At 50.2% G+C, this 55,907-nt stretch carries 66 protein-coding genes (2 of these 66 running past the window's edge); 22 read left to right on the top strand and 44 right to left on the bottom strand.

The genetic code is table 11. The features are described 5' to 3' along the window. Positions 1–2,818: the 5' portion of an ATP-binding protein gene (locus AC23NW_RS07790; RefSeq protein ID WP_487448721.1), read on the bottom strand. 1,403 nt of this gene lie to the left of the window's left edge; the window shows 2,818 of its 4,221 coding nt (coding positions 1–2,818); it begins with the start codon at positions 2,816–2,818; the stop codon falls past the left edge of the window. Positions 2,819–3,141: 323 nt separating this feature from the next. Between AC23NW_RS07790 and AC23NW_RS07785 the strand changes: the two genes are divergently transcribed. From AC23NW_RS07785 to AC23NW_RS07775, 3 genes are all read left to right on the top strand, one after another. Next, a complete protein-coding gene (locus AC23NW_RS07785; RefSeq protein WP_487448720.1) occupies positions 3,142–5,592 on the top strand; it encodes a LamG-like jellyroll fold domain-containing protein in 2,451 nt (816 codons plus the stop codon). A gap of 25 nt (positions 5,593–5,617) precedes the next feature. Then, complete coding sequence (locus tag AC23NW_RS07780; protein ID WP_487448719.1) at positions 5,618–6,598, top strand: hypothetical protein; 981 nt, start codon at positions 5,618–5,620, stop codon at positions 6,596–6,598. A gap of 164 nt (positions 6,599–6,762) precedes the next feature. Next, entirely contained in the window at positions 6,763–7,455 is a 693-nt protein-coding gene (locus AC23NW_RS07775; RefSeq protein ID WP_487448718.1) for a type 1 glutamine amidotransferase domain-containing protein, read from the top strand. 3 nt (positions 7,456–7,458) lie between these two features. On the opposite strand, the gene AC23NW_RS07770 is transcribed toward AC23NW_RS07775, so the two are convergent. After that, positions 7,459–8,130: a tyrosine-protein phosphatase gene (locus AC23NW_RS07770; RefSeq protein WP_487448717.1), complete on the bottom strand. Its 672-nt coding sequence runs from the start codon at positions 8,128–8,130 to the stop codon at positions 7,459–7,461. 216 nt (positions 8,131–8,346) lie between these two features. Continuing rightward, entirely contained in the window at positions 8,347–8,892 is a 546-nt protein-coding gene (gene rfbC / locus AC23NW_RS07765; protein ID WP_487448716.1) for a dTDP-4-dehydrorhamnose 3,5-epimerase, read from the bottom strand. Between the two features lie 94 nt (positions 8,893–8,986). Here rfbC and pyrF point away from each other — a divergent pair, with 94 nt between their 5' ends. The 3 genes from pyrF (at position 8,987) to bla (ending at position 11,956) form a co-directional block, all read left to right on the top strand. Further along, positions 8,987–9,799, top strand: coding sequence for an orotidine-5'-phosphate decarboxylase (gene pyrF, locus AC23NW_RS07760; protein ID WP_487448715.1), 813 nt, complete (start codon positions 8,987–8,989; stop codon positions 9,797–9,799). Between the two features lie 113 nt (positions 9,800–9,912). Continuing rightward, positions 9,913–11,196 (top strand): DUF2851 family protein, encoded by a 1,284-nt coding sequence (locus tag AC23NW_RS07755; protein ID WP_487448714.1) that lies wholly within the window; start codon positions 9,913–9,915, stop codon positions 11,194–11,196. A 25-nt stretch (positions 11,197–11,221) separates the two neighbouring features. Then, positions 11,222–11,956 (top strand): subclass B1 metallo-beta-lactamase, encoded by a 735-nt coding sequence (bla, locus tag AC23NW_RS07750; protein WP_487448713.1) that lies wholly within the window; start codon positions 11,222–11,224, stop codon positions 11,954–11,956. A 53-nt stretch (positions 11,957–12,009) separates the two neighbouring features. On the opposite strand, the gene AC23NW_RS07745 is transcribed toward bla, so the two are convergent. The 6 genes from AC23NW_RS07745 to AC23NW_RS07720 form a co-directional block, all read right to left on the bottom strand. Beyond that, positions 12,010–12,693: a hypothetical protein gene (locus AC23NW_RS07745; protein WP_487448711.1), complete on the bottom strand. Its 684-nt coding sequence runs from the start codon at positions 12,691–12,693 to the stop codon at positions 12,010–12,012. Positions 12,694–12,947: 254 nt separating this feature from the next. Then, the gene (locus tag AC23NW_RS07740) at positions 12,948–14,030 is read right to left on the bottom strand and encodes an aminotransferase class V-fold PLP-dependent enzyme (RefSeq protein WP_487448710.1); all 1,083 of its coding nucleotides are present in this window, start codon (positions 14,028–14,030) and stop codon (positions 12,948–12,950) included. A gap of 94 nt (positions 14,031–14,124) precedes the next feature. Beyond that, positions 14,125–16,029, bottom strand: coding sequence for a phosphoglycerate dehydrogenase (gene serA / locus AC23NW_RS07735; RefSeq protein ID WP_487448709.1), 1,905 nt, complete (start codon positions 16,027–16,029; stop codon positions 14,125–14,127). Positions 16,030–16,080: 51 nt separating this feature from the next. After that, positions 16,081–17,085, bottom strand: coding sequence for a YheT family hydrolase (locus AC23NW_RS07730; protein ID WP_487448708.1), 1,005 nt, complete (start codon positions 17,083–17,085; stop codon positions 16,081–16,083). Positions 17,086–17,139: 54 nt separating this feature from the next. Continuing rightward, positions 17,140–17,646 (bottom strand): GNAT family N-acetyltransferase, encoded by a 507-nt coding sequence (locus AC23NW_RS07725; protein ID WP_487448706.1) that lies wholly within the window; start codon positions 17,644–17,646, stop codon positions 17,140–17,142. A 9-nt stretch (positions 17,647–17,655) separates the two neighbouring features. After that, entirely contained in the window at positions 17,656–17,955 is a 300-nt protein-coding gene (locus AC23NW_RS07720) for a putative quinol monooxygenase (RefSeq protein WP_293845829.1), read from the bottom strand. Between the two features lie 127 nt (positions 17,956–18,082). Here AC23NW_RS07720 and AC23NW_RS07715 point away from each other — a divergent pair, with 127 nt between their 5' ends. From AC23NW_RS07715 to AC23NW_RS07690, 6 genes are all read left to right on the top strand, one after another. Continuing rightward, positions 18,083–18,985 (top strand): helix-turn-helix domain-containing protein, encoded by a 903-nt coding sequence (locus AC23NW_RS07715; RefSeq protein WP_487448704.1) that lies wholly within the window; start codon positions 18,083–18,085, stop codon positions 18,983–18,985. A gap of 81 nt (positions 18,986–19,066) precedes the next feature. After that, complete coding sequence (locus AC23NW_RS07710) at positions 19,067–19,288, top strand: SDR family NAD(P)-dependent oxidoreductase (protein WP_487448703.1); 222 nt, start codon at positions 19,067–19,069, stop codon at positions 19,286–19,288. 80 nt (positions 19,289–19,368) lie between these two features. Then, positions 19,369–19,557, top strand: a complete 189-nt coding sequence (locus tag AC23NW_RS07705; protein WP_487448702.1) for a hypothetical protein — start codon at positions 19,369–19,371, stop codon at positions 19,555–19,557. 51 nt (positions 19,558–19,608) lie between these two features. After that, entirely contained in the window at positions 19,609–20,343 is a 735-nt protein-coding gene (locus tag AC23NW_RS07700) for an SDR family oxidoreductase (protein WP_487448701.1), read from the top strand. Positions 20,344–20,526: 183 nt separating this feature from the next. After that, a complete protein-coding gene (locus AC23NW_RS07695) occupies positions 20,527–20,955 on the top strand; it encodes a DUF6010 family protein (protein WP_487448700.1) in 429 nt (142 codons plus the stop codon). A gap of 165 nt (positions 20,956–21,120) precedes the next feature. Continuing rightward, a complete protein-coding gene (locus AC23NW_RS07690; protein ID WP_293841389.1) occupies positions 21,121–22,092 on the top strand; it encodes an aldo/keto reductase in 972 nt (323 codons plus the stop codon). Between the two features lie 196 nt (positions 22,093–22,288). On the opposite strand, the gene AC23NW_RS07685 is transcribed toward AC23NW_RS07690, so the two are convergent. Further along, positions 22,289–22,918 (bottom strand): pyridoxamine 5'-phosphate oxidase family protein, encoded by a 630-nt coding sequence (locus AC23NW_RS07685; RefSeq protein ID WP_487448698.1) that lies wholly within the window; start codon positions 22,916–22,918, stop codon positions 22,289–22,291. 90 nt (positions 22,919–23,008) lie between these two features. On the opposite strand from AC23NW_RS07685, the gene pdxR reads away from it, so the two are divergent. After that, the gene (pdxR, locus tag AC23NW_RS07680; protein WP_487448697.1) at positions 23,009–24,487 is read left to right on the top strand and encodes a MocR-like pyridoxine biosynthesis transcription factor PdxR; all 1,479 of its coding nucleotides are present in this window, start codon (positions 23,009–23,011) and stop codon (positions 24,485–24,487) included. Between the two features lie 52 nt (positions 24,488–24,539). Then, positions 24,540–24,980, top strand: coding sequence for a VOC family protein (locus AC23NW_RS07675; RefSeq protein WP_487448695.1), 441 nt, complete (start codon positions 24,540–24,542; stop codon positions 24,978–24,980). A gap of 6 nt (positions 24,981–24,986) precedes the next feature. Here the strand turns inward: AC23NW_RS07675 and AC23NW_RS07670 are convergent, their stop codons facing one another. Then, positions 24,987–26,315 carry a rhamnogalacturonidase gene (locus AC23NW_RS07670; RefSeq protein ID WP_487448693.1) on the bottom strand — a complete coding sequence of 443 codons (1,329 nt, stop codon included), beginning with the start codon at positions 26,313–26,315 and terminating at the stop codon, positions 24,987–24,989. Positions 26,316–26,386: 71 nt separating this feature from the next. On the opposite strand from AC23NW_RS07670, the gene AC23NW_RS07665 reads away from it, so the two are divergent. The 8 genes from AC23NW_RS07665 (at position 26,387) to AC23NW_RS07630 (ending at position 35,070) form a co-directional block, all read left to right on the top strand. Further along, a complete protein-coding gene (locus tag AC23NW_RS07665) occupies positions 26,387–27,088 on the top strand; it encodes a thioredoxin domain-containing protein (protein ID WP_293841403.1) in 702 nt (233 codons plus the stop codon). A 50-nt stretch (positions 27,089–27,138) separates the two neighbouring features. After that, positions 27,139–28,029 carry a helix-turn-helix domain-containing protein gene (locus AC23NW_RS07660; protein ID WP_487448691.1) on the top strand — a complete coding sequence of 297 codons (891 nt, stop codon included), beginning with the start codon at positions 27,139–27,141 and terminating at the stop codon, positions 28,027–28,029. 96 nt (positions 28,030–28,125) lie between these two features. After that, entirely contained in the window at positions 28,126–28,911 is a 786-nt protein-coding gene (locus AC23NW_RS07655) for a crotonase/enoyl-CoA hydratase family protein (protein WP_487448690.1), read from the top strand. 36 nt (positions 28,912–28,947) lie between these two features. Beyond that, positions 28,948–30,747, top strand: coding sequence for a feruloyl-CoA synthase (locus AC23NW_RS07650; protein WP_487448689.1), 1,800 nt, complete (start codon positions 28,948–28,950; stop codon positions 30,745–30,747). Positions 30,748–30,774: 27 nt separating this feature from the next. Beyond that, entirely contained in the window at positions 30,775–31,644 is an 870-nt protein-coding gene (locus AC23NW_RS07645; RefSeq protein ID WP_487448688.1) for an amidohydrolase family protein, read from the top strand. A gap of 26 nt (positions 31,645–31,670) precedes the next feature. Beyond that, a complete protein-coding gene (locus AC23NW_RS07640; RefSeq protein ID WP_487448687.1) occupies positions 31,671–32,786 on the top strand; it encodes a DUF6351 family protein in 1,116 nt (371 codons plus the stop codon). A 2-nt stretch (positions 32,787–32,788) separates the two neighbouring features. Next, positions 32,789–34,078: an MFS transporter gene (locus AC23NW_RS07635; RefSeq protein ID WP_487448685.1), complete on the top strand. Its 1,290-nt coding sequence runs from the start codon at positions 32,789–32,791 to the stop codon at positions 34,076–34,078. Then, the gene (locus AC23NW_RS07630; protein WP_487448683.1) at positions 34,075–35,070 is read left to right on the top strand and encodes a zinc-dependent alcohol dehydrogenase; all 996 of its coding nucleotides are present in this window, start codon (positions 34,075–34,077) and stop codon (positions 35,068–35,070) included. Before AC23NW_RS07635 ends, AC23NW_RS07630 begins: the two co-directional genes overlap by 4 nt. Before the next feature lie 45 nt (positions 35,071–35,115). On the opposite strand, the gene carA is transcribed toward AC23NW_RS07630, so the two are convergent. The 33 genes from carA to AC23NW_RS07465 all read right to left on the bottom strand — a co-directional run. After that, positions 35,116–36,213, bottom strand: coding sequence for a glutamine-hydrolyzing carbamoyl-phosphate synthase small subunit (gene carA, locus AC23NW_RS07625; protein WP_293841427.1), 1,098 nt, complete (start codon positions 36,211–36,213; stop codon positions 35,116–35,118). Between the two features lie 84 nt (positions 36,214–36,297). Further along, entirely contained in the window at positions 36,298–36,849 is a 552-nt protein-coding gene (gene rplQ, locus AC23NW_RS07620) for a 50S ribosomal protein L17 (RefSeq protein WP_487448682.1), read from the bottom strand. Between the two features lie 82 nt (positions 36,850–36,931). After that, positions 36,932–37,921 carry a DNA-directed RNA polymerase subunit alpha gene (locus AC23NW_RS07615; protein ID WP_293842821.1) on the bottom strand — a complete coding sequence of 330 codons (990 nt, stop codon included), beginning with the start codon at positions 37,919–37,921 and terminating at the stop codon, positions 36,932–36,934. 99 nt (positions 37,922–38,020) lie between these two features. Continuing rightward, on the bottom strand, positions 38,021–38,626 hold the full coding sequence (gene rpsD / locus AC23NW_RS07610; RefSeq protein ID WP_293842819.1) for a 30S ribosomal protein S4: 606 nt from the start codon (positions 38,624–38,626) through the stop codon (positions 38,021–38,023). Between the two features lie 78 nt (positions 38,627–38,704). Then, entirely contained in the window at positions 38,705–39,100 is a 396-nt protein-coding gene (gene rpsK / locus AC23NW_RS07605; protein WP_071503492.1) for a 30S ribosomal protein S11, read from the bottom strand. 81 nt (positions 39,101–39,181) lie between these two features. Further along, entirely contained in the window at positions 39,182–39,559 is a 378-nt protein-coding gene (gene rpsM / locus AC23NW_RS07600; protein WP_071503493.1) for a 30S ribosomal protein S13, read from the bottom strand. Positions 39,560–39,565: 6 nt separating this feature from the next. After that, positions 39,566–39,682 (bottom strand): type B 50S ribosomal protein L36, encoded by a 117-nt coding sequence (ykgO, locus tag AC23NW_RS07595; RefSeq protein ID WP_009284800.1) that lies wholly within the window; start codon positions 39,680–39,682, stop codon positions 39,566–39,568. A gap of 82 nt (positions 39,683–39,764) precedes the next feature. Next, positions 39,765–39,983, bottom strand: a complete 219-nt coding sequence (gene infA, locus AC23NW_RS07590) for a translation initiation factor IF-1 (protein ID WP_071503494.1) — start codon at positions 39,981–39,983, stop codon at positions 39,765–39,767. An 8-nt stretch (positions 39,984–39,991) separates the two neighbouring features. Then, entirely contained in the window at positions 39,992–40,804 is an 813-nt protein-coding gene (gene map / locus AC23NW_RS07585) for a type I methionyl aminopeptidase (protein WP_293842826.1), read from the bottom strand. A 17-nt stretch (positions 40,805–40,821) separates the two neighbouring features. After that, positions 40,822–42,135 (bottom strand): preprotein translocase subunit SecY, encoded by a 1,314-nt coding sequence (gene secY / locus AC23NW_RS07580; RefSeq protein ID WP_293842813.1) that lies wholly within the window; start codon positions 42,133–42,135, stop codon positions 40,822–40,824. 28 nt (positions 42,136–42,163) lie between these two features. Continuing rightward, on the bottom strand, positions 42,164–42,634 hold the full coding sequence (gene rplO / locus AC23NW_RS07575; protein ID WP_293842811.1) for a 50S ribosomal protein L15: 471 nt from the start codon (positions 42,632–42,634) through the stop codon (positions 42,164–42,166). Positions 42,635–42,713: 79 nt separating this feature from the next. Then, entirely contained in the window at positions 42,714–42,893 is a 180-nt protein-coding gene (gene rpmD, locus AC23NW_RS07570) for a 50S ribosomal protein L30 (protein ID WP_071503497.1), read from the bottom strand. Positions 42,894–42,905: 12 nt separating this feature from the next. After that, positions 42,906–43,421, bottom strand: a complete 516-nt coding sequence (rpsE, locus tag AC23NW_RS07565) for a 30S ribosomal protein S5 (protein ID WP_293842808.1) — start codon at positions 43,419–43,421, stop codon at positions 42,906–42,908. Between the two features lie 3 nt (positions 43,422–43,424). Next, positions 43,425–43,778 carry a 50S ribosomal protein L18 gene (gene rplR / locus AC23NW_RS07560; protein ID WP_293842825.1) on the bottom strand — a complete coding sequence of 118 codons (354 nt, stop codon included), beginning with the start codon at positions 43,776–43,778 and terminating at the stop codon, positions 43,425–43,427. A gap of 120 nt (positions 43,779–43,898) precedes the next feature. Beyond that, positions 43,899–44,453 (bottom strand): 50S ribosomal protein L6, encoded by a 555-nt coding sequence (gene rplF / locus AC23NW_RS07555; RefSeq protein ID WP_293842806.1) that lies wholly within the window; start codon positions 44,451–44,453, stop codon positions 43,899–43,901. A 13-nt stretch (positions 44,454–44,466) separates the two neighbouring features. After that, complete coding sequence (gene rpsH / locus AC23NW_RS07550; RefSeq protein WP_293842804.1) at positions 44,467–44,865, bottom strand: 30S ribosomal protein S8; 399 nt, start codon at positions 44,863–44,865, stop codon at positions 44,467–44,469. Positions 44,866–44,972: 107 nt separating this feature from the next. Beyond that, a complete protein-coding gene (gene rpsN, locus AC23NW_RS07545) occupies positions 44,973–45,242 on the bottom strand; it encodes a 30S ribosomal protein S14 (RefSeq protein WP_071503502.1) in 270 nt (89 codons plus the stop codon). Between the two features lie 28 nt (positions 45,243–45,270). Then, complete coding sequence (gene rplE, locus AC23NW_RS07540; protein WP_293842801.1) at positions 45,271–45,825, bottom strand: 50S ribosomal protein L5; 555 nt, start codon at positions 45,823–45,825, stop codon at positions 45,271–45,273. A gap of 35 nt (positions 45,826–45,860) precedes the next feature. Continuing rightward, positions 45,861–46,205, bottom strand: coding sequence for a 50S ribosomal protein L24 (gene rplX, locus AC23NW_RS07535; RefSeq protein WP_071503504.1), 345 nt, complete (start codon positions 46,203–46,205; stop codon positions 45,861–45,863). Position 46,206: 1 nt separating this feature from the next. After that, complete coding sequence (gene rplN, locus AC23NW_RS07530) at positions 46,207–46,575, bottom strand: 50S ribosomal protein L14 (RefSeq protein ID WP_071503505.1); 369 nt, start codon at positions 46,573–46,575, stop codon at positions 46,207–46,209. Between the two features lie 3 nt (positions 46,576–46,578). Then, positions 46,579–46,869 (bottom strand): 30S ribosomal protein S17, encoded by a 291-nt coding sequence (rpsQ, locus tag AC23NW_RS07525; protein ID WP_293842798.1) that lies wholly within the window; start codon positions 46,867–46,869, stop codon positions 46,579–46,581. A gap of 13 nt (positions 46,870–46,882) precedes the next feature. Beyond that, positions 46,883–47,077 carry a 50S ribosomal protein L29 gene (rpmC, locus tag AC23NW_RS07520; RefSeq protein ID WP_293842796.1) on the bottom strand — a complete coding sequence of 65 codons (195 nt, stop codon included), beginning with the start codon at positions 47,075–47,077 and terminating at the stop codon, positions 46,883–46,885. 21 nt (positions 47,078–47,098) lie between these two features. After that, positions 47,099–47,524 (bottom strand): 50S ribosomal protein L16, encoded by a 426-nt coding sequence (gene rplP / locus AC23NW_RS07515; RefSeq protein ID WP_071503508.1) that lies wholly within the window; start codon positions 47,522–47,524, stop codon positions 47,099–47,101. Between the two features lie 87 nt (positions 47,525–47,611). Then, on the bottom strand, positions 47,612–48,484 hold the full coding sequence (rpsC, locus tag AC23NW_RS07510) for a 30S ribosomal protein S3 (protein ID WP_071503509.1): 873 nt from the start codon (positions 48,482–48,484) through the stop codon (positions 47,612–47,614). Between the two features lie 6 nt (positions 48,485–48,490). Continuing rightward, positions 48,491–48,880: a 50S ribosomal protein L22 gene (rplV, locus tag AC23NW_RS07505; RefSeq protein WP_293842792.1), complete on the bottom strand. Its 390-nt coding sequence runs from the start codon at positions 48,878–48,880 to the stop codon at positions 48,491–48,493. A 68-nt stretch (positions 48,881–48,948) separates the two neighbouring features. Further along, on the bottom strand, positions 48,949–49,227 hold the full coding sequence (rpsS, locus tag AC23NW_RS07500; protein ID WP_071503511.1) for a 30S ribosomal protein S19: 279 nt from the start codon (positions 49,225–49,227) through the stop codon (positions 48,949–48,951). A gap of 7 nt (positions 49,228–49,234) precedes the next feature. Further along, positions 49,235–50,059 carry a 50S ribosomal protein L2 gene (gene rplB / locus AC23NW_RS07495; RefSeq protein WP_487448678.1) on the bottom strand — a complete coding sequence of 275 codons (825 nt, stop codon included), beginning with the start codon at positions 50,057–50,059 and terminating at the stop codon, positions 49,235–49,237. Positions 50,060–50,088: 29 nt separating this feature from the next. After that, complete coding sequence (gene rplW / locus AC23NW_RS07490; protein WP_293845055.1) at positions 50,089–50,376, bottom strand: 50S ribosomal protein L23; 288 nt, start codon at positions 50,374–50,376, stop codon at positions 50,089–50,091. Positions 50,377–50,381: 5 nt separating this feature from the next. Next, entirely contained in the window at positions 50,382–51,011 is a 630-nt protein-coding gene (gene rplD, locus AC23NW_RS07485) for a 50S ribosomal protein L4 (RefSeq protein WP_293845058.1), read from the bottom strand. A 5-nt stretch (positions 51,012–51,016) separates the two neighbouring features. Next, a complete protein-coding gene (rplC, locus tag AC23NW_RS07480; RefSeq protein WP_487448676.1) occupies positions 51,017–51,637 on the bottom strand; it encodes a 50S ribosomal protein L3 in 621 nt (206 codons plus the stop codon). Between the two features lie 399 nt (positions 51,638–52,036). Beyond that, on the bottom strand, positions 52,037–52,342 hold the full coding sequence (gene rpsJ / locus AC23NW_RS07475) for a 30S ribosomal protein S10 (protein ID WP_071503516.1): 306 nt from the start codon (positions 52,340–52,342) through the stop codon (positions 52,037–52,039). Positions 52,343–52,470: 128 nt separating this feature from the next. Further along, entirely contained in the window at positions 52,471–54,588 is a 2,118-nt protein-coding gene (gene fusA, locus AC23NW_RS07470; protein WP_293845062.1) for an elongation factor G, read from the bottom strand. 395 nt (positions 54,589–54,983) lie between these two features. Next, positions 54,984–55,907, bottom strand: partial view of a cytochrome-c peroxidase gene (locus tag AC23NW_RS07465; protein WP_487448675.1) — the 3' portion only. The gene runs 174 nt beyond the window's last position; 924 of the gene's 1,098 nt are visible here — the last part of the coding sequence; its start codon lies beyond the right edge, outside the window — the gene reads right to left on this strand; it ends in the stop codon at positions 54,984–54,986.

Raw genomic sequence — 55,907 nt, 5'->3', positions numbered from 1 at the left:
TCAGCAACTGACGTGCATTCCGGTCCATACTCATCACCAGTTCCTTGGTGGTCAGATCGTTTATCCGGCCGGAGAGATACTGCAACGGCCCTAACAACAGCGTGAGCGGTGTCTTGAACTCATGGGTCACATTGGCAAAAAAGCGGGATTTCAGCACCGCACTAGTCTGCAGATCCTGAGCCTGCCGCTCAATGACTGTCTTATCGTATTCAATCTGCGCCGTCCGGCGTGCTACTTCTGTTTCCAGTCGCTGTGTTTCAGCAATCAGCTGTTTGTTGCGCCACCGGAAAACGGCCATTACCAGCGCACTGAGCAGAATACAACATAACAGCAGAAACCAGCCGCGCAGATATACCGGTTTATCGACCACAATCGGCACACGAATCACCGGCGATGCCCAGTCGCCGTTAGCAGTCTGCGCCCGGACTTCCAGAGCATAGGAGCCTGACGGCAAGCCGTTAAGGCTTAGCTCATCGCCGGTATGCATCACCCATTTTTCCTGCCAGTTACTAATCCGGTACCAAAGCCGGGTCTGTCCCAAATGCCGGTAGTCCAGTAACGCAAAGGACAATTTAAACAACCGGTCGGACGCCATCAGGTGTACCTCTTTTTTCAGTTCATATTCAGCCAGATGATTGACCATCTGACCGGTTTCCGGGTTAAGCTTTTCATAACCGGCTACCAGCAGCCGGGCCAGCGTGTGATGTTCATCATGGACCTGATCAGGGTAAAAGGCGGTAATGCCATTCAGCCCGCCCAGAAACAACCGGCCATCGGGCGCGCGGTAATGTGCCTGCAGGTTAAACTCCTCATCAGCAATACCATCTTTGGTATGATAAATCTGAATCTGATGCGTTTTCCGATGAAAGCTCATCAATCCGTGATTCGATGGCAGCCAGAGCCGGCCGTATTTGTCTTCATAAACCGCATAGAGCGTATTGTCCGAAAGCCCGTTTTCGGTCGTAAACTGCTGCCAGGTGCCCTCTGCCTGATTCCAGCGAATCAGCCCGCCCCCCAACGTCGCCAGCCAGTAAACCGTGCGGTGATCCGGATCGGGGTAGATAAAGGAAATGTGGTCGAACGGCAGTTTTCGGGGCGCGGCGCTCTGTGTGCTATACCGTGCTGTAATGCCCCGCACCGGATCCAGGGTGTATAGCCCCGACGAGCTTGTCAGCCATCCCCCCCCCTGACCCGCCGACGCCCCTCCCCCCTGCTTTGCCGGCCGGTCGGGATAGAAACCGGTAACCCGCTGCTGCATCAGTTCCGTAAACTGATTATATTTTGTAAAGGGAAGGATACGGTTACGCCCGGTATCAAAGTTCATCAACCCGTGGTCAAGGCCAAGCAGGATATTGCCTTCCCGGTCCGGCCATGCCGAAACGCATCGGTTGACAGGCATGCCCAGCGGATAAGCCGCCGCCTTCTGCGTTGCCGGGTCGTAGCGCAGCGCACTGCCATAAAAGGTCCATATAGCCCCGTCTTTGGTCCGGACAAGCGGGCAAAGATTGAGTGTATGGATCGGATGTACATCGCTTACAGGTATTGCAGGCTGGCTTTTTCCAGTTTTCAGATCGACAAAACGGCAGGTCGGCGCATTTACCCAAAGCCGGTCCCCCACCTGTGTCATGGCACGGATAGCCTGCCGGGAAGCCCTTTCTGTCTGCTCCTCATCCAAGTGCAAATACCGCTGAAAATAAGTAGCGTCCAGCGTAAGCATCAGAAATCCGTTCACACAGTTGGCCCAGACAACGCCCGTCCGGTCAATAAACGTCCATTGCAACTGCTGCGTCCGCGCAATCGGGAAGCCAGAAGCCTTTAAATCAAAAACAATTCCCTGTTCAGGATGCCACGCTATGAGCAGCTGCCGGCCGGTTATCCAGAATAGCCCGTGCAGCCTGTCATAGTTGATGTGCGTATCGGCCAGCAGCACCGACGGTGGTAAACCCAGTGAAACGGGAGCAATTGTTCTGTCGGGCCGGAGCATATACAGCGCTTGCCGGGGGTTGGGCACGTCGTTCGCCGTAACAGCCACGTTATCAAACAGGTGGTGCAAATAGATTGTCCCGTCGGGCATCCTTGCAACGGGCAATAACGTATAGTTGGACAGCAACTGGTAGCGGTTCAGGATACGCCCGGTCGAATCAACTTCAATCAGCGTACGGGGATGATCCGCGGTTTTGGGCACCAGCGTAATCAATAATGTCTGCTCTATTGTCTGAAATAACCTGTGCCCCGGACTCCAGCTATACTCCAGATCCGGATGCTGAAATACGGTCCGGAACACGCCTTTTGGGGTCTGGTAAAGCACCTTGCCGCTGCGGGTGCGAAAATAGCGGCAAATATTATCACCCGATGGGGCAAACTCAATGAGCGGGTCTTTCTGCATCCAGGTACTGTGCGCAAATACAGCATGCACTGGTTGAGGTTGCGTCTCACCCGGCTTGATGACGTATTTGTAGTTCCCATCGCCAACCTGACAGGCAAACAGCCAGAAATTACCGGCATGATCGGTGGCCAGTCCGCAGATACCGGGGTTATAGGATTTCCGGGCTGATGCCGGCATTGTGGGGGCGATGAAGGTTTTACCGTTGAACCGGTAGGCTTCAGTCGGTGTACCGAGCCAGACGAACCCCTGCGGATCCTGCCCCATACTAAGAACCGACCGTTGCGGCAGGCCTTGTTCTGTAGTGATGTGTTTAACGCTGACCTGATACGAATGGGATGTATGGAGCGGCTGTGCCCCCCAGGCAGAGATACACCAACCAACCAATAATCCGGGTAATAACCGCTTTACGGCTGTTAATAAACACAATTTCATAAGCTACGGGCAAGCACAAAGGCGCTCTAAAATACAGAATTTCCCCCAAACCTGATAGTACGTATACCGGATACCGGTTTATGTGAAAATTCAGCTAATCGACCGGTTTTGTTTTCATGACGCTGGAAGAGACGTAGCCCAATTCATAGTAAGCAATATAAAGCACAAAACAGGCACATATAAGTACATATTTCCTATTCATCATAAACTTAAGAAGATATGCCGCGTAAAAATGTCCGTTTGGGGGTATATGATTGGCAAGATTGGGGAAGTCGGATGTCGTTGATTTGCGACGGAATTAAAAAAATAAACCCCATCTCTCTATGTACTCATCACCTCAACTCTGGGTGCCCGACAGGTATGCCGGCCTGCGCGTCAGCCAGCGCCCGGTGTCTGTCCGGCGTCTCAGTCATCTTGTACTGACTGTATTGTTAGGCATCCTGCTGACCGGCACCGCCAGCTATGGTCAGACCGGGGCAGCGCTGAACTTCGACGGTTCGGACGATTACGTAAGTATCAGCAACACCTTTCCCAATCTGACCACTTTTACAATCGAGGCCTGGGTTAATCCAGGTACTGGCTATGGAGCATTTCCCAGTTCCGATAACCCCGTTGAAATTGTCAGCCGCTGGGGAGCGGGAGGAGCAGGTAATGCAGCGTACCGACTGGGTATCAACTCTAACGGTACGCTGACCGGAGGTGTTTTTAATGGATCGAACGGATCTTCTGTAACCTCTACTTCCGTTGTTGCGGCCAACACCTGGACCCATATTGCCTTTACCCGCTCGGCCGACAATACCCTGCGGATTTACATCAATGGGGTATTAGCCGGAACTCAGACCGGAAGTGTTGCCCCACAGAACAGTAATTATTCCGTCTATTTGGGTAAGCCAATTGAAGGTACTAACCGCTATAAAGGCAGCGTGGACGAGGTGCGGATCTGGAACCGGGCCTTGCTCGCCTGCGAGATCACCAATCAGCGGAACTGCGAACTACCCAATGGCCAAACAGGTCTGGTGGCTTATTACAAGTTTAACCAGGGAACCGGAACCTCGCTGCCCGATGCCAGCGGCAATAACAACACGGGTACGCTCAATTCGTTTGCCCTGACCGGAGGCACCTCCAACTGGATTGCTACCGGCGGCGTAACGTCCGACAACACCTGCCCGGCCTTTACGCTGACAGCAAATCCGTCGCTGACGATCGCCAATGGCAACAGCACGACCCTTACCGCCTCCGGGGCCAATAGCTATACCTGGAGCACCAATGCAACGTCGGCCAGTATTAATGTCAGCCCGACAACAACTACCCCCTATTCGGTTACCGGCACTACGGCCAATGGCTGTGCGATTGCGTCGGCAACCGTTAATATCATACAAAATATTCCGCCATGTACTACTTTCCTTGGTAGTGGTACAGCAACCGGTTTAGGCAGTAACGACGTTTACAAAGTACTCGTAATTGGTAACACTATTTTTGCCGGCACTGGTCTCGGACTTAGCAGATCAACTGATGGTGGAAATACTTTTACAAACAATAGGATTATCAACTCAAGCTCAACAGGTGCAACTGTATACGATATTGTAACACAAAATAATATCATATATCTAGCTACCTCACAAGGCGTGTATAAATCAACTGATAACGGACAGAGCTTTACACGTTTATTATCAGGCTTGTTTAAGGCATTATTTGTAGATAATAACACGATATACGCCGGCGGCTACACAGGAGATCTGTATAAATCAACTAATGCCGGCCAGACTTTTTCCAAGATACGCTCTTTCACAAGCACAATGATAACCGGTGTCTGGGCATCAGGTAATACTGTCTATGTAACAAACATGCTGGGCTTATCCAGTCCTACCGGTATTCACAAATCGACCGATGGTGGACAGACTTTTACAACGCAGTCATTCTCTGGTATTACTAATTACTATAGTTTTTTTATAACTGGTAATACCATTTATGTCGGCACAAACGGAGGGCTGGCGATCTCTACAGACGGCGGACTTAACTATACACTTCGCAAGACAACTGATGGTTTAAGCAGTAATAATGTCAAAGCCTTCTTCAAACAGGATGACTATATTTATCTTGCCACAGACAACGGCATCAGTATATCAGAAGATCAAGGACAAACCTTTACAAAGTACACACTTGAGAACAGTGGAATAAACCCCAATGTGTTGTGCATATTTGTAAAGGGGTCCACTATTTACACAGGTACAGTCAGAGGCGTATTTACGTCTGGTTTCATCGTCCGCACTATTATGCCGGGCAACCTTTCCTTTCTCAATACTGTAGCCACGTTGGCACCCGGCACCTCTGCTACCCTGATTGCTCCGGCAAACAACAATACGTATACATGGTCGACTTCATCTGGCAGCAGTTCGATTGTTGTCAATTCATCGGGTACATACAGTGTAACTGCTACCGGTACCTGCTCGGGTGTCGGGTCCGTTTCTGTAACTGTATTACCTGTTAACTCCGGTACTGAAACAGCGTTTTTAACCACAACTCAGTGCCCCGTCAAGCTAACTATTACGCAGAATCATTATCAGATGGATGTAACAGGCCCCGGTGGATATCAGTTTACCAACGTCCTCAGACCTACTTTTGTACCTTCTCCTGGTTCAGAACTATATCTTCCGGCAACGGCTTTTATAACCAACATCAGAAAGGCCGGTACCTATACAGCAACCTTCTACGATAAGTCGAAAAAAGTAGTTTCTGTTATCAGTTATGCCGTTAACGGAAGTGGATGCCAATAACATTAAGCCTACTAACATAAAGCTCATGAAACTCATTTTTATATTCCGGGGTGTCCTTTTTGGCTTACTGATTTTATCCTCAAGCCTTCGTGCTGCCAGCATTGATATTACACCCATCTCAGCAACTTACTCTGTCGGACAAACCGTTAGTATTACATTAACAGGTTCTCCTAACACAAGCTATACGCTTACTGCTCTCGAAAATGCGACCAGTACTACACCTATGACGGCTATTCGGGTCAGAGGTAGTCAGATCGTAACGTTTGGTGAAAACGAAACGACAACATCACTCTTAGTTGAATTTCTGCCGGGCTCTGAAGGTGAAGGACGCGTATTTTTATTAGTTGGCAGCAATGACGATCGAGAAATTTCCGGAGTAAAAACAATTATTCCGGCACCATTTATTTCTCTTTCTCCGTCTGGAGCAATCTACTCAGAAGGTCAACGTATTACACTGACTATGACGGGAGGCCTGGCGGGTTTATCGTACATTATCAAAATGTTTGATCAACCATCTATTTATGAAGCAATCGACCTTTCTGGAAATATTATTCCGACAACCAGTCAAGGTACAATTAATATAATCAAATGGCAGGAAGGAATGACTAGTGCTGAGTTTTACATCCAGTTTAGTCAGGGCAGTAAGGGGAGTGATCGCTATTTAATCGTTCATGCTTTAGATTACTCGCATCTGGCCTTCAGCCCGTCATTCAACATATGCCCGGGTAGTACTCTGGCCCTGGCCAATGATGTGTTAGTACCTGCATCGCTGGGGCCCAATAACTGCTCCGTACTCGTGCAAACCCAGGCACAGGGCAACAGCTTCGTCTTTACCGGAGCTGATGGCTATGTGTTCAGTAACGTCTTTCGCAACGCAGGCACCTATCCGGTTTCGGCGCCCATTACCAAACCCGGCACCTATCAGTTAACGATAATGTACGATGACTACTGCGGCAAAAGCACCGCTACGAAGTCCTTTACCGTAACGGGTGAGGCCTGTAAATAGCCGTTAGCGGTTCAATTGTTTAATATCCGCAAGGTGGCGCTGCAAAGCGTCACCTTGTTTTTTGCGGTTGACGGACGGCTGATGCTGAATAATTATTGACAGATAATTTTTGATATTTGCAGGAATCGCCCATTTTTGACGGAAATCATCAATCTTCCGGTATTATGGCTGCCCCGATCCGTGCCTTACTCGTCTGTACTAATCATACGGATTACCCGACTAAATCCGAAAAGACAGGACTATGGCTGAGTGAACTCACCCACTTTTATGATGAAATCGCCGACCGGAATATACTGATTGACATCGCCAGCCCTGCCGGTGGTCCGATTCCGCTTGATGCGCGCAGCCTGAAGCGCAACGATACAACCAACGATAAATGGTACCATTCGGCTATTCTAAAGCCCAAACTGGACGAATCACTGCCATTGGACAGCATTGACCCCCAGGCCTATAAACTGATCTACCTCGCAGGCGGTCATGGTACGATGTGGGATTTTCCGGAGAACCGGAAGCTACAGGATACTGTCCGGCAAATTTATGAACAGGGAGGAATGATTGCCGCTGTCTGTCACGGCGTAGCTGGTCTGCTGAACGTCCATCTGTCGGATGGTACGGCCCTGGTACATGACCGGCAAATTACCGGCTTTTCCAGCATGGAGGAAAAACTGATTGGTCTGAAAGACGAAGTACCGTTTTTGCTGGAGGACGCTCTTAAAGCTAAAAGCGCCCTCTACAGCAAAAGCTTTTTACCATTTCTACCCCACATTGAGGTCGACGAACGCATGGTTACGGGGCAAAACCCGGCATCGGCCCGCAAAGTCGGGCGTAAAGTCGTCGAAGAAATGTTTGATAAGTAATGTTTACCCAATAATCTTTTTGCCATAAGGTAACGACAAGGCCTCCCGTACGCCTCTGAACTGAGACTCACTGTTTACGTTCGCGCCTACAAACGAGATCACGTTCTGGTCGATTAACCACTCGGCGAAATGGCGGGCATTGAGGCCATTCCGACCGGTCAACGAAAGCAAATCCATGTGAAACAAGACTCCCTGATCTCTCAGCTTAATGGCTTGTCCTCTATTCTGTTGCAAATAGATATACCGTTCTGAATGAGATAAGACCGGTACAAATCCGCGCGACCGTAATAAATCCAGTGCATCCAGCCATGCGTCCGACAGGGTAATTAGTGAGGTCTCGACCAACACCAGCGACTTGGGTGCTTCCTGCGATGGACTAAATACCAACAGATCCCCCCTGTTGCGGAGCACCGACAGAAACCCATCATCTAAATAATACTCTGCGGCAGGCTCCACCGAAAGGTTTACGCCCTCTGCCCGCAATGCCTGTTGAAGTCCTGCCGTTATCGACCTGATCCGGTCCGGGCTGGGCTCGTAATAGCCTTTCATAATATGCGGCGTAATTACGAGCCGGTGAAAGCCCAGGCGGTTCAGTTGCCGGGCAATGGCAACACTCTGGTCCAGTGAATGCGGGCCATCGTCAAGACCTGGTAAAATATGGCAATACAAATCCATCCGTCCGGCGGATGGGACAGCAGACCGGTATACGGCCCTCCGTTGACGCGTCAGAAATGAAAACGGCATGAGCGACAAACTGCGATAAACGTTGATGGATGTAACTTGTCATACGTTTTATGGGGAAGAGTTATAGGCAGTTTCGTGCACGAATTGTGCCAAAAAGCAAAAAAGCAGGCCGTATGGCCTGCTTTTTTATTTATGTACTGCTCATGCCTACGCAATTACCTGCGGAAACAGCGAACGTAATGTTGGCAAAATCAGGTCTTTCTCAGACACAATCGGGTTTTCAACCTCCCAGTCAATCTGCAGGTCCGGATCATTCCAGATAATACCGGATTCAGCAGCTTTATTATACACATTAGTGCATTTATAGCTGAAAATACTGTCTTCGAGTGTCACAAAACCATGGCCGAAACCTTCCGGTACCCAGACCATATTATTCAGTTTCGCATCCAGCACAAATTTCTCATGCTGCCCGAATGTCGGTGAATCCGGACGTAAGTCAACCACCACATCAATAACTTTGCCGGTAATAACACGGACAAGCTTTCCTTGGGCAAACGGAGGATTCTGAAAGTGTAATCCCCTTACTACTCCCTTGACGGAGAATGACTGGTTATCCTGTACAAAATCCATGGGCAGGCCCAACGATTCGAAAACAGGTTTATTATATGACTCAAAGAAATAGCCGCGCTCATCGCCGAAAACGCGGGGCGTAAGTTCGATCAGGCCCTCAATTGCTGTGTGTCGGACTTGCATAGAAAAGAGTAGATTCCAGACTGGTATATTCGACAAAAATAGGAAACCCTGGCGGTAGTTCGTACTTTTGAGGCAATTCTTTTCTTGCAACCCTATGAATTATAACGAGCTATACCAGCAAATAGCCACGAAAAAATCATATCTCTGCGTAGGTCTGGACACCGATATCCGTAAAATTCCCGCTCATCTTCATAAGGAACCCGACCCGATTTTTGCCTTCAACCGACAGATTATTGATGCAACTGCTGAATATGCAGTGGCTTACAAACCCAACATTGCCTTTTACGAAGCGCATGGTCCGCGCGGTTGGGAAAGCCTGCAAAAAACGCTGGAGTATATACCGAAGGCGTGTTTTACGATTGCAGATGCCAAACGCGGCGATATCGGCAACACATCCGGCCTCTATGCACGGACGTTTTTTGACCCGTCGGCGTCTGGCCTGAATTTTGATTCGGTTACGGTCGCACCGTACATGGGCGAAGACTCGGTTACTCCTTTCCTCTCCTACGCCGGCAAATGGGTCATTCTGCTGGCCCTGACGTCAAATACCGGCAGCCACGATTTTCAGATGCTGCCCGTCGACGGACGGCCGCTGTTTGAGCATGTACTGGAGAAAGCCATTACCTGGGGTGGACCGGACCGGCTAATGTTTGTCGTGGGCGCCACCCAGACGGCGCAACTCAGCCGGATCCGTGAACTGGTACCCGATCACTTCCTGCTTGTTCCCGGTGTCGGCGCGCAGGGCGGTTCACTAGCGGAGGTATCACGCATTGGCCTTAACAGCCACGGCGGATTGCTGGTCAACGCCTCACGCAGTATTCTCTATGCCTCAGATGGGCCTGATTTCGCACAACGGGCCGCCGATGAAGCCCGTATCCTGCAACAGGAGATGGCGACATACCTCTAGATTCTAGCTTACGGTTTGCATCTTTTTCGCTGTTTATCAGTACTTTGAGCCTTACACTTGCTCAACGTAAAAAACTATAAACACCGGAATGCAAACCGTAAACTCTATGAGTCGTGTCCGAATCTTTCATTTACTTTTTGTGGCAATATCAGTATTTTGATCACCATCAGCTCCGCACTACTGATGGTGACCCGATACAAATTCTTTATCCGGGTTTCAGAAATAATCATGCCGGGCCGGACTTTACCGATGCCCGTTTGCTGATCAATGACGTTGAATGGGTCGGTACCGTCGAAATCCACGTCAATGCCTCAGACTGGTTCCAGCATCGTCACCAGCATGACCCTGCCTATGACAACGTCATTCTGCATCTGGTCTGGCAAGCCGACAGGTTCGTACAACGTACTGACGGCACCATTATTCCTACCCTGTCGCTACAGGACCGGACTAATCCGCAGCTTCTTTCCCGTTTTGAGACACTGCATACCTCCGCCGACCCGATTCCCTGTAGCGGTCACTGGCCTCAACTCAGTACACTGACGATTATGTCGATGCTCGATCAGGCCTTGCCCGGACGATTGGAACGTAAGGCCGGCGATGTGCTGACTATTCTCAGTCAAACCAGGCTCGACTGGGAGGAAACAACGTACCAGCTGCTGGCCCTAAATCTGGGCTTTAATGTTAATGCCGGGCCAATGCATCAGCTCAGCCGCGCGGTACCGCTGAAAATTCTGCAAAAGCACCGCAATGCCCTGCTTCAGGTCGAGGCCATGCTCTTCGGGGTCGCGGGGTTGCTGGAAACCGGCGAGAGCGATGAGTACCTCGACAGCCTGCGCCGTGAATACCGCTTTCTGGCAGCGAAATACCAGATGACTGACCAACAGCTGCCCGGCCACATCTGGAAATGGGCCCGCTTGCGACCGGCTGGCTTCCCCACGCTGCGTATTGCCCAGCTTGCACAGCTGATCGTACAGACACCCAGCCTGTTTTCGCTGCTCACGCACACCGATGATATGCCCTTATTAGTGAACACACTACAGGTTAAGCCGTCCACGTACTGGCATACACATTACCGGTTTGGCAAACATACCGACAAGGGTGCTCCGTCCCTTGGCGAATCGTCGGCCGTTAATATCCTGATAAACTCAGCTGCCCCGCTGCTGGCCGCCTGCGCGCAGCATAAGCAGCTACCGGCCTATATGGACCGTGCCATTACGTTACTGGAACAACTGCCTGCCGAACAGAATACCATTCTTGACAACTGGAAAAAGATCGGGTATACCGCCGGGAACGCGTTTGACTCACAGGCGCTGATCGAATTATATAACCGGTTCTGTGTACCGAAAAAATGCCTCAGCTGCCGGATCGGTGCCCGTTTGGTCGGGCAAAAAACGTAACTTTACCGGTCAACGCATCCTCACAATGATTCCCCGTCTGCTAACCATTGCCTTTTGCTTTTGCCTGCTGACCGGCCTTCGGGCTCAGGATTCGCCGAAAATTACGGTAACACCGCTAACCAAGCGGTTATGGGTACACACTACCTTCCGGAATTACGACGGCAAACCCTTTCCCTCTAACGGCATTATTGCCAAAACTGCCGACGGGGTTGTGCTGGTGGATACCGGCTGGGACGTCCTCAACGATACGGATCAGACCCGGCAGGTACTCGAATGGGTAGATAAAAACCTGCATATGCCGGTGAAGCTCTGCATCGTTACTCATTTTCACGACGACCGTGTGGGTGGCATCGGGTTGTTGCGCAAAGCGGGCATTCGGGTAATCAGCACACCGCTGACCGCCGACAAATCAGTTAAACAAGGCTATGAACGTCCTGAAGGTATTTTGCCGAATGATACCACCTTTGTGGTGGGCAAACTTCCGATCCGCTGCATTTTTCCGGGTGAAGGTCATACCAGCGACAATATCGTTGTCTGGTTCCCTACCGAAAAGACACTGCATGGAGGCTGCTTCGTAAAAAGCTATGCCGCCTTCGGTCTGGGTAATGTTGCTGATGCCAACGTAAATGCATGGGCGAACTCACTAAGAAACCTGCAGACGCTTATTCCTGCCCCAAAATACATTGTTCCGGGGCATCAGGAGTGGGACAAGAATACATCACTGGAACACACCATTCGGTTGCTGGAGGTAAAGAAATAAAAAAGCCCCGGCCTGAATCAGACCGGAGCTCGGGTGCTACGGGAGTAAAAAAATTAACGGAATGCTCTCGTAAAGAAATAGTTGATACCGAACTTAACACGCCCGCCCCGGTTGCGTCCGGCCAGCGGGTTGCTACGATCATAGTAATTGCTTTCCAGCGCAATTTCGCCGCTCAGGTTCCGGGTGGCCAGAAAACCTACCCCTGCTTCCAGGTTGATGCTGTTAAATTTCGCCTTGTCGCCTTCACCTATGTTGCTGGCATATTCGCGGCCGAGGTTATAACCGGCCCCCACAAAGCTGTGAATCCGTGTACGGAACGGATAATACCGGGCAAATAACCCGACCTGCCGCGAGCGGTAGCTTGTGGCTAACCGGCGATCGAACCCGCCGCGCAGACCGGCTACAAAACCGGGTTGAAAGAAATAACCGATCCGGGGATTCAGCGTCAGGTAGGTTCCGCTGCCGGCTCCGATGCCGAAGCCCAGCGCTCCGCCGACGAATACACTGCCTTTCTGAAACCATTCGAGTTCGTTCCGGCGCTGATAGGCAATGCTTTTCTGTGCCTCGTCGCGGGCTTCATTTTCGACGCGGTTCACACTCCTGCGAACATCTTCGCGGGTGCGTTCGTCAATAATCGGGCGATTTTCGCGTGTGGAACTTGTATCGTTCGTTGATTGTGCCATTCCCGCGGATGCCAACGTAGTCAGCATACCCGCAATCATCAGTAGTTGTTTCATAATCGTTGTCGTAATATATGGAATAACGATTATGTCAGGATTAGGTTTGTGATCAGGGCGGTTTTGTGTGGCCGGAAGGGTGGGGAAGTATAGTAGAGCAGGGTGAAAATCAGTGGATGCCGGGGTGTAAAAGGGGCGGCTGTAAATAAAAAGGGCGGCTATGAACGATATGGCTGTAAATAAAAAGGGCGGCTATGAATGATATGGCTGTAAATAAAAAGGGCGGCCACGTGGGGCCGCCCCTACCGGTAATCCTATTCTGCTCTCTTTAATTCTTCGATCAGGGCACTGATTTGCTCGGCCGATGTTGCCGGGAAATTGGCGATCCGGATTTGTGATTCTTTGAATTTGCCATAACCGCTGCCGACAATCATGCCTGATTTTTTGACGGCGGCAATGACATCGGCCGAAGGCTTCGTGGTATTGGCCACGACCACAGTTTGTGACCGGTGACGCTCTTCTTCCACAAACGGCTGATAACCATCGCTTAGCTCCAGAAAACGATAGAGCGCCTTTGCCTTCTCTTCGGTTTGTTTCCGGATGGTCTCAATGCCAATCTTGTTCAGGTCTTCAGCCACCTTACCTAACACGTAAATAAACAGCACATTCGGCGTGGCGGGTGTCTCAAATGTTTTGTACAGTTTCCAGAGCGTTGGCAGGTTGTGGTGCGCACCGATAGTCAGTGAGTCGTAGCGCTGCAACCGCTCAGCCTTTTCCAGACAGGCTTCGCTGGCAATCCAGACGCCCAGGCCGGCTGGCATACCGAACGCTTTCTGTACCGAGAAAAAGGCCGAGTCGATCAGGCTGAAATCCAGATCCGGATAGGGAGCCGAGGACACCATATCGACGCAGAACAATTTCTGACTGTATTTTTTCTTCAACCGGTGAATATCCGACGTACGCATCTGTACCCCCGACGATGTTTCGTTGTGCGTAATTGCGACCAGCTCCGCGTATTCCGGCACCTCCGTTTCGGCGAAGTCGAACCCTTTGCCAAATGGCTTTTCCAGCAGATGCGTGAACTTGTGCAGTGACTGTGCATAGTCGTAAAACTTACGCGAAAACGAGCCGTTGACCATGTGAAAGCTTTCGTGCTCAACGCAGTTAAGCAGCACCCGCTCCCACACTTCCGAGGCTGATCCCGTAAAGAAAATACCGTGGCTCGACGGGATATTCAGTAAAATCCGCAGCTGTTCATCGGTGAACCGATAAATGTCGCGGAATTTCTGACTACGATGAGAGATCGAGCCAATCTGCTCATCCAATGCCGTTTGTAGATGTTGATGAACCGTCGGGTACAGCTCTGCCGGACCGGGAGTGAAGTAAAGTGATTTCATTGATCAAGTCAATGAGCGATTGGGCGATTGAGCGATTGAGTGAGTAAGCGCGGTAACGCTATTCACTCAATCACTCAATCATTCAATCACTCAATTAGTATAAAAGTCTGAACTTAATCGTGTTGTCGATGGCTTTCAGCTCCTCAACCACTTCGTCTGAGTAGTTTTTGGCGATATCCGTGATTACATAGCCGATATCTTCGGTTGTTTTCAGATACTGACCGCGGATATTGATGTTGTACTTGGCAAAAATGTTGTTCATTCTGGCCAGAATACCCGGCATATTCGCGTGAATGTGCAGCAACCGGTGCGAATCCTTCAGCAGTGGCAACTGCAGCTCAGGGAAGTTTACGCTGCCGTAGGTACTGCCATTGTTGATGTATTCGAGGAGTTTCGCCGGCACAAAGTTACCGATGTTTTCCTGGGCTTCTTCAGTACTGCCACCGATGTGCGGCGTCAGGATTACGTTTGGCAGCCCACGCAGTTCGTTGATAAACGCTTCGGCGTTGGTTTTCGGCTCGTACGGGAATACGTCGATGCCGGCACCGCCAACCTGGCCCGACTTGATTGCCTCAACCAGGGCAGGGATATCGACAATATGTCCCCGCGACAGGTTCAGGAACAGAACCCCTTTTTTCATCAGGCTGAACTCACGGGCACCGATCAGATTTTTATTAGTCTTACGGCCATCGGTATGCAGGCTGATGATATCGGCAATGGCCAACAGCTCATCCAGCGACTTGCATTTGCGGGCATTTCCCAGCGACAGCTTATCAACCACATCGTAGAAATACACTTCCATACCCAGCGCTTCGGCAACGACCGACAACTGCGTACCAATATTGCCGTAGCCGACGAGACCCAGTTTTTTACCCCGTACCTCGAAGCTGTTTGCGGCTGATTTGTCCCAGATACCGGCATGCATCTGATTACTCTTCGTGACCACATTCCGGATCAGCATGATGATCTCGCCGATCGCCAGCTCAACTACTGAGCGGGTATTGCTGTAGGGTGCGTTGAAGACCGCAATACCCCGTTCAGTACACGCCTGCAGATCGATCTGGTTGGTACCGATGCAGAATGCACCGATAGTCATCAGTTTGTTCGCGCTCTCCAGTACGCGGCGCGTTACCATTGTTTTTGACCGGATACCCAGGATGTGCACACCCTGAATAGCTTCGATCAGCTCGTCTTCGTCAAGGGCTCCTTTACGCAACTCAACCTGAAACCCTTCCTGTTCAAAAAGCTGGAGGGCAACAGGGTGTACGTTTTCGAGCAAGAGAACTTTAATCCGGCTTTTCGGATAGGATAAACTACGGCTCAATTTATTATCGTATAAAAAGTCGTCGAGCGACGGAGCGATGTGATCGGCTTTTTCAACCACGCTTGGCCGCAGAACGTTTTCGGTGAATGCATAAAACTTATTGGCCAGACCCGCCTCACGGATTTCATAGTCCGTATAGCCATCGCCGATCACATAGATATCGCCGTCGAGCTTCATATCGCGGATCAGCTTTACCTTACCTTTATCCATAGCCAGCGGGTTATTGCAATCGCAGCCGATGATGTTACCGCTTTCGTCGTAGGTAAAGGTATTGGCAAACACATGCTCTTCCTTAATACCCAACGCTGTTACGATTGGTACGATAAACTCTTTAAAACCGCTCGAAACGATAAAGATCTGCTCAGCATTTTCGGCCAGGAAAACCCGGTTGCGCTGAAACGAATCGGAGACTTTTGTCATCAGCGTTTCGATCAGGGCCGGTAAATGATTCCGATGGGCGTTCAGCAGGTTAAGCCGTAATTCGAGCGACTGAGCAAGGGAGATTTCGCCGGCCATACCCCGATCGGTAATGGTTTTGATCTGATCCAGCACATCGTCGCGGTCCGGGCGGCCAATCAGAGAGATTTCGCCCAACACGTCAAGGGCTTCAACCTTAGTAAAGGTGCTGTCAAAATCAATGACAAAATAGGTCTGTTCGAGCTGTTTGGTAAGCATAGGTATTTCTGATTGTATTCTCCTGATACTCGGTTTTTCAGGAAAATCGTGTTAGCTGTCCTGCGAAAGGAACGCCAACGCTCTTTGTTCTGACCAGTATGTTCCCTGAATATCGGAGCCGGACGGAAACCCGCAGTGGCCACCTTGCTCAGGAAACTCCATAAATACATTGGGTAGTTCCCGTGCCATCGCTTCCGGAAAACATTCGGGAGCCAGCATCGGGTCATTTTTAGCATTGATGAGAAGCGTCGGGATTTGAATTGAGCGCAAAAACTGAATAGCACTATTGCGCGCATAATACTCACTGGCATCCCGAAAGCCATGTAACGGAGCCGTATAACGGTCGTCGAAGTCTGCAAAGGTACGGATTCGGCGGTAATGTTTTGAGGAAATCTCCGCCGGGAACAGCTTTTCTTTTTCTACAACCTTCTCCTTCAGGTGCCGGAGAAACCGCCGTAGATAAATCCGTGAAAAGCCACGGTTAAGCATTTCACAACTGGCCGCCAGGTCAATCGGCGCGGAGAACGCAATGGCCTTTTCAACGGCTTCAGGCAGGGCTGCTCCCCGTTCGCCGACGTATTTTAGTGTCAGATTACCACCCAGGCTGTACCCGATCAGCGAAATCCGGCGGTAGCCTTGCTGCATGGCATGCCGTACAATAAAGTCAAGGTCTTCCGTAGCACCGGAATGGTAAAAACGGGGAAGCCGGTTCATTTCACCGCTGCATGACCGGAAATTCCAGGCCAAGCAGTCGAAGCTGTGCTGCGTCAGATGCCGGACCATGCCGGTGATATACTGACGGGTCGAATCCCCCTCCAGGCCGTGCGACAGAATCACCAGCGGCCGCTTGCCTTCTGCCCTCAGCGCACTGCCTTCAGCACCCTGCCCCAAACCCTCCGCCCAGTCAAGATCAAGAAAATCCTGATCCGGTGTCTGGATTCGTTCACGCACATACGACACCGCTACCTTCCGTAAAAGCGAAGGCACAATGGTTTGCAGATGCCCGTTCCACAGGCGGGCCAGCGGCCGGTAACTTGAAGGCGCAATCAGGGGCATACCCAGCGCGGTTGATTAAGCCGCAAAGTTACGAATGTTCAACGAACCCGCGGTCTACTTTTTCAGGATCCATTGCCAGATTTCCCCATCATCCGGGTCCTGTATAGTTCCATCAAATTTAAATCCTATTTTTTTCAGAAGCCGGTTAGACGGATTCTGTTCGGGAAGCGTATGCGCCATTACATTTCTGATTTTAGGCTGGCTTAAGGCAAAGGAAACCAACTCCTTAGCTACCTCGGTGGCCAACCCCTGCTGCCGGTAGGGTGCATAAATCTCATACCCGATTTCAACCGTGCCGTCTTCATCGGGTAGCCCCTTGAATCCGCCGCTGCCAATCAACACCTGATCGGCGCGGTGCACAAAAATGTACATCCACCAGGGCGACAGCGAAGGCTTTCCCTTCAGCAACTGATAGGTTGGTTCGAGTACTTCCGGAAACTCTGTCCAGTCTTCGGGAATCCGGCAGGCAACCGGCGTGGTCAGTTCACTGCGCTTCTGAATCAATGCGTCCAGTATCGGTAAATCTGCCGGAACAAGGTGTAATCGCGGAGTTGTTAACATACGGCTAAATTAAAGTACCTCCAGTTGACCGGCCGAAAAGGCCACCGGTTTATCAGCAAACAACTGCTTCGTGGCTGCCCAAGTAGTCCGGAACAGTTCACTTTGGCGGTAACGTTCCAGCGCTTCGGCCGACTCCCAATGGCTGTAGGTCATCCGGACGTTGGGTTTATCCAGATCGCAGAGCAGTTCCAGATGCAGGCATCCGGGAAACGACCGGATCTTTTCTTTCGATTGCCCGAAAATAGCCATGAATGCCTCCATTTTATCTTCCTGAAAGGTCATGCGTACAATTCTGATCAATGAATCCATGTGTTGATACTGAGTAGCGACCATTAACCTGCTAATGGTACCGGACAAAGCTCGTATTTTTTATTGATACTCCTTCAGCGGCGCAAAAAGCGTTTCAGAAAAGAGTTGAATTGTATAATTTTGACCGATGGCTAAAACAGAAACACTTGAGGATTTCTACCAGCAGAAATTCAATTGGTTACCGGGTAATCTACAGCAGGATCTGGGGCACTTCAATGTTTTTCAGTTCAGTAATTATCAGAAAGGGCGAAGTACACCTGTCTATTACAGTCGCCGGGATTTTTACAAGATCAGTTTGATTAAAGGGTATAACCGGTACCATTATGCTGATCGCAGTATTGATATTAACGGGGCAACCCTGATCTTTTTCAATCCGCAGGTGCCGTATACATGGGAAGCCTTGTCGGAAGAAATGGAAATTTCGTTCTGCATTTTCAGGGATGCTTTTTTCGCCGAACACAGCCGCAACTGGCTACACGATCTGCCCATGTTCAGGCCCGGCGGCAGACCTGCCTATGTCCTGAGTGAGGCCCAATACGAACAGGTACACGCACTTTTTCAAAAAATGATTGCGGAAATAAACACCGATTATCCGTTCAAATTTGATTTACTGCGGAATTACGTTGCTGAGCTAATCCATTTTGCCCTCAAACAGGAGCCGGAAGAAACGTTACACCAGCACCCAAATGCGCAATCACGCCTGACGGCAGTTTTTACAGAACTGCTCGAACGGCAATTTCCGATTGAAACCCCGGCTCAGCGGTTTTCGATGCGGTCGGCGGGTGATTTTGCCCGTCAGCTGGCCGTTCACGTCAATTACCTGAACCGGTCTGTCCGCACCACAACCGGCAAAACCACAACGGATCACATCGCCGAACGGATGGCTAGTGAAGCAATGGCCTTATTAAAGCATACTGACTGGAATATTGCCGAAATCGGTTATTGCCTTGGTTTCGACGAACCGGCCCATTTCAATCACTTCTTTAAAAAGCAAACCAGCCAGACTCCTTCATCCTACCGCAAGGTTTGAATTCCGCAAGTATTGGTTTGTTACCGGCAACCACTGCCCCCCGTGCAACAGCTACTTTTGTGCCTGTAAACAGACAGGATTATGGACAACAAAAAAGTATGGTTTGTAACGGGAGCCTCCAAAGGCTTAGGCCTTCAGTTAGTCAGGCAGTTAGTAAGAGACGGACATCAGGTAGCTGCCACGTCGCGCAATACCCGTGCTTTAACGGAAGCGATTGGCAGTCATAACGGCTCGCAGACGTACAGGAATTCAACATTCATGTTACCGTTGTTGCGCCCGGCGCCTTTCGGACCAGCTTCCTGACCTCAGATTCGCTTGTACTGGCCCGCCATCCGATTGACAGTTATACGGCTATCCGGAACAGTCATACCCGCTATCAACAGATGAGCGGACTGCAAGCCGGTGATCCGGACAAAGCGGTGACCGTTTTACGGCAAATCACAGAAGAAGCCCATCCACCGCTTTATCTGCTGCTGGGTACAGATGCCTTCCAACGGGCTAATCAGAAATTAGACACGCTGCAGAAAGCATTTGCCGCTGAAGAGCAGCGCACCCAGTCAACCGATTTTTAACCTTTCAGGCTGTATATATACACGCCGCCACCTTTTCCATTTTTACTTTTTATGCAACACAAAGTAGTCGCCATTACAGGTGCCAGCAGTGGCATCGGCGAAGCCATAGCCCGTCATCTTGCCGCTAAAGGATGCCGGATCGTTCTGGGTGCCCGGCGCACCGATCGCTTACAGCAGATTGCTGACGATATAACCGCTGCCGGCGGACAAGCAGCCTGGCAACCGCTCGACGTTACCCAACCGGAAAGCATGAATGCCTTCGTTCAGTTTACGCTCAGTACGTTCGGACAGCTGGATGTGATGGTCAACAATGCCGGTGTAATGCCTTTATCGTATCTGAACGCTTATAAAGTTGCCGAATGGCACCAGATGGTCGATGTGAATATTAAGGGTGTACTGCATGGCATTGCCGCCGCCTTACCCGTTTTCGAGCAGCAAGCCAGCGGGCAGTTTATTCAGATCACATCGGTTGGTGACCGGTGGGTTGGCCCGACGTCTTCGATATACAGTGCCACCAAATTTGCCGTCCGGGCATTAACGGATGGCTTACGGCAGGAAGCCGGTCCCGGCATCCGCGTAACGCTGATTGCGCCGGGGGCAACTGAATCCGAGCTGGCAGAATCCATTTCGGATCCGGCCCTGAAAAAACTGGCTATTGAACAGTTCAGGTCAGATACCATTCCGGCTGAAGCCATTGCACGGGCTGCGGCTTACGCCATTGAACAGCCGGACGACGTAGATGTCAACGAAATAGTGGTTCGCCCGATTAAGCAGAAATCCTTTTAACGCCTACCCTACAGCCGTAATCCGCCGGATTGCGGCTGTTTTTGCATTCGCTTACATGGATTGAAAAATCCTGAAACTGCCTCCGTACATCCTATCCGCAACAGACTTGTAGTAAGACCTTTGCATAACTGATTAATAAGCATTTACGGCTTATCAGTTTTCCTCAAATTAACGCAAAGTGTCATGTTACAACACGTTATTCCTGCCTTTGGGCTTATAAATGCTATTGCGGCGGTGGGTATTGCCTTGCTCTACATCACTGCCTTTTCACTGGTTAAGGAACCGCAGCGGCAACTCGTTAACGCCCTGATCATTGCCGGCGCCGGTGCCGTTTACTGGAGTGGCGGGCTGGGCGTGTGGGAGTTCCCGTTTGGCGTGGTTATGCTGTGGGTCGCCTATCGCGGACTGGCCAGCTACACGTATATCGGCATTGGCTGGCTGCTGCACACCGCCTGGGATCTTATCCATCACCTCTATGCCAACCCGATTGTCGCGTTTGAACCTTCCTCTTCGGCCGGTTGTGCGGTTTGCGACAGCATACTGGCGCTCTGGTTTTTCGCACAGGCCCCTTCGGTCTTCAGCTTTTTCAAACGACCGCTGCCCGACTCCTGAAATTGTGTGTATAGTAAGTAAAACTGTGCCTATCCACGAATAATATACTAAAAATCAGCACCTTGCACACATCACTTTTCAGAACACACAGGCCGGAACGTATGAAGATCGCCGTAAACGGCCAAATCGTGTTAGTTTTGTAGAAACGTTAAACCCTATTACCAGATGCAATACAGAACCTTTGGGCGCACAGGCTGGCAAGTCAGTGAGATCGGCTACGGCATGTGGGGCCTCGCCGGCTGGACCGGTGCCGAACGCGATGAAGTAGAACGGGCCCTTGACCGGTCAATTGAACTGGGCTGTAACTTCTTCGATACGGCCTGGGCCTATGCAGACGGCCTCAGCGAAACCATCCTGAACGGTACCATGAAACGGCACAGCGACAAACGCCTGTATGCCGCCACTAAAATCCCGCCTAAAAACCGTAAATGGCCGTCGAAACCGGAGTTCTCCATCGACGACGTTTTTCCGGCCGATTATATTGTTGAGTATACCGAAAAGAGCCTGAAAAACCTGGGTGTCGAAACCATTGACCTGCAGCAGTTCCACGTGTGGGAAGACGGCTGGGCCGACCGCGATGAGTGGAAAGAAGCCATTCAGAAACTGACCAAAGAAGGCAAGGTACAGGCGTGGGGCGTTTCGGTAAACCGTTGGGAGCCGGACAACTGCCTGAATACCCTGCGTACGGGTCTGATCGATGCCGTACAGGTGATTTACAACATCTTTGATCAGAATCCGGAAGATAATCTGTTCCCGCTTTGCCGCGAGCTGAACGTTGCTGTCATTGCCCGCGTACCGTTCGACGAAGGCACACTGACAGGAACCTTTACCAAAGAGACTACCTTTCCGGCCAATGACTGGCGGTCGACGTATTTCGTACCGGAAAACCTGAACTCCAGCGTTGACCATGCCGATGCGCTGAAACCGCTGATACCAGCCGGTATGAGCATGGCTGAAATGGCGCTGCGTTTTATCCTGAGCAATCCCGACGTAGCGACTACGATTCCGGGCATGCGGAAAATCCGGAACGTTGAAGCCAATTGCGGCAGCAGCGACGGCACAGGTCTGCCCGACGCCCTGCTTCAGGAGTTGAAAGGCCACCGCTGGGACCGCACCCCGACGGAATGGAGTCAATAAAGCAGTAGAAATCTCTTCTCTTCAGTGCTAAATCGGCGAAGGGCTACCAAACTACATACAATTACATCTATACCACATAGCCACATAGAGTACATAAGCATTAAAAAAGCCTTTGTTTTCTATGTGACTATGTGGTAAAAGATTTTTATTCCTAAGCCCATTTCAAGAAAAGAAATACTGGCAAATAAGCAGATTATCAGCCTTTCAGATAATCCGGTAGCGGCACATCCTTGATCCGCTTTTCATCCGGTACCGGCGTGTGGTAGGTCAGCGATAACGGCACCACTCCCGCCCAGTAAGGCAGATCCAGATCCTCAGGGTCATCGTTAACACCGCCCGTCCGTACTTTGGCCGATGCCTCGTCAATCGGTATGGCAATCACCATTGTCTTCTTCATTTCACTGGCATTCGGGTGGCGGGTATCGGCCCAGCGCCCCGGCATGATCTGCTCCGTAATCCGTTCCAGCGCCAGCCAGCTTTCGGCTTCGTCCTCAACGAGCCGCGATGTACCAAACGCTACGACTGACCGGTAATTGACCGAATGGCTGAATGCCGAACGGGCTAAAATCAGTCCGTCGATAAATGTAACGGCCACGCATACATCCACGCCCTTTGCCAGCTCGCGGAAAAAATGACTACCCACCGAGCCGTGGATATACAGCGTATCCTCAACGCGGCAAAATGCAGTCGGAATAATAAATGGCTGGCCGTCGATGCAGTAGCTGACATGACAAACGAGCGCGGCATCCAGAATCGGGTAAATAGTTTCCGTGTCGTGAGCACCGCGTTTCGGCAGGCGGGTAAGTTTGGTCCGGGAAGTATTCATCGTCGTTGTATTTGTTTTGACAGCTCAAAATTATTTCTTTGCCGGACTACTACAGGCTACCAGTTTTTACATAATGAATAGTCCGGTTTTATGTTGCCTTACAAAACACTGATCCCGCTCGACCGGCAATCGGCCACGCTGCTGTCTACCCAGATTGCCAATACACTGATCCGGCTGATCCGGCAAGGCATTCTTGCGGCAAACACGAAATTGCCCGGCAGCCGGGCCATGGCCGGTTTACTGGATATTCACCGGAAAACCGTTATTGCCGCGTTTGACGAACTGACGGCACAGGGATGGCTCGTGCAACGGCCCGCACAGGGAACGTTCGTCAACAGTGAACTACCGGAAGTAGCCCCCCGTCAGCTGCGCGAACAACCGGCACCTGCTGGTCTGGCGGTAAAAACCGGCTACGCCTTCCGGATCCGTGAACAGCTGGCCCTGCCGGTACTGAAGAATACAGACAAGCTGATGTTCGACGACGGATTCCCGGATGTCCGGCTCGCCCCCACTGAACAGCTGGCCCGCAATTACCGGAGTGTGCTGCGCCGCAGTTTTCAGCAACGGCTGCTGGGTTACGCCGATACCAACGGCGATCTGTTTTTCCGGCAGCAACTCGCCCGTTACCTGCATGACAGCCGTGGTATCCCGGCCGCACCGGAGCATATTTTCACGACGCGGGGCAGCGTCATGGCCATTTATCTGTTAGCCAGGATTCTGCTCCAGCCCGATGATGTGGTAGTGGTCGGTAAGCCCAATTACCGTTCGGCCAACCTTATTTTCGCGGAGCGCGGGGCAAGGCTGATTCAGCTGCCGGTGGATGCACACGGGTTAGACGTGGACGCCCTGGAGGAACAATGCCGGCAGCAGCCGGTCCGGATGGTATTTGTGACGCCCCACCATCACCACCCCACAACCGTAACGCTCAGCGCCGAGCGCCGGATCCGGTTGCTTCAACTGGCAGAACACTATGGATTTGTGGTACTTGAAGATGATTATGACTACGATTTTCACTACGCCGGCAGCCCTATTCTGCCCCTGGCAAGTGCCGATGCGGCCGGTATGGTGGTGTATATCGGCTCGTTTACCAAGTCAATTGCCCCCGCTTTCCGGGTTGGGTACGTGGTGGCCCCGCCAAACCTCATCGAAGCCCTGGGCTATTACCGGCGGATCATTGACCGGCAGGGCGATACGGTGCTGGAACAGGCAATTGCCGAAATGCTGGCCGGGGACGACATCCAGCGGCATCTGAAAAAAGCGCGGAAAATCTACCATCAGCGGCGCGACACCTTTTGTGAACTCCTCCGCGAACGCCTCGGCGATGCCGTTTCGTTTACGGTTCCTGATGGTGGTCTGGCCGTCTGGACACGTTTCGACGACAGCATTGACCTGAGCACGCTGGCTGCCGGGTGTCTTAAGCAGGGACTAATCATCGGCAACGGCCGGTTTTACCAGCCCGACGAGCCGGTTGTCCATCACACACGGCTAGGCTTTGCCTCCTCAACACCCGAAGAAATGGAGCAGGGCACGCGCATTATCCAGAAAGTATTGGCTACCTTAGTACCCTGAATTTACCCCAAATCCTGACTTTTGTTGACGCAGCCATGCGTCGGTTTTACCCATGAAAAAACTCCTCTTTGCCGTCCTGATGCTGACCGGCAGTCTGGCTTTCGGCCAGGACAAACTTGGCTTTACCGGACATAACCACGTGGCGCTGCACGTAAAAGACATTCAGACCAGTGCAAAATTCTACCAGGAAGTGGTCGGTATGAAGCCGATTGATGTGCCGCCAAGTCTGAAAGGCCGCCGGTTCTGGTTTGACCTCGGCAACGGTCAGCAACTGCACCTGCTCGACGGCCGGACCGAAACCATTGTCCACGACCGCAACGGGAGCCACATTGCGCTGTTTGTTGAGTCGATGGACAAGGCCGAAGCGTTTCTGAAAAAACAGAACATTCAGTTTCACAAGCAGGTACGGGTAGATGGTGTACCGCAGATCTACTTCTCTGATCCGGACGGGTACCTCCTCGAAATCAACGGCGATACCCGCACAAAACTGTAGCGGCCTCTAGTTGACGGGCTGCTGATTGACCAACACATTTTTGAGCGTGAATCCCTTCACGATGTCTTTGTTAACGGCCCCGTTTTTAGCCTCAATCATCAGATTTTCAAAGATAAAGTCTGACAGATGATTATTCTGGTTAATGGCTACATCGAAAAACGTCTGACAAGTCAGCCTGATATTTTTCAGACTGATGTGGTTGCAGTATTCATGCGGTGCATCCTGCCGCCCCTGCAAATCGAAAAACTGTGTCCACGGCTTCACATACAGCAGGCTTTTGGCCTGACCCGTTATGTTTTCGACGGTCACGTATTCGTACAGCTGCGGGGTGTCGGGACGCATTTTAAGCCACAATACCCGCTCCGCCTGATTGACGTGGCAGTTACGCATCACGATGTTTTTGTTGTGAATGGCCTCGCTGCCGCAGGTCAGCGCCGAGTGGCAATATCCGAAGTGGCAGTTTTCAATGATAATGTTCGTGTTTTCGCCGTTATTCGGTACCAGATCGGCCCACGGCCCTTTACCGCCTTTCAACGCGATAGCATCGTCATTGACCGACAGATAGCACCGGCTGACCAGCACATTGGAGCAGTTGTCGAGATCAATGGCGTCGGTACTCGGAGCTTTCACCGGCTGATACGGCGAGAAGATGTGTAGATTCAGGAGCTTAATGTTGGTGCACTGGTAGAAATGGTTCGTCCAGAAACCGGCGTTGTGCAGTTTCACATCCTGCATCTGCACATTGTTTGATTTCCAGACGAAAACCAGCCGTGGCCGCGACACCTCAAGGTTGGTGCAGTTCGGGTTTTCTTTACGACGGGCCCAAAACGCCTCCCAATAGCGCAGCCCGTTACCGTCAATTTTGCCTTTGCCCGTAATCGTAAAACCGTCAACCCCATACACATTCACCAGCGCCGCGAAGTAGTCAAGACTCTGCCCCTCCATCCGTGACGGGATTTTAGGGTAATTCCTGATCTCGTCGGACCCTTTCAGCACAGCCCCTTCGGCAAGGTGCAGGTGCGTTTTGGGCTTGAAGAACAACGCTCCGCTCAGGTACGTCCCCTTCGGAATCACCACAACCCCGCCGCCCTGCTGTGAGGCCGCGTCAATTGTTTTCTGAATGACGGCGGTTTGTAGCACGGTACTGTCGCCGACTGCCCCGAAACGGGTAATCACGTATTGTTTACCCAGCTTCGACAGCGGGATTTTAGTCGTATCCGAGAACCAGGCCGGTATCCGGCTTCCATCCGGAAAAACGTTCGCCGGTTTCGTTTGTGCAAAAAGTACCTGATGAAAAAGGAGAATACCGATGAATGCAATGATTTTTTTCGACATTTTTGATCTTACAATAGTAGTAAAGACAAACAGCTGGATAAAAGTACATAATTCTAATCCGGTCTTTTACCATGAAATCAATATTCACGTTCCTCTTCCTCGGCCTGACGGCGGCCTGTTTCGCCCAGTCGCCGGTTTTATTGACTACCGACCGGGCGGATTCGCTGCTTAAGGCAATGCCCGGTATCCAGTTGCTGGACGTCCGGACCGCCGGTGAATACGCTAACGGGCACCTGAGCCATTCGACCAATATCGATGTGCGCGATGAGGCTTTTCTGAACAAGGTCAAACAGCTCGATCCCAACAAGCCGGTGCTGGTGTACTGCCTCGCCGGTAGCCGCAGCGCAAAAGCTGCCGGTATGATGGCCAGTGCCGGGTTTAAGTCCGTGTATGACATGCAGGGTGGTTTTGCCAAATGGACGGCGGCCAGCAAACCCATCGAAGGCGGGAAGGAAGCACCATCCGGCGCGATGACACAAGAAGCGTTCCAGAAACTTACCGCCTCGGCCAAGCCCGTCCTGATCGACTTTTATGCCCCATGGTGTGCACCTTGTCAGAAAATGTTGCCAACGGTCAATAAACTGAAAGCCGAACTATCGGATAAAGTGACGATTGTAACGATTGATTACGATAAAAACCGGCAGCTGGCCCAGCAGCTCGGCGTTGACGAAATTCCTACGTTTCTGATGTATAAAGAGTCGAAAATCAAATGGCGGGGCATCGGCTATATGGACGAAGCCATGTTCCGCAAAACCATCGACGAATACAAATAAAACCGGTTGCGCGGAAACCCCTTCCGCGCAATCACTTTGCCTCTGTCCGGATGCCGGTCCCCAAACTCAACCCCTCCCAGTTTGATGAGTACCTGTTCGGTAGCTGGAAACCGACCGTTTCGGGCTTTTACGAACGCTTTCACATTGAGCGGATCGAAAACTACAGAGCTCACCTGACGCTACCGGTTTTGCCCCACCGGCGGTCTGTTTATTTTTTCATTTTTGTTACGAAAGGCCTTGCTGTCCGCAGCAAAGGGCTCACCCGATATGAGGTTGGTCCTGACACGCTTTTCTGCCTTGCCGCCGATCAGATTACCTCGCTTGAAGCGATCTCAGACGATGTTGAAGGCTTTTACTGCCATTTCCGCCCCGAACTTTTCCAGCACGCCCAATTACCTGCCGACATTGAACAGGCATTTCCTTTTTTCAGCATCACCGCTGATCAACCCCTCATTTCCGTTCCGCAGCCCGAACGGTTTTATACGCTGCTTGACATTATGCTGGCCGAGCGGTTACGTAATGAACCGGGGCGCGGCCGTTTATTAGCGCTTTATCTAACCGCCTTCCTGACCGAAGTCAGTCACCTGAGTCAGGCGCGTCCTTCCGGCACACCAACGGCGGCGGCTTTGCTGACCCGACGCTACAAACTGCTGTTGAGTGAACGTATTTACGAGAAAAATACCGTCGGTGAACTGGCCGGTATGCTGGGTATTTCTGCCAACCACCTCAACAAATCGGTTAAGGCCACAACCGGCAAATCGGCGCATGAGCTGCTGGAAGACATGCGCATCCTGGAGGCCAAGGTTTTGCTGAAACAAACAAACCTGCCCGTTGCCGACATTGCCTTTAAACTCGGCGGTCTCGACCCGAGTGACTTCGCCCGATTTTTTAAAGCCAAAACCGGTTTATCACCAAAAGCCTACCGCAATCTGCCCGAATGATTGTTTTTGCATAATCCTGATCCGCTTTTACCTACCCGACATCCTTTTATAAGTCTAAGTTTGTATTGAAATAAATCAATTAACCTGACTTAATTGATGCAGTTACCAGTTCCCTTAACCTCTTCTATTTTACTGGAAATCAAAGAAAGTATCCTGCTTATCGGGCTGAACCGGCCCGATAAGCGGAATGCGTTTAATGATGAGTTGATTTTCGGGATCGAACACGTGTTTGAGCACATTCCGGCCCATGTCCGGTGCGCGGTTATTTATGGTATCGGCAAGCATTTTTCCGCCGGACTCGATCTTTCCGAACTTACCGAAAGGGACGCCGTTCAGGGCATTTTTCACTCCCGCATGTGGCACCGTGTACTGGATAAAGTGCAGTTCGGGCCGGTACCGGTCATTGCTGTGCTGCATGGTGCCGTAGTTGGCGGCGGCCTGGAGCTGGCGGCGGCCTGCCATATCCGCGTTGCCGAAGCCACTACGTTTTATGCCTTACCCGAAGGGCAACGCGGCATATTTGTCGGTGGCGGGGCGTCGGTTCGTCTGCCAAAACTGATCGGCATGGGCCGCATGACCGATATGATGCTGACCGGCCGCGTCTATCAGGCCGACGAAGGGGAACGCATCGGGATGGCTCAGTACCTTGTTGAGGCAGGTACGGGGCTGGACAAAGGACTTGAACTTGCCCGTAAAGTAGCTGCCAACGCCGGTATGACCAATTATGCCCTCACGCAGGTCTTACCCCGCATCGCCGATTCAGGGCAACAGGAAGGCCTGCTGCTCGAAAGCCTGATGGCGGCGATTGCTCAAAGTGCCCCTGAAGCCAAACAACGCCTCCACGACTTTCTGGAAGGGCGGGCCAAAAAGGTAGGTGAATGATGCCTCCTTCTGTGTCTGACTATTAACCCAAATCGCATGGCTCAGTATAAAGAGGTTGCCTTCGGGCCCACAGAAACCTGTCTGGAACGGCACGAAAACGGTGTCATGCATTACCGGCTGACGCAACCGCTGGAACCCTTTCCGGCAAAACTTACTGACCGCTTAGCCCACTGGGCCGCTACTGAGCCAAACCGGACGTTTATAGGCCGGAAAGTGGCGGGGCAATGGCATACGCTTTCCTACGCACAGGTATGGCAGCAGCTGCAGGCCGTGGCTCAATTCCTGATCAGCCTACAGTTTACCGCTGACGAAACGGTCGTGATTTTGTCTGAAAATAGCCCGGAGCATGCGTTGCTGGCCCTGGCGGCCCTTCACATTGGTATTCCCTACGCCCCCATATCGCCCCCGTATTCGACCATATCCGACGATTTTGCGAAGCTCAGCCACTGCCTGAAGCTCATGACGCCCAAAGTCATTTTCGCCCAAAACAGCCACGTATACGGACCTGCGCTCGCCCACGCATCAGCGCTTTTTCCTGATGCAGTGATTCTGACTGCTGACGGCGAAACCGGACTTGCCTTCCGGGACATAGTAGCCACAACGCCGACCGACGCTGTTGCACAGGCCGCTGATCGGGTCAATGCTGATACCGTTGCCAAAGTATTGTTTACCTCCGGCTCAACCGGTTTGCCGAAAGGCGTGATCAATACCCAAGGCATGTGGTGCGCCAATCTGCAACAGATTACCCAGGTCATGCCGTTTATGCAGCACCAGCCGCCCGTCTTTATTGACTGGCTGCCGTGGAACCACACGTTTGGCAGCAACCATAATTTCGGGCTGGCGCTCTACAACGGGGGAACGTTGTTTATTGACGACGGCAAACCGACCCCACAGGGCATTGAACAGACCGTACAGAATCTGCGGGAGATTTCGCCCACCGCCTATTTCAACGTCCCGAAAGGGTTCGAAATGCTGATTCCGTATCTGGAGAATGACGCTGACCTGCGCCGGACGTTTTTCAGCAATCTGCATATTCTGTTCTACGCCGGTGCCAGTCTGGCCCAACCTGTCTGGAACCGGCTCGAAGAACTGGCGGTCGGAACCATCGGCGTCCGGATTCCGATCATTACGGGACTTGGCTGCACCGAATCCGGTCCGTCGGCTATGTTTGCCAGCTGGGGCGGGGCCTTTTCGGGGCTGCTGGGTGTTCCGGTGCCCGGCATGCACGTAAAACTGGTCCCCGACGGCGATAAGGTCGAAGCCCGCTATAAAGCCCCGAACGTCACTAAAGGCTATTGGCGTAATCCTGTGGCTACCGCTCACGCATTCGACGAAGACGGCTATTACAAAACCGGCGACGCGGTGCTTTTTCTGGACGAAAGCCAGCCCGACAAGGGCCTTGTCTTTAACGGACGGATCGCCGAAGACTTTAAACTCTCAACCGGTACATGGGTCAACGTCGGCATTCTGAAAGCAAAGGTTATCTCAACGGGCTCGCCGGTTATTCAGGATGTTGTGCTGACGGGTCTGGATCAGGCTTTTGTCGGGGCCATACTATTCCTGAACACCGAGGCCTGCCGCCGGCTTGCCGGAGTAACCGGACACACACCTGCCAGGGAGGCGTTTGCGCATGATTCTGTTCAGGCGTATCTACAGCAGTGGCAGATCGCTTTTAACCAAACCGCAACGGGTAGTTCAACGGCCATCGGCAACTTTGTAGTTGCTCTGGAACCACCGTCTATCGTACTGGGCGAAATCACAGATAAGGGTTCGCTGAACCAACGGGCCGTTTTGGCGCACCGCGCTGAGCTGGTCCGGTCGCTGTATGCATCCTGAGTTTTTTACCCTGAACCTGTCAAAACTATGATCGATATCGACAACGTTATTGCCATTGACGTACATACCCATGCCGAAGTCAGCTGCTGCCAGCCGCATGACCCCTACCGGCCTGAGCTAGACGAGGCTTTTGCCCGTTACTTCAAGTCCGACAAACGGCCGACGATGCAGGAAACCGCCGATTTCTACCGTGATCAGAATATGGCGCTGGTCATGTTTACCGTCGATTCGGAGTTTGAAGTCGGCAAACGCCGGATTCCGAATACCGAAGTGGCCGAATGTGCTCTTAAAAATAACGACGTAATGATTGCCTTTGCCAGCATCGATCCCCACAAAGGCCGGATGGGTGCCCGCGAAGCCCGTGACCTTATCGAAAATTACGGGGTGAAAGGCTTTAAGTTTCATCCGACCGTGCAGGGCTTTTACCCGCAGGATAAAATGGCCTACCACCTCTACGAAGTCATTGCCGAATACAAGCTTCCGATGCTCTTTCATAGCGGCCATTCCGGTTTCGGTTCGGGAGTCAGGGGTGGGGGCGGCCTGCGGCTCGAATACTCTAACCCGATGCACCTCGACGATGTCGCCATCGATTTCCCCGACTGCCCGATTATCATTGCCCACCCCAGCTGGCCGTGGCAGGACGAAGCCCTGTCGGTCGCGATGCATAAACCCAATGTGTATATCGATCTGAGCGGGTGGTCACCGAAGTATTTCCCGAAGCAGCTCATTCAATACGCCAATACCTTGCTGAAAGACCGTATGCTGTTTGGCACTGATTTTCCGCTTATCACGCCGGAACGGTGGATGAAAGACTTTGCTGATGCCGGTTTCCGCGACGAGGTAAAACCGCTTATCCTGAAACAAAACGCCATCCGGATGTTGAACCTCCGTGCCTAGCAGCCGGCCCCTCCTTGTCTTCCTTTATGAAACGACTATTCATTTTTTGCCTGCTGATGAGCAGCAGCCTGATGGCCCAACAGGTAGCCAGAACCGATACGGGCACCATCAACGGGGCACGCTACCGCATCGTATTTCCTGCAAACTGGCAGAAAAAACTGGTCATGTATGCGCATGGCTACGAGTTTGTGGGGGCTCCCGCCCAAAGCAAAAATCCGGACTGGGTAAAGCGCATGGCGGTATTTCTGGAACGGGGATTCGCCGTGGCGGCTTCCGATTACCAATATCAGGGGTTTGCCCTCCCGCAAGGTGTTGACGATACAGAGGTTTTGCGGCAACATTTTGTCAAAACCTACGGCAAACCGGACTCAACCTTTATGGTCGGGCATTCGATGGGCGGGGGCGTTTCGATAGCCGTTATCGAGAATTACGGACAGGCCTATGATGGTGCTCTGCCGATGTGTCCGCTTTCCAGCAGGCCTTACCTGCAATGCCGCAAGGAGTTTGATATGTATGCCACGTTCAACGGTCTTTTCCCGAATGTAGTCACCTCCCTGCACACTATTTTCGACCTGTCAAAACCCTATCAGGCGCAGGATGCGCGCAGCATGGGAGCGCGTGCCGCTGAGATCAAAAAGGCGGTTTACGCCAAAGACTCGTTGCTGGCCGTTGCCTTCGCCAAACGGTTTGACTTGAAACCGGAGGACCTGCCCTTCTCGTTGTTCTTCAACGAAAACGTGCTGCGCGATCTGGCCCAAAAAACCGGCGGTAATCCATTTGATAATACCAATACGCTCTACAGCGGCTTTCCGAACGATTTGCTTGTCAATCAGACGGCGGAGCGCTTAGCCGCCACGGCCGATCCGGAGAAGATTTTCGGCAAATACGACCGCACCGGCAATATCTCAAAACCGGTATTGGCGCTGCACACCATCTATGACCAGCTGATTCCGCCGACATACGGTATTGTCAACTTCGAAAATATGGTGCACAAGCAAGGGAAAGACCACTTTTTTTCGGTGAACTATACCAATGGTCAGGGACATTGTAACTTTACACCACAACAAACCGCCCGTGCCTTCGACGCCCTCCGTCAGTGGGTGAAAACAGGCCGGAAAGCTAAAGCCGGATTTGTTGAGTAACGATGCAACCCACTACTGCTCTTTCGAACCGACCCATGACCGGCTTTCAGGTCCTGATGGTCGCCATTTGCTTTATCCTGAATTTTAACGACGGCATTGATGTCTTGATCGTTTCGTTTTCAAGCCCCGAAATCATTAAAGACTGGGGGCTATCGAAAGCGGAAATGGGCTATGTTTTCAGCGCCGGGCTGGCGGGCATGACGCTGGGCTGTTTTTTAATTGCCCCCCTTGCCGACCGGCTGGGTCGCCGCCACATCTTCCTGATTTCTATCACGATGATCACCGCCGGTATGTTCGGTGTCTGGCTCTGCCGGACGTACGGCCTGATGCTGGCCCTGCGCTTTCTTACCGGACTGGGCATCGGCGGTATTCTGCCGACCATGACCGCTACGGCCGCTGAGTTCTCCAACGATAAATACCGCGATTTCAATGTTGGTCTGGTGCAGGCTGGCTGGCCGGTCGGTGCCATTCTCACCGGTCTTTTCTGTGCCCGCTACATTCCGGTCTATGGCTGGCATCAAGCCTTTTTTGTGGCGGGTTGCGTATCGCTGCTTATGCTGATACTGGTCTGGCTGTTCATGACCGATTCGCTGGAATTTATGCTGAACAACCCTGCGACCCACACACCGGCTGCGGTTAACAAACTGCTACAGCGTCTTCAACTGCCTGCTTTGACAATGCCTGTCAGGGAAGAAAAGAGCGCAGACAGCCGCCTGAGCACGCTTTTCACTTACCCCTATCGTGCCAATACCATCAAGGTCTGGATAGCTGCATTTTTCGGCTTTCTGACGCTTTATACGCTGATGAGCTGGGTGCCTACCATTGCGAAAGACTCGGGCCTGCCCTTTGAACTGGCTACGTGGGTAGGTATTGCGCTGAACATCGGGGCGGCGGTTGGCTCAGCCTCCATTGGTGCCATCGGTTCACGGTTCGGCCTTCGCAAAAGCGTACTGACCTTTATGCTGACCGCGTTTCTGGTAATGCAATTGTATGCCTTTTTACCGCTGACGACGAGCCTGACGTTCGTGCTGGTCCTATTGATCGGCGTTTTTGTACAGGGCGGTTTCAACGGCATCTGGCCAACCTTATCCCGTCTGTACCCTGCCCGTATCCGCGCAACCGGTGTCGGCTTTACGGTGGGTATTGGCCGGTTTGGGGCCATTTTAGGTCCCTTGTTATTCGGGTACCTATCGGATGCAGCCCTGAGTACCCAAACCTTGTTTGTTCTTTTTTCAGTTCCGTTACTGGTTATGGGCGGTTGTATCTGGTTAGTAAACGCTGACGATTTATGAAAGCTGCCTTTTTAACGAGTCCGGAGCATATAACGTTTACAGACATTCCGCAACCGGAGCCGAAAGCAGGTGAGGTTCGCGTCAGGCTGAAGCAAGTCGGAATCTGTGGGTCGGATGTACACTTATTTCTGGGACATCGTGCGCTGCCGCAGCCAACCATTATCGGCCACGAAGGCTATGGGGTCATCGATAAAACCGGCGAATGCGTAACAAACCGCCGATTGGGCGAGCGGGTCGTTATTGAGCCGAATATGCCCTGCCACCGCTGTACCTATTGCCTGCAGGGGCGTGGCAACATCTGCATCAATAAACGCGTGGCCGGATTGACAGAATCCGGTTGCTTTGCCGAATACATCTGTTTACCCGAAGCCTTTTGCTGGCCCGTTCCTGATGACGTTTCTGACGCTGATGCCGTAACGGTTGAACCGATGGCTGTCAGCGTTCATGCCTTGTTCCAGTCATCAGCTTTACCGGGTGATACCATTGCCGTTATCGGGCTCGGCGCCATTGGCCTGTTACTTACGCATCTGGCCACATCGCTTGGCTACCGTGTACTGGTTACAGAACTGAACGCCCATAAACGACAGCTTGCAGTTGCTGAAGGAGCGATTGCCGTACAGGGTGATGCCGACGCCTTGAACCGGATTTGGGAAACATATGAGGTATGTACCGTCTTCGAATGTGCCGGTTCTGCCCTTACGGCTTCACTCGCTACTGCGGCGGCACCACGGGGATCCGAAGTAGTCCTGGTAGGTCTTTCCAGTCATCCGGCCAGTTTCACCCCGCTGAAAATCGCCCGTGAAGGGATTCATATTGTCCCGTCAATTATCTACGATCACCCTGCGGATTTCAAACGGACGCTGAATTTAATCCGCCGGAAAACGATCAGTCCCGGAAAAATCATTTCACGGTACATGCCGCTTGATGAGTTACAGACAGCACTTTCGCTCGCCGCTCAGGGGAATGATACCAAAATTGTCGTCAATATCTGATTGTTGAGCAAAAAAAAGCCTGCTCCGGAAGAGCAGGCTTTCTGACTACATCATTTTAATAAAGTCTTCGAACAGGTAGTGCGAATCGTGCGGTCCCGGAGAAGCTTCAGGGTGATACTGGACCGAGAATGCCGGTTTGTCCTTGCGGCGGATTCCTTCGATCGTTTTATCATTCAGGTTCAGGTGGGTTACTTCCACATTTGCATGGTCCTGAACTTCATCTCCTTTTACGGCAAAACCGTGGTTCTGCGACGTCACCTCACAACGGCCTGTAATCAGGTTCTTCACGGGGTGATTCAGACCACGGTGACCGTTATGCATTTTATAGGTTGAAATACCGCTGGCCAGCGACAGAATCTGATGACCCAGACAAATGCCGAAAAGCGGTTTTTCTGTATTTACTGCTTGTTTTACTGTCTCAACTGCATAGGGCATTGCAGCAGGGTCGCCGGGGCCATTTGAGATAAAGAAACCATCCGGATTCCAGGCTGCCAGTTCTTCAAACGGCGTTTTAGCCGGAAATACCTTGCAGTAGGCGCCGCGCTCCGTTAAGTTGGTCAGAATGCTTTTTTTGATACCCAGATCAAGCACAGCGACTTTAAAGCGCGCATCTTCCTGACCGGTTTCATAAATTTCCTGCGTACATACTTCCGATGAAAGCTCAAGACCTTCCATATCCGGCACGCGGGTCAATTCGGCCATCAGTGCAGCCGGATCGAGAATTTCAGAGGAGATAATACAGTTCATCACGCCTTTATTGCGGATGTGACGTACGATCTCCCGGGTATCCACACCGTGAATACCGACAATGTTTGCACGCTCAAAATAGTCCTGTAAAGAACCATCTGCCAGATGGCGCGAGTGGATCTGCGAGAAGAAGTTACATACCATCCCCCGGATTTTTACCCCGGCCGACTCTTCTTCCGTTTTCAGCTGAATGCCGTAATTTCCAATGTGTGACGTGGTGTTCACAATCACCTGGCCATAATACGAAGGATCCGTGTAGATTTCCTGATACCCGGTCATCCCTGTATTAAAGCAAATTTCGCCACCGGCTGTCCCGATTTTTCCTAACGCTAAACCTTTGAACACCGAGCCATCCTGCAATACCAGAAGGGCTTCCCGTTGCTGAGGGTTTTTCATCTATGGTTTACTTGTTTTGAGGGTTAAAAAAAAGGGCTAACCCTAACGGTTAACCCCTTTATACTATGCAAATGAAGAACGTCATTAGCTTTGCTTCGGTTCCTCAGATGACTCATTTTGTGCGTCTTCTGCCGGTGCTTCAGCCGCAGGTGCTTCTTCAGCAGCAGCCTCAACCGCAGGGGCAGCAGTTGCTTCGGCTGTTTCAGCTTTCTTCGTACCACGACGGCTACGGCGTGTACGGGTTGCTTTTTGTTCAGCGGCAGCAGCCAGCAGTGTTTCGTTGAAATCAACGAGTTCGATCAGGCAGGTTTCTGCGTTATCACCAGCACGGTTGCCCAGTTTGATGATACGGGTATATCCGCCGGGACGGTCAGCAATTTTGTCAGCTACTACGCCGAACAATTCCTTAACCGTCTCTTTGTTATTTAAGTATTGGAATACAACCCGACGATTTTGGTAGGTATCATCTTTCGCCCGGGTCAGGATTGGCTCTACGTACTTCCGCAGTTCTTTCGCCTTCGCCAACGTTGTCTCAATGCGTTTGTGCAGGATCAACGAAGACGCCAGGTTAGTAAGCAACGCTCCGCGGTGCGAGTGCGTACGGCTCAGGTGATTATCTTTTTTACCGTGTCTCATTGTTTTGATTGTTCTGCGTCCTGGGTTCTGTGTCTGCGTTTACCATAACTCAGCACGCAGTACTCAAAACACAGAACCAATTTTATTCTTCGTCTAAACGATATTTTACGACATCCATTCCGAACGTCAGACCTTTTTCAGCTACCAGCTGTTCAAGCTCCGTCAGTGACTTCTTACCGAAGTTACGGAACTTCATCATATCTGATATTTCCAGTTTTACAAGGTCACCCAACGTACGTACGTCAGCTGACTTAAGACAGTTGTATGCCCGTACTGACAAGTCAAGATCTGCAAGCGGCGTTTTCAGGAGTTTACGCATATGCAGCATCTCTTCATCCACAACATTATCCTCTTCAGGTTTTGTTGTTTCAAATGTCATGGTCTGGTCAGAGAACAACATGAAGTGTTGAATCAGAATATTGGCAGCGCCTTTCAGGGCATCTTCAGGGTGGATAGAGCCATCCGTTTCGATATCCAGAATTAAGCGTTCGTAGTCCGTCTTTTGTTCAACCCGTGTGTTTTCTACGCTGTACTTCACATTCTTAATCGGCGTATAAATCGCGTCAATAGGAATGTGACCAAACGACAGTTCATTTGCCCGTGGCTCATCCGCCGGTACGTAGCCCCGTCCTTTCTCTACATAAATTTCCATCTCCAGATCGCGTGTATCATCGATATTACAGATGACCAGCTCCGGATTCAGAACCTCAAAAGACGACGTAAAGCGGCTGATATCACCAGCTGACAGCGTTGCCTGATTTTTAATATGAACCGAGATCTTGTTGTCTACCATATCAGAAATCTTCTTGAACCGCACCATTTTGAGGTTCAGAATAATTTCTGTCACGTCTTCAACAACACCTTCGATTGATGAAAACTCGTGCAATACGCCAGGGAATTTCACACTCGTAATGGCGTAGCCTTCCAGCGACGAAAGCAGAATACGCCGGAGAGCATTCCCAATCGTTACACCGTACCCTTTTTCGAGGGGTTTAAATTCAAATACTCCGTGAAAGTCATTTGCTTTTTCAACGACGACTTTATCGGGCATTTGGAACGCTAAGATTGACATACGTTTCGTATTTTTTAGAGCAGTTCGCCTGCCAAAGGAGTAGATTACCCGATATATGCAAAAGCCGGCAGAACCCGAGGAGGAGTTCTGCCAACGTGATTATTTCGAATACAATTCGACGATCAACTGCTCGTTTACGTTTTCAGGGATCTGATCGCGGTCAGGGTAGCTGATGAACTTACCTGACAACTCCTGCGAATCCCATTCAACCCAGTTGTAGCGTTTTGCATTGCGGGCAGAAAGGCTATCTGAGATAGCTTCCAGTGACTTTGATTTCTCCCGAACGCCTACAACCTGGCCTGGCTTCAGTGAGTAAGACGGGATGTTTACGACTTCACCGTCTACTATGATGTGCTTGTGCGTAACCAGCTGACGAGCGGCCCGACGAGTTGGGGCGATACCTAACCGGTAAACTGTGTTATCCAGACGAGCTTCGCAAAGCTTCAGCATGTTTTCACCGGTGATGCCTTCTTTGATGGCTGCACGGTGGAACAGGGCACGGAACTGACGTTCCAGGATACCGTAGATATATTTTACTTTTTGTTTCTCCATCAATTGGAGCGCGTATTCCGACTGCTTCCGCTTACGGCCGCGTCCATGCATACCTGGAGCGTAATTTTTCTTTTGAAGCGCTTTGCTCGGGCCGAGGATTGGCTCACCAAACTTGCGCGCGATTTTGGCCTTAGGGCCTGTATAACGTGCCATTCGTTAAATGAAAGAATAACTGTGGAACATGAACAGACACAACCAAATGTCGCCTGCCCGTATTCATTTCACCCGTTTTTAAACGCGACGGCGCTTGGGCGGCCGGCAACCATTATGTGGTAGCGGGGTGATATCGCGGATTGTAGTTACTTCGATTCCTGAATTCTGGATTGTACGGATTGCTGATTCGCGACCGGCACCAGGGCCTTTTACGAATACTTCAGCCTTCCGCATACCCAGTTCATGAGCGACAGCAGCACAGTTCTGAGCAGCTGTTTGTGCAGCATAAGGCGTATTTTTCTTTGAGCCTTTGAAGCCCATTTTACCTGCTGATGCCCAGGAGATAACCTGGCCGTTCATGTTGGTAATCGAAATGATAATGTTGTTGAAGGAGGCCTTGATGTGCACCTGACCAACCGATTCTACAACTACTATCCGCTTTTTCGCTTTGTCTTTGCGTTTTGCTTGAGCCATTGTTTTCAGAGTTTCGGTTTACAGCTTCTCAGCATAATCTCACGACTAAACCGGTTACTGTAAAGAGGAAACTGTTAACTGTTACTTAGTTGCTTTTTTCTTGTTAGCAACTGTTTTACGCTTACCCTTCCGCGTACGTGAGTTGTTCTTAGTGTGCTGACCACGAACTGGCAGCCCTTTCCGGTGACGGAGACCACGGTAGCAACCAATGTCCATAAGGCGTTTGATGCTCAGCTGGATTTCTGAACGCAGCGCACCTTCAACCTTATGTTCGTTGCTAATGATCGTACGAATCGCGCCAGACTCTTCATCCGTCCACTCGCTTACTTTCTTATCGAAGCTGATTCCGGCTTCAGAAAGAATTTTCTGAGCTGTGCTCCGGCCAATCCCGTAGATGTAAGTGAGCGCGATCTCACCACGCTTACGGTCTGGAATATCAACACCTGCAATACGTGCCATAAATAATTAACCTTGTCTTTGCTTGTATCTTGGGTTCTTCTTGTTAATAACGTAGAGCTTACCTTTCCGGCGGATGACGATGCAATCCTCGCTACGTTTCTTGATAGACGCCTTAACTTTCATTTTGATTTACGTTTTACGATTTACGATTTTAGAACTACGCCATACGGGTCTGTGCCGTCATTCGCAATCCGTAACTCGCAAATCATTTGTATCGGTACACAATTCGCGCCTTACTTAAGTCATAAGGCGACATCTCTAACTTAACGCGGTCACCTGGCAGAATTTTGATGTAGTTCATCCGCATCTTACCAGAAATGTGAGCAATTACCTCGTGCTTGTTTGCGAGCTCAACCCGGAACATTGCATTTGATAATGCCTCTAAGATTACACCATCCTGTTCAATAGAAGACTGTTTAGCCATAGCTGATATTAAGCCGTCACTACATGGTTCATGTCAATCATCAGACTGGTGTTGGCCGTTACCGCTTCGATATACTCAAAGGTTGTTAAAATCTCCGGTTTACCTTTACGAACCAGAACCGTATGCTCAAAATGGGCAGAAGGCTTGCGGTCGGCCGTACGGATTGTCCATCCGTCGCGTTCCTGAACAATTGCTTTCTTTCCATAATTAATCATCGGCTCAATTGCCAATACCATGCCCTCTTTAAGCTTCGGGCCCTGGCCTTTCTTACCGTAATTCGGAACTTCCGGTGCTTCATGCAGGTCTTTACCAACCCCGTGTCCTACCAGTTCCCGAACTACTGAATACCCGAAACGCTCTGCATACGTTTGTACCGCATATCCGATATCACCAACAGTGCCTCCTTCAACAGCCTTAGCCAGACCAATATAAAGCGACTCTTTTGTCCGTGATAAAAGCTTGCGTGTACCGGAACTCACCTCGCCAACCGGATACGTGTAAGCGCTGTCACTATGAAATCCGTGAAGCTTTACACCGCAATCAATCGAGATAATGTCTCCGTCCCGTAATTCGTAGCGCCCCGGTATGCCATGCACAACCACATCATTGACTGAAATACAGAGTGACGCTGGAAATTTATTGTAGCCTTTAAATGACGGTTCTCCACCGTTATCTCTAATAAACGTTTCAGCTACGGTGTCAAGTTCCTTCGTGCTAATACCCGGCCGAATCAGTTTTGCAACCTCCGCGTGTGCACGACCCAACACCTGAGCGCTTTGCTTTATCAGAGCAATCTCTTCTTCACTCCGGAGATTAATCATCGTGCTTTTACGAAACATTACGCTGCTACTGTTTCTGTCCGGCCCTGAATACGGCCGGATTTCATCAAGCCTTCGTACCGGCGCATCAACAGATAGCTTTCAATCTGCTGCAGCGTATCCAATACGACACCTACCATGATCAGGAGCGAAGTACCACCAAAGAATTGTGCAAAACCAGTTGTCATCCCTAACAGGTTGGCAATTGCCGGTAGGATAGCCACGATGGCCAGCATAACCGCGCCTGGTAATGTGATCCGGTCGAGAACCAGACCAATATATTCTGAGGTAGCAAAACCAGGCTTAACACCGGGAATAAAGCCACCACTACGTTTCATATCATCAGCAATCTGATTCGGGTTAACCGAGATCGCTGTGTAGAAGAACGTAAAGATGATAATTAACAAACCGAAGAGCAGGTTATACTGCCAGGTTGTATATGTCTGAAATGCATTCTGAACACCGGCTGCGAAATCACTCTTTTCAGCAAAAAGACTTGCCAGATAAGTAGGGATAAACATCAGTGCCTGCGCAAAGATAATCGGCATTACACCGGCTGCGTTCAGCTTCAGCGGCAGATACTGGCGCTGACCACCCACAACCTTGTTACCAATCACCTGTTTTGCATACTGGATCGGGATACGGCGTACCGCTTGTGTCAGTACGACAGCGCCCATCACTACAAAATACAGAGCAACGATTTCAAGTACGAAAATCAGCAACTGTGCAGAACCGCGGGACATTGCTTCACCGGCAATTGCACCAGGGAAACGGGAAACAATGCCGATCATGATGATCATTGAAATCCCGTTACCGATACCTTTATCTGTAATCTTCTCTCCCAGCCACATACAGAAAATTGTACCGGCAGTCAGGATAAATAAAGATGATACAGTAAACAATCCACGGTCAATTAACAGGGCATCAGCCGGAATAGTTGTCCGGATGTATGTCATTGCCTGTACAGCTGTCACGAAGATTGTTAAAATGCGCGTAATCTGATTTAGCTTCTTGCGGCCTGACTCACCTTCCTTCTGCATTTTCTGGAAATACGGAAGTGCCAGCGTCAGAAGCTGGATAGCAATCGAAGCCGAAATATACGGCATGATACCCAACGCAAAGATGGACGCTTTGCTGAACGCCCCACCCAGGAAGGTGTCTAACAAACCCAGCAAACCTTGCGGGTTTAAATTCAGACGCTTAGGATCGACGCCTGGCAATACAATAGCTGTACCAAGGCGAAAAACCGTGATAAACAAGAGAGTGTTAAGAATACGGGTCCTTAACTCCTCAATCTCGAAAATATTTTTAAGAGTGGTTATGAAACGGTTCATAAAGGTATCCGGCCGCTGCCGTGCTCACTTATTGATTCTGCTCTGCTTCCTTTGTCGGGACAACTGCCTTACCACCTGCTTTTTCGATTGCTTCTTTTGCTGTTGCAGAGAAAGCATGGGCATGGATTTCGATAGCAACAGTCAGTTCACCGCGGTTCAATACCTTAATCAGGTCTTTTTTACCGGCTAAACCATGTTGTTGCAGGAACGCCACATCAACAACCTTAGCATCGAATTTTTCTGCTAATGTCTGGATGCTGTCCAGGTTGATTGGCTTGTACTCAACGCGTGTCGGGTTACGGAAACCAAATTTAGGAACACGACGCTGTAGGGGCATCTGACCACCTTCGAAGCTCAGCTTGCGGCTGTAGCCTGAACGTGATTGTGCACCTTTGTGACCGCGGGTAGATGTACCACCCATGCCTGAGCCCTGGCCACGGCCGACTCGCTTGCGCTCTCTAACGGAACCTTTAGCCGGTTTGAGGTTTTCTAAATTCATTTTTCTACTGGTTTGTAATCGAAAATTGTGGTTCACATCCAGGGGTAAATCCCCGATGGATAATGAACCACAAATTTACTTAAATTTCTTCTACTTTAACTAAGTGTTGAACCTTACGGATCACACCAGCGATAGCATTGTTATATTCTAACTCGATGCTACGGTTGATTTTGCCTAAGCCTAACGACTTGATGGCATTTTTTTGTGTTTGCGGACGGTCAATCGTGCTTCTGACCTGTGTAATACGTACCCGTGCCATTCTTTTTACGAATTAACCGTTGAACACTTTTGCAAGACTAACCCCACGCTGGAATGCAACCTGATGAGGAGCCCGCATTTTTTTCAGAGCGTCAATAGTCGCTTTCACCACGTTGTGCGGGTTAGACGATCCTTTTGACTTTGCCAGTACGTCACGTACACCGGCACTTTCCAGTACCGCACGCATCGCACCACCAGCGATTACACCTGTACCAGGAGCAGCCGGCTTTAACAGTACAAAACCACCGCTGAACTTACCTTCCATATCATGAGGTACAGTATGTTTCAGCAAAGGTACTTGTACTAAGTTTTTCTTAGCATCTTCAACTCCCTTTGCAATTGCATCGGTTACTTCGTTAGCTTTGCCCAGGCCATAACCAACGACACCGTTGCCATCACCTACAACTACGATTGCTGAGAAACTAAAACGACGACCACCCTTAACCACTTTGGCTACACGGTTAATGGCCACTACGCGTTCTTTCAGATCCGCTTCGTTTACTTTAGAAGGTCTTGCGTTCGTTACCATACCTTAGAATTTGAGGCCACCCTCCCGGGCACCATCAGCTAATGCTTTTACTTTACCGTGATACAAATAGCCGTTACGATCGAATACTACTGATGTAATATTTTTACCCGCAGCTTTTTCGGCCAGTCGCTGACCTACCTGCTTTGCAGCATCAATGGTAAAGCCATTTACTTCGCTCTTAATTTCGTTTGACGAAGCGAATGCCAGTGTATGGCCGGCTACGTCATCGATCAGCTGAGCGTAAATTGCTGTATTTGAACGGAACACTGACAGCCGGGGACGTTCAGATGTACCTGAGATTTTTGCCCGGATGCTGTATTTAATCCGTTGTCTTCTTTCTGTCTTCTTAATTGCCATGTTATTTGATTCCAACCAAATTGGCCAAAAAATCTATTTATCAGCGTGAAGCGTTTGAATGAATCTGCCTTTTTCAGTACCAGATGATACAGTAAAGGTATCCATTCAAACACATCAAACTTATTTCTTAGAGGCAGACTTACCAGCTTTCCGGCGAATAACTTCACCAACGAAGCGGATACCTTTACCTTTGTAAGGCTCAACCTTACGCAGCGACCGGATTTTGGCAGCCACGTCGCCGATTAATTGTTTGTCAATACCTTCCAGAATAACTTTCGGGTTCTGACCTTTTTCAGTTACTGCTGAAACTTTAATTTCACCCGGCATTGCCAGGAAAACGTTGTGAGAGTAACCAAGGTTCAGTTCAAGCACATTGTTTGCAACAGATGCCTTATAACCTACACCGACTACTTCCAGTTCAGTTTTATATCCGGTGCTAACGCCAACAACCATATTGTTAACCAGAGCGCGGTACAGGCCGTGTAGAGCCTTATGACGCTTCTGATCGGTTGGACGTGTCACCTGAATCTGACCTTCTTCTACAGCTACCGCGATATCCGGATCGATAGCTTGTGTCAAGGTACCCTTAGGGCCTTTAACCGTCACTACGCTCTTATCGACCGTCAGTGTAACGTCGCTTGGCAGGGCAATTGGTTTTTTACCTATACGTGACATTGTTCAATACGAATTAGTAAACGTAACACAATACCTCACCACCTACGTTCAGCGTTTTCGCTTCCTTATCGGTCATTACACCTTTAGAAGTAGAAACGATGGCTACACCTAAGCCATTCAGAATACGCGGCAGGTTATCGGCCGGCCGGTACTGACGAAGACCCGGGCGGCTTACGCGCTGCAGATCAACGATAGCCGGTTGCTTTGTTACCGGGTTATACTTAAGTGCGATTTTGATCGTACCCTGCGGGCCGTTTTCATCGAACTTGTAGTTCTGGATGTATCCTTTGTCAAACAGAACTTTTGTAATCTCTTTTTTTATGTTGGATGCAGGAATTTCCACAATCCGGTGCTTTGCACGGATGGCGTTTCTGACGCGCGTCAGATAATCTGCTATTGGATCTGTATTCATCTCCTATGAGAGTTGCTCGCAAACCCCTTGTTTTAAAAGAGCTTGCAAAATTACGGAAACAGAACTACAAATAAAAATTTGCTAGCGTGACGATCGCTGCCAGATTTTTACCAGCTTGCTTTTGTTACACCAGGGATTTTACCTGCACCGGCCATTTCGCGGAATGTAACCCGTGAAATACCGAATTTGCGCATATAGCCCCGTGGACGTCCAGTTAACTTACAACGGTTGTGAAGCCGTACGGGTGATGCATTGCGAGGTAACTTATCTAATGCAGCATAGTCACCTGCTTCTTTCAAGGCAGCACGTTTAGCAGCATATTTAGCTACCAGTTTTTCGCGTTTCCGCTCCCGTGCCTTTACTGATTCTTTTGCCATTTTTTAAAGTCTTTACCGGGTTGGTTACTTACTTCTTGCTGCTGGCAAACGGCATTCCGAGTGCTTTCAGCAGTTCATAGCTTTCGTTATCAGAGCCCGCCGTTGTAACAAACGTAATATCCATACCTGAGATGCGCGTCACTTTATCGATGCTGATTTCAGGGAAGATAATCTGTTCTTTGATACCGAACGTGTAGTTACCACGACCGTCAAAGCCCTTGTCGCTGATTCCTTTGAAGTCACGAACCCGTGGTAATGCTACCGCAGTCAGACGGTCAAGGAATTCAAACATCCGATCACCACGGAGCGTAACTTTCGCACCGATCGGCATGCCTTCACGCAGTTTAAAGTTAGAAACGGCTTTCTTTGCTACCGTTGCTACGGCTTTCTGACCTGTGATCTGCGTAAGCTCATCAACGCCTACGTCAACCAGTTTTTTGTCAGCTACTGCCGCTCCGATGCCTTTGTTGATAACAATTTTTGTCAGACGCGGTACTTGCATTACCGACTTATACTGAAACTTGTCCTGCAACTGGGCGACTACTTCGTTCAGATATTTTTCTTTTAATCTAGGTGTTGCCACTGTCTTCGCTCGTTTAAGAATGATACATCGACGAATTAAGCAATAAACTTACCCGTCTTCTTCGAGTACCGCTGCAACTTACCGGCGTCATTCAGGGCGCGGCCCGTACGGGTAGCTTCTTTGGTAGCCGGGTCGATCAACTTCAGGTTGCTGATATGAATCGAACCTTCTGTTTTTACCAGTTCCCCTTGCGGGTTCTGAGCGGTTGGTTTGATATGCTTTGTAATCAGGTTCACACCTTCAACAAGTGCACGCTCTTTTTCAACCAATACTTGTTTCACAACGCCTTGCTGGCCTTTTGAGTTACCGGCAATGACCAAAACTGTATCGCCAGTTTTAATGTGAAATTTGTGGCGGGGTTTTGTCGTCTTTTTTTCCATCTTACAATACCTCCGGGGCTAACGATACAATTTTCATGAATTGTTTCTCGCGCAGCTCGCGGGCAACAGGCCCGAAAATACGAGTACCACGAGGCTCGTCGTTGTTGTTCAGTAATACGGCCGCATTATCTTCGAACCGGATGTATGAACCATCTTTACGACGGATTTCTTTTTTCGTCCGAACGACAACAGCTTTAGACACTGTGCCCTTCTTCATATTGCTTGACGATAAAGCCTGCTTTACCGTTACTACGATCTTGTCGCCCACCGAAGCATAGCGCTTGCCCGTACCGCCCAGAACGCGGATAACGAGCACTTCTTTTGCGCCACTATTGTCGGCTACGCTCAATCTTGATTCTTGCTGTACCATGGCTTATTTCGCCTTTTCAATGATCTCGACTAATCTCCAACGCTTACTCTTGCTCAACGGACGGGTTTCCATGATGCGGACTTTATCGCCGATCTGGCACTCGTTATTTTCGTCATGAGCCATGAACTTCTTCGTACGGTGCATAAACTTACCGTACATCGGATGCTTAACTTTGCGGTCTACTGCAACGGTAATGCTTTTCTGCATTTTGTTGCTAACCACACGACCAATCCGCTCTTTACGGCTATTCCGTTCTACGGTTGGCTGCTGATCTTGTTTTGCTTGCTCTTCCATTCGTAGTCGCTATTTAGGCCTGACGCGTTTTGATCGTTAATTCTGTATTCAGACGGGCGATAAGCTTACGGTTTTCACGGATGCGCATCGGATTTTCGATCGGCGATACGGCGTGTGCAAACTTCAGTTTCAATAACCGGTCTTGTTCTGCGGCGATCTGATCCCGCAACTGCTCGACAGATAATGCCTTGATTTCTTCCTTTTTCATGACTTGTGTCTAACGCTAGGCTTATTCTTGCTCCTGATAATCACGGCGCACCACAAACTTGGTCCGTACCGGTAATTTTTGAGCTGCAAGCCGCAGCGCTTCCATCCCTGTTTCGAGAGGCACACCTGTTGCCTCAAACAAGATGGTACCCGGTTTCACAACCGCTACCCAATATTCGGGAGCACCTTTACCTTTACCCATCCGAACTTCGGCCGGTTTCTTTGTAATCGGCTTGTCCGGGAAAATGCGAATCCATACCTGGCCTTCGCGTTTCATTGCCCGCGTAACTGAGATACGGGCGGCTTCTATCTGACGGGCCGTAATCCAGCCTGGCTCCAGGGACTTGATCGCAAATGTACCAAAAGAGATTTGGTGACCACGTGTTGCAAGACCTTTAACTCTGCCTTTCTGCTGCTTACGGAACTTAGTTCTTCTTGGCTGTAACATTTCTCTTGAATGTTAGCGTCATAAGTCGAAAGTCGAAAGATATTGTCGCGTTATACGACGGGGAACTTTTGACTTCTGACTTCCGACTTATTTACGATTACCTCCTCCACGGTTGTTGCCGGCGCCGCCACCGCGGTTGTTACCGCCACGGTTGTTGCCGCCACCACGATTACCGCCACGGTCATTACGGTCGTTACGGCCACGGCCACGATCGTTGCCATCACGGTCACCGCGAGGGCCACGACGATCACCACGATCGCCACCACGGTCTCCGCGATCGCTACGTTCGCCAGCGGCAGCGGCACTTGCCATTGCTGCTGGTGACAGGTCACGCTTGCCGTACACTTCGCCTTTGAATACCCAGACTTTAATACCGATTTTACCGTAAATCGTCTGTGCTTCAGAAATTGCATAATCGATGTCAGCACGCAGTGTGTGAAGCGGTACACGACCTTCTTTATACTGCTCTGTGCGGGCCATTTCAGCACCACCCAGACGACCTGACAATTTCACTTTGATACCTTGAGCACCTACACGCATGGCAGAGCTGATAGCCTGCTTCATGGCGCGACGGAATGAAATACGCGCCTGTAACTGCTGGGCAATTGCTTCACCGATCAGTTTAGCGTCGATTTCAGGACGTTTGATCTCGAAGATGTTAATCTGGACGTCTTTGCCCGTGATTTTCTTTAATTCTTCTTTGATCTTGTCAACTTCTCCACCGCCTTTACCGATAACGATACCTGGACGGGCAGTGTGAATTGTCAACGTAATGCGTTTCAGAGTACGCTCAATAACAACCCGGGCGATAGCGCCTTTTGGAATACGGGCTGCGATATATTTGCGGATTTTTTCGTCTTCAACCAGTTTGTCAGCAAATTCTTTGCCGCCATACCAGCTAGATTCCCAGCCACGAACAATGCCAAGACGAAGACCTACCGGATTTACTTTCTGTCCCATTCGGTGTTACTCGTTATCAGATTTTTCCGTTTCTACCTCGTAGTCGTTTGTAACGTCTGTGCTATCAACCACCAGTGTAATGTGGTTTGACCGTTTCCGGATCCGGTGTCCACGGCCTTGCGGCGCGGGACGTAAACGTTTCAGCACAGGGCCGCCATCAACAAATACCGTTTTGATGAACAGATCGGCATCTTCGATATTAACGTCTTCGTTTTTTTGTTGCCAGTTAGCTACTGCCGACAGCAGAACTTTCTGCATAACGGCGGCACCTGCCTGTGGCTGGTATTTCAGGAGACCCAGAGCCCGGCTCACACGCTGACCACGAATCAGGTCAGCGATTAAGCGCATTTTGCGGGGCGACGTGGGCACATTTCTCAGTTTTGCTACTGCTTCCATGTTTTTTCGAGTGGTGAGGGGCGTCATCAGCGGCTAGCGGGCCAACCGGTTAATGACTCCCACCTGGTTTATCGTTTGCCCTTGTCTTTTTTTGCAACGTGACCGCGGAAGTTCCGGGTTGGTGCAAATTCACCCAGCTTATGGCCTACCATGTTTTCCGTTACATATACCGGTATAAACTTGTTACCGTTATGTACGGCAAACGTGTGACCGATGAAATCAGGAGAGATCATCGACCGGCGAGACCAGGTTTTGATTACTGACTTCTTGCCTGAGTCGTTCATCGTCTGAACTTTATTGTCCAGACGAAAATCTATATATGGGCCTTTCTTTAGTGAACGTGCCATCTATTTATTACTTTTTCCGTCGGCTAATGATCAAACTATTCGACTGATTCTTAGGCTTACGCGTTTTCTGGCCTTTAGCAAACTGACCATTCCGCGAGCGTGGGTGACCACCTGATGCCCGGCCTTCACCACCACCCATCGGGTGATCGATCGGGTTCATTGCAACACCACGTACACGAGGACGACGACCTAACCAACGTACACGGCCGGCTTTACCCATTGTGTAGTTCATGTGGTCAGGGTTCGATACTGAACCTACTGTAGCGAAGCATACACCCAATACCTTACGTGTTTCGCCTGATGGCATACGCAGGATCGCATATTTATCTTCACGGCCTACCAGCTGGGCATACGTTCCAGCACTACGGGCCATTGCACCACCTTTACCAGGGTGCAGCTCGATGTTGTGAACGATTGTACCGATTGGCATTTTAGCCAGTGGCAGTGCGTTTCCAACGTCAGGAGTAGAGCCTTCGCCCGACTGAATCGTTTTACCAACGGCCAGACCTTGTGGAGCGATGATGTAGCGTTTCTCGCCGTCTGTATACTGGATCAGGGCGATACGTGCTGAACGGTTCGGATCATACTCGATTGTCAATACTTCAGCAGGAACACCTGTTTTGTCCCGTTTGAAGTCGATAATACGGTACATCCGCTTATGACCACCACCGATATAGCGCATTGTCCGACGGCCCTGGCTGTTACGGCCACCGGTTCTTTTTATTGGTTCCAGCAGGCTTTTCTCCGGCTTGGAAGCGGTCAGTTCCGAGAAGTCCGGAGCTACGCGGAAGCGCGTACCCGGCGTTACTGGTTTTAATTTCTTAACTCCCATGATTGTTTATTCCGTTATTGCCCTCCGGCTTACAGGTCTGCGTAGATGTCGATTACTTCACCTTCTGCCAGCGTCACAATAGCCTTCTTGGTAGTTGAGGTTTTACCGGTCACAATCCGACCGTTGATACTCTTGCTGCGTTTCTTACCCAGTGTGCGCAGTGTGCGAACGCTTTCTACGTTCACGCTGTACATTTTTTCGATAGCCTTGCTGATTTCAAACTTATTGGCTTTCAGTTCTACCTCGAAGGCATACTGGCCCTGTTTGTTCAGGACTGTCATTTTTTCCGTTATAATCGGTCTCTTTAAAACGCTCATGATAATTACTGCTCAAAAAGTGTTTGGAGTTTCGACAGCGCTTCTTCACTAATCAACAGACGATCAGCATTGATCAGGTCGTATGTGTTCACCTGGCTTGCAGTAACCACTTTCGTCTTTTGTACGTTCCGGCTTGACAGGACTACGTTTGAGTCTACGTCCGGCAGGATGAGCAGTGTTTTCTTAGCACCCAGAGATACCGAACCCAGGAAAGAGATATAATCTTTTGTCCGTGGTTTCTCGAAGGCAACTGAATCAATAACGGAAATGCTATTTGCCTGAGCTTTAGCGGCCAATGCTGATTTGCGTGCCAGCTGCTTAACTTTCTTATTCAGTTTGAAGCTATAATCCCGCGGACGTGGACCGAAGATCGTACCACCACCAACGAATACCGGCGACTTGATGCTACCTGCACGTGCACCACCAGTACCTTTTTGCTTCTTCAGTTTGCGTGTTGAGTGAGCATTCTCAGCGCGCTCTTTTGCTTTGTGCGTTCCCTGACGCTGGTTAGCTAAATATTGCTTAACGTCCAGGTAAATCGCATGCTCATTTGGTTCGATACCAAAAATATCTTCCGGCAGCGCAACCTTCTTTCCCGTATCCTCGCCTTTGCTGTTATATACGATAAGTTCCATGACGCTTACTTCTCAATAATTACGAATGAATTTCTAGCACCCGGAACCGACCCGCTGATAACAAGCAGATTTTGCTCAGGCATCACCTTCAACACTTTCAGGTTTTGCACCTTTACGCGGTTACCGCCCATGCGACCCGCCATACGCAATCCTTTGAATACCCGTGACGGGAATGAACAGGCACCGATTGAACCAGGGTGACGCTGACGGTTGTGCTGACCGTGCGTTTGACCACCTACACCACCGAAACCGTGACGCTTTACAACGCCCTGAAATCCGCGGCCTTTGGCTGTGCCAACTACATCTACGAAGTCTCCTTCTCCAAATACATCGGCCACTTGCAGAGTGTCGCCGAGATTGAATTCAGTTTTGAATTCTTTGAATTCGACCAGCTTACGCTTAGGTGTTGTGCCAGCCTTTTTGAAGTGGCCTTTCAACGGCTTGTTCGTATGCTTTTCTTTCTTTTCGCCGTAACCCAATTGCACAGCTTCATACCCATCCTTCTCAGTGGTACGAACCTGGGTTACAACACAGGGACCAGTTTGAATGACTGTACATGCCAGAGCCTGCCCGTCCGCATTATACACACTGGTCATCCCGATTTTTTTTCCAATTAAACCAGACATTTTTTTGTAACTGTTGTAAGCAGGAAAAATTAAAAAATTTGACCTCCGCCGAAACGGAGCCGCAAAATTAGAGAGAATCAGGCAAGACTACAAACTGTATCTTGCAGATTTTCAAGAATGGACAAAAAAATAGTCAGGTATGAAATACACCTGACCGCTGTTTGCCATTCCAGCCACGAGGCTTTCCGGCACATTGTCAGATGTGGTTTCCGGTACAGGACCAGACCTTCACCCAAAGTATGTCGTCACAAGAGACTCTACTAATTCGGAGTGCAAAATTATGCAATCTTTTTCTCTTTACAAAACATTGATACACAAAAAAATATACCACTCCCGGACGGGTAGTGGTATATTTCATTCAGCCTTGACAATAATTGGCTTAAAACCGCTTATTTATCATTAAACCTTGATTTCAACGTCAACGCCGCTTGGCAGTTCCAGTTTCATCAGGGCATCTACCGTTTTAGCGCTTGTTGAGTAGATATCTACCAGACGCTTGTAGGTGCACAGCTGGAATTGCTCCCGTGATTTCTTGTTCACGTGTGGTGAGCGAAGTACTGTGTAAATTTCTTTGTCAGTTGGCAAAGGAATCGGTCCGCTCACAACAGCACCTGTTGATTTTACGGCCTTCACAATTTTCTCAGCCGATTTGTCAACCAGATTGTGGTCGAACGACTTCAGTTTAATGCGAATTTTCTGGCTCATTCTGTTTGGTTCGTTAAACGTTTATTGAATTGACCGGCGAAAGAACCATTTACTCCTCCGGCAATTGTATTTAGTAAAGTATATGCTTACCAGCTCCGGAGAGCCGGTAAGCATATAGAAATGCACTGTTATGCGTTGATTGTACCTTTCGCTTTGGCTACTACTGTTTCAGCCAGGTTGTTTGGCAGTACTTCGTAGTGTGCGAAGGTAAGGTTAGCCGTTGCACGACCTGAAGAGATTGTCCGGAGGTCAGTTACGTAACCGAACAGCTCTGAAAGAGGTACGTCAGCTTTGATAACCTGTGAACCTGCACGGGTATCCATACCTTTCATGATACCACGGCGACGGTTCAGGTCACCTGTGATCGGACCGGTATACTCGTCCGGCGTCAGTACCTCAACGGCCATGATTGGCTCAAGCAGTTTCGGACCAGCCTGACGGGCAGCCTCACGGAAACCGGTACGGGCAGCTAATTCGAATGACAGTGAGTCGGAGTCAACGTCGTGGTACGAACCGTGGAACAGACGAACTTTCATTGAATCAAGCGGGTAGCCGGCCAGCGGACCATTTATCATTGCTTCGTTGAAACCCTTTTGAACAGCAGGGATGAATTCTTTTGGAATTACACCGCCCACGATACCGTTCACAAACTGAAGACCAGTCTTAACGGTGCCATCTTCTTCTGCATCCCGTGGTCCGATTTCGAATACGATATCGGCAAATTTACCACGACCACCTGTTTGTTTCTTGTAAACTTCACGGTGTTCGAAGCTCTTCGTCAGTGTTTCCTTGTAAGCAACCTGAGGAGCACCTTGGTTAACTTCTACCTTGAATTCACGACGCATACGGTCGATGATGATTTCAAGGTGTAATTCACCCATACCACGAATGATGGTCTGACCTGTATCTTCGTCCGTTTCAACTTTCAGGGTAGGATCTTCTTCGATCAGTTTAGTGATCGCTTTAGAGAAGTTATCCTGATCGGCTGTTTTCTTAGGTTCGATAGCGTAACCAATAACCGGATCAGGGAATACCATGGCTTCCAGAACGATCGGGTTTTTCTCATCAGACAGGGTATCACCTGTTTTGATGTCTTTGAAACCAACAACCGCTGCGATGTCACCAGCTTCCAGACGTTCGATCTGGTTCTGCTTGTTAGCGTGCATCTGGAAGATACGGGAGATACGCTCTTTGTTTCCTGAACGGTTGTTGAGGATATAAGAACCTGACTCCAGTACACCTGAGTAAGCCCGTACGAAACACAGACGACCTACATAAGGGTCAGTCGCGATTTTGAACGCCAGTGCAGTGAACGGATCTTCTACACTTGGACGACGGGTAATTTCAGCATCTGTATCAGGGTTTGTACCGACGATGTTATCCCGATCCAGTGGTGAAGGCATCAGCGCCATCACATAGTCGAGCATTGTCTGAACACCCTTGTTTTTGAAGGCTGAACCACAAAGCATAGGAACGATCTTCATCTGGATCGTCGCCTCACGCAGGGCTGCCAGCATTTCAGCTTCGGTGATCGACTCAGGATCCTCGAAGTATTTTTCCATCAATGTGTCGTCGACTTCAGCTACTGCTTCAAGCAGTTTACCGCGCCATTCTTCGGCCTCTTCCAGCATGTCGTCAGGAATAGGAATCTCCGTGAATGTCATGCCCTTGTCTTGCTCATTCCAGGTGATACCCCGGAAGTTAACCAGGTCAACTACACCTTTAAAGTCTGCTTCGGCGCCGATTGGCAGCTGAAGCGGAACGGCGTTGCTACCCAGCATTTCCTTAACCTGCTTAACTACGTTCAGGAAGTCAGCACCGGCACGGTCCATTTTGTTTACAAAGCCCAGACGGGGAACCTTGTAATTATTGGCCAGACGCCAGTTAGTTTCTGATTGCGGTTCTACACCATCAACCGAGCTGAACAGGAACACCAGACCATCCAGTACGCGCAGTGAGCGGTTTACTTCTACCGTAAAGTCAACGTGACCCGGCGTATCGATGATGTTGATGTGGTATTTCTGGGCACGGTACTCCCAGTTTACCGTTGTAGCAGCAGAGGTAATCGTGATACCACGCTCCTGCTCCTGCTCCATCCAGTCCATCGTGGCAGCACCTTCGTGCACCTCACCGATTTTGTGGCTTACACCGGCATAGTACAGAATCCGCTCGGTTGTTGTCGTCTTACCCGCATCAATGTGGGCAGCGATACCGATATTTCTCGTGAATCGTAAGTCGCGAGCCATTATTGTGTTATACTGAAGTTATGAAGTTCAAATGCAATTAATAAGTATGCTTTTTTAGCAAAGAACACACCTACTCAAAATCAGGACGCAAAGTTACTGATAAACAATTTATAAACCAAGTGGCGTCCGGGAATTAAAGTAAAACGCAATGATTGCTGAATGAGGAAGTTAGGATTCTGCATCCGCATATTTACTTCGACAGAAACCCTTTTGCTATTAAATAGGGAATGAGGAGCCACAAAAGCCCTTTTACAAGAAAAAACAGAAAGCCTACCCACCCGATCCGCTTAAGCCAGGCTTTAAATCGCTGGTTATTCATATGCCTCTAAACGCCTTTTTTTCTTTTCCTGTTCGCCCGGCGTCTATAAAATTCTGCGTTCTCTCTCCGGAATTGTTCAGTTCGGCTGAAACTGCCGGTTATTCAAAAATTCATAATCCGTTAACGATAACAAGAAGGCCAGCAGGTCTTTCTGATCCTGCGCCGTCAATGGTATTCCCGGCTGGCCGTTCTGCTTCAGAAGCGGATCAAGCCGGGGGGTATCCTGTACGCCGGTTGCATAGTGCTGGATAACCTGCTGCAACGTCTGGAAACGTCCGTCGTGCATGTACGGCGGTGTAAACTCAACATTCCGCAGGCCCGGCACTCTGAATTTATACTGATCACTGGTCAGCAACGTAATGGTATACCGACCCTTGTCATCCGCACGGGCATTGGCCAGCACCGGTAAACCGTTATTGCGGAAACTCTGGTCTGTAAATAACTCACCGCTGTGGCAGGAGGCACATTTTGCCTTAAAAATGGTTAATCCGCGCTTTGCTTCCTCACTCAGGTCACCGCCGGTCTCCCCGCGCGTGTACTTATCATAGGTAGAATTGGCCGATACAAGCGTCAGCATAAACTGCGACAGGGCTTTCAGGAAATTAGCGGTTGTAATGGAATCGGTTCCGAAAGCAGCCTTGAACATCGTCCGGTATCTGGCCGTTTGCCGGACTTTGGCCAGAACGTTCGTCATTGAATCGCCCATCTCCACGGGATTCTGAATCGGGGCAAGCGGCAACAGATCTAAATCGACAATACCGCCATCCCAGAAAAAGTGCTGCCCCCAGGCAACGTTCTGGATGGCCGGTACATTCCGGATACCAATCAGATCATTAATACCATGACTCAGCGGATGATCGGTGTGCGCAAAAGCATTAAACGGAGAATGACAAAACCCGCAGGTGATTGTCCCGTTACGGGAAAGCAGCCCATCGTAGAAAAGCGCCTTGCCCAGCTGTACGCCCTGTACCGTCAGCGGATTTTTTGTAAAATCGTAGAC

The organism is Arsenicibacter sp. R0_47 (assembly GCF_057652235.1).
The sequence above is the reverse complement of the archived record's forward strand: the minus strand, read 5'-3'. Positions and strand labels throughout refer to the sequence as shown.

Coding starts and splice junctions, on each gene's coding strand:
- AC23NW_RS07785 (WP_487448720.1), top strand. CDS start 3,142: ATGTACTCATCACCTCAACTCTGGGTGCCCGACAGGTATGCCGGCCTG.
- AC23NW_RS07780 (WP_487448719.1), top strand. CDS start 5,618: ATGAAACTCATTTTTATATTCCGGGGTGTCCTTTTTGGCTTACTGATT.
- AC23NW_RS07775 (WP_487448718.1), top strand. CDS start 6,763: ATGGCTGCCCCGATCCGTGCCTTACTCGTCTGTACTAATCATACGGAT.
- AC23NW_RS07770 (WP_487448717.1), bottom strand. CDS start 8,130: ATGGATTTGTATTGCCATATTTTACCAGGTCTTGACGATGGCCCGCAT.
- rfbC (WP_487448716.1), bottom strand. CDS start 8,892: ATGCAAGTCCGACACACAGCAATTGAGGGCCTGATCGAACTTACGCCC.
- pyrF (WP_487448715.1), top strand. CDS start 8,987: ATGAATTATAACGAGCTATACCAGCAAATAGCCACGAAAAAATCATAT.
- bla (WP_487448713.1), top strand. CDS start 11,222: ATGATTCCCCGTCTGCTAACCATTGCCTTTTGCTTTTGCCTGCTGACC.
- AC23NW_RS07745 (WP_487448711.1), bottom strand. CDS start 12,693: ATGAAACAACTACTGATGATTGCGGGTATGCTGACTACGTTGGCATCC.
- AC23NW_RS07740 (WP_487448710.1), bottom strand. CDS start 14,030: ATGAAATCACTTTACTTCACTCCCGGTCCGGCAGAGCTGTACCCGACG.
- serA (WP_487448709.1), bottom strand. CDS start 16,029: ATGCTTACCAAACAGCTCGAACAGACCTATTTTGTCATTGATTTTGAC.
- AC23NW_RS07730 (WP_487448708.1), bottom strand. CDS start 17,085: ATGCCCCTGATTGCGCCTTCAAGTTACCGGCCGCTGGCCCGCCTGTGG.
- AC23NW_RS07725 (WP_487448706.1), bottom strand. CDS start 17,646: ATGTTAACAACTCCGCGATTACACCTTGTTCCGGCAGATTTACCGATA.
- AC23NW_RS07720 (WP_293845829.1), bottom strand. CDS start 17,955: ATGGATTCATTGATCAGAATTGTACGCATGACCTTTCAGGAAGATAAA.
- AC23NW_RS07715 (WP_487448704.1), top strand. CDS start 18,083: ATGGCTAAAACAGAAACACTTGAGGATTTCTACCAGCAGAAATTCAAT.
- AC23NW_RS07710 (WP_487448703.1), top strand. CDS start 19,067: ATGGACAACAAAAAAGTATGGTTTGTAACGGGAGCCTCCAAAGGCTTA.
- AC23NW_RS07705 (WP_487448702.1), top strand. CDS start 19,369: ATGAGCGGACTGCAAGCCGGTGATCCGGACAAAGCGGTGACCGTTTTA.
- AC23NW_RS07700 (WP_487448701.1), top strand. CDS start 19,609: ATGCAACACAAAGTAGTCGCCATTACAGGTGCCAGCAGTGGCATCGGC.
- AC23NW_RS07695 (WP_487448700.1), top strand. CDS start 20,527: ATGTTACAACACGTTATTCCTGCCTTTGGGCTTATAAATGCTATTGCG.
- AC23NW_RS07690 (WP_293841389.1), top strand. CDS start 21,121: ATGCAATACAGAACCTTTGGGCGCACAGGCTGGCAAGTCAGTGAGATC.
- AC23NW_RS07685 (WP_487448698.1), bottom strand. CDS start 22,918: ATGAATACTTCCCGGACCAAACTTACCCGCCTGCCGAAACGCGGTGCT.
- pdxR (WP_487448697.1), top strand. CDS start 23,009: ATGTTGCCTTACAAAACACTGATCCCGCTCGACCGGCAATCGGCCACG.
- AC23NW_RS07675 (WP_487448695.1), top strand. CDS start 24,540: ATGAAAAAACTCCTCTTTGCCGTCCTGATGCTGACCGGCAGTCTGGCT.
- AC23NW_RS07670 (WP_487448693.1), bottom strand. CDS start 26,315: ATGTCGAAAAAAATCATTGCATTCATCGGTATTCTCCTTTTTCATCAG.
- AC23NW_RS07665 (WP_293841403.1), top strand. CDS start 26,387: ATGAAATCAATATTCACGTTCCTCTTCCTCGGCCTGACGGCGGCCTGT.
- AC23NW_RS07660 (WP_487448691.1), top strand. CDS start 27,139: ATGCCGGTCCCCAAACTCAACCCCTCCCAGTTTGATGAGTACCTGTTC.
- AC23NW_RS07655 (WP_487448690.1), top strand. CDS start 28,126: ATGCAGTTACCAGTTCCCTTAACCTCTTCTATTTTACTGGAAATCAAA.
- AC23NW_RS07650 (WP_487448689.1), top strand. CDS start 28,948: ATGGCTCAGTATAAAGAGGTTGCCTTCGGGCCCACAGAAACCTGTCTG.
- AC23NW_RS07645 (WP_487448688.1), top strand. CDS start 30,775: ATGATCGATATCGACAACGTTATTGCCATTGACGTACATACCCATGCC.
- AC23NW_RS07640 (WP_487448687.1), top strand. CDS start 31,671: ATGAAACGACTATTCATTTTTTGCCTGCTGATGAGCAGCAGCCTGATG.
- AC23NW_RS07635 (WP_487448685.1), top strand. CDS start 32,789: ATGCAACCCACTACTGCTCTTTCGAACCGACCCATGACCGGCTTTCAG.
- AC23NW_RS07630 (WP_487448683.1), top strand. CDS start 34,075: ATGAAAGCTGCCTTTTTAACGAGTCCGGAGCATATAACGTTTACAGAC.
- carA (WP_293841427.1), bottom strand. CDS start 36,213: ATGAAAAACCCTCAGCAACGGGAAGCCCTTCTGGTATTGCAGGATGGC.
- rplQ (WP_487448682.1), bottom strand. CDS start 36,849: ATGAGACACGGTAAAAAAGATAATCACCTGAGCCGTACGCACTCGCAC.
- AC23NW_RS07615 (WP_293842821.1), bottom strand. CDS start 37,921: ATGTCAATCTTAGCGTTCCAAATGCCCGATAAAGTCGTCGTTGAAAAA.
- rpsD (WP_293842819.1), bottom strand. CDS start 38,626: ATGGCACGTTATACAGGCCCTAAGGCCAAAATCGCGCGCAAGTTTGGT.
- rpsK (WP_071503492.1), bottom strand. CDS start 39,100: ATGGCTCAAGCAAAACGCAAAGACAAAGCGAAAAAGCGGATAGTAGTT.
- rpsM (WP_071503493.1), bottom strand. CDS start 39,559: ATGGCACGTATTGCAGGTGTTGATATTCCAGACCGTAAGCGTGGTGAG.
- ykgO (WP_009284800.1), bottom strand. CDS start 39,682: ATGAAAGTTAAGGCGTCTATCAAGAAACGTAGCGAGGATTGCATCGTC.
- infA (WP_071503494.1), bottom strand. CDS start 39,983: ATGGCTAAACAGTCTTCTATTGAACAGGATGGTGTAATCTTAGAGGCA.
- map (WP_293842826.1), bottom strand. CDS start 40,804: ATGATTAATCTCCGGAGTGAAGAAGAGATTGCTCTGATAAAGCAAAGC.
- secY (WP_293842813.1), bottom strand. CDS start 42,135: ATGAACCGTTTCATAACCACTCTTAAAAATATTTTCGAGATTGAGGAG.
- rplO (WP_293842811.1), bottom strand. CDS start 42,634: ATGAATTTAGAAAACCTCAAACCGGCTAAAGGTTCCGTTAGAGAGCGC.
- rpmD (WP_071503497.1), bottom strand. CDS start 42,893: ATGGCACGGGTACGTATTACACAGGTCAGAAGCACGATTGACCGTCCG.
- rpsE (WP_293842808.1), bottom strand. CDS start 43,421: ATGGTAACGAACGCAAGACCTTCTAAAGTAAACGAAGCGGATCTGAAA.
- rplR (WP_293842825.1), bottom strand. CDS start 43,778: ATGGCAATTAAGAAGACAGAAAGAAGACAACGGATTAAATACAGCATC.
- rplF (WP_293842806.1), bottom strand. CDS start 44,453: ATGTCACGTATAGGTAAAAAACCAATTGCCCTGCCAAGCGACGTTACA.
- rpsH (WP_293842804.1), bottom strand. CDS start 44,865: ATGAATACAGATCCAATAGCAGATTATCTGACGCGCGTCAGAAACGCC.
- rpsN (WP_071503502.1), bottom strand. CDS start 45,242: ATGGCAAAAGAATCAGTAAAGGCACGGGAGCGGAAACGCGAAAAACTG.
- rplX (WP_071503504.1), bottom strand. CDS start 46,205: ATGGAAAAAAAGACGACAAAACCCCGCCACAAATTTCACATTAAAACT.
- rplN (WP_071503505.1), bottom strand. CDS start 46,575: ATGGTACAGCAAGAATCAAGATTGAGCGTAGCCGACAATAGTGGCGCA.
- rpsQ (WP_293842798.1), bottom strand. CDS start 46,869: ATGGAAGAGCAAGCAAAACAAGATCAGCAGCCAACCGTAGAACGGAAT.
- rpmC (WP_293842796.1), bottom strand. CDS start 47,077: ATGAAAAAGGAAGAAATCAAGGCATTATCTGTCGAGCAGTTGCGGGAT.
- rplP (WP_071503508.1), bottom strand. CDS start 47,524: ATGTTACAGCCAAGAAGAACTAAGTTCCGTAAGCAGCAGAAAGGCAGA.
- rpsC (WP_071503509.1), bottom strand. CDS start 48,484: ATGGGACAGAAAGTAAATCCGGTAGGTCTTCGTCTTGGCATTGTTCGT.
- rplV (WP_293842792.1), bottom strand. CDS start 48,880: ATGGAAGCAGTAGCAAAACTGAGAAATGTGCCCACGTCGCCCCGCAAA.
- rpsS (WP_071503511.1), bottom strand. CDS start 49,227: ATGGCACGTTCACTAAAGAAAGGCCCATATATAGATTTTCGTCTGGAC.
- rplB (WP_487448678.1), bottom strand. CDS start 50,059: ATGGGAGTTAAGAAATTAAAACCAGTAACGCCGGGTACGCGCTTCCGC.
- rplW (WP_293845055.1), bottom strand. CDS start 50,376: ATGAGCGTTTTAAAGAGACCGATTATAACGGAAAAAATGACAGTCCTG.
- rplD (WP_293845058.1), bottom strand. CDS start 51,011: ATGGAACTTATCGTATATAACAGCAAAGGCGAGGATACGGGAAAGAAG.
- rplC (WP_487448676.1), bottom strand. CDS start 51,637: ATGTCTGGTTTAATTGGAAAAAAAATCGGGATGACCAGTGTGTATAAT.
- rpsJ (WP_071503516.1), bottom strand. CDS start 52,342: ATGAGCCAGAAAATTCGCATTAAACTGAAGTCGTTCGACCACAATCTG.
- fusA (WP_293845062.1), bottom strand. CDS start 54,588: ATGGCTCGCGACTTACGATTCACGAGAAATATCGGTATCGCTGCCCAC.